At 49.1% G+C, this 43,290-nt stretch carries 57 protein-coding genes and 4 pseudogenes; 46 read left to right on the top strand and 15 right to left on the bottom strand.

All coding sequences use genetic code 11. The features are described from left to right. The 4 genes and pseudogenes from AC3RPL_RS02865 to AC3RPL_RS02850 form a co-directional block, all read left to right on the top strand. A pseudogene (locus AC3RPL_RS02865) lies at positions 1 to 538 on the top strand (hypothetical protein); the annotation flags it as partial. After that, positions 532 to 765, top strand: a pseudogene (locus AC3RPL_RS02860) (MobC family replication-relaxation protein); the annotation flags it as partial. The pseudogenes AC3RPL_RS02865 and AC3RPL_RS02860, both read left to right, overlap by 7 nt. A 36-nt stretch (positions 766 to 801) precedes the next feature. Beyond that, a complete protein-coding gene (locus AC3RPL_RS02855; protein WP_152660266.1) occupies positions 802 to 1,275 on the top strand; it encodes a thermonuclease family protein in 474 nt (157 codons plus the stop codon). A 60-nt stretch (positions 1,276 to 1,335) separates the two neighbouring features. Further along, positions 1,336 to 1,677: a hypothetical protein gene (locus AC3RPL_RS02850; protein ID WP_039326088.1), complete on the top strand. Its 342-nt coding sequence runs from the start codon at positions 1,336 to 1,338 to the stop codon at positions 1,675 to 1,677. Positions 1,678 to 1,714: 37 nt separating this feature from the next. On the opposite strand, the gene AC3RPL_RS02845 is transcribed toward AC3RPL_RS02850, so the two are convergent. From AC3RPL_RS02845 to AC3RPL_RS02810, 8 genes are all read right to left on the bottom strand, one after another. Next, positions 1,715 to 1,948: a hypothetical protein gene (locus AC3RPL_RS02845; RefSeq protein WP_004178129.1), complete on the bottom strand. Its 234-nt coding sequence runs from the start codon at positions 1,946 to 1,948 to the stop codon at positions 1,715 to 1,717. A gap of 40 nt (positions 1,949 to 1,988) precedes the next feature. Then, positions 1,989 to 2,453, bottom strand: a complete 465-nt coding sequence (locus AC3RPL_RS02840) for a P-loop NTPase family protein (RefSeq protein WP_490738897.1) — start codon at positions 2,451 to 2,453, stop codon at positions 1,989 to 1,991. Further along, a complete protein-coding gene (locus AC3RPL_RS02835) occupies positions 2,450 to 2,635 on the bottom strand; it encodes a nucleotide-binding protein (RefSeq protein WP_490738896.1) in 186 nt (61 codons plus the stop codon). The genes AC3RPL_RS02840 and AC3RPL_RS02835 overlap by 4 nt, the downstream gene beginning before the upstream one ends. A 119-nt stretch (positions 2,636 to 2,754) precedes the next feature. Further along, entirely contained in the window at positions 2,755 to 3,537 is a 783-nt protein-coding gene (locus AC3RPL_RS02830) for a SprT-like domain-containing protein (protein WP_006122320.1), read from the bottom strand. 373 nt (positions 3,538 to 3,910) lie between these two features. After that, a complete protein-coding gene (locus AC3RPL_RS02825; RefSeq protein WP_059339556.1) occupies positions 3,911 to 4,225 on the bottom strand; it encodes a CcdB family protein in 315 nt (104 codons plus the stop codon). Positions 4,226 to 4,227: 2 nt separating this feature from the next. Next, positions 4,228 to 4,464: a type II toxin-antitoxin system CcdA family antitoxin gene (locus AC3RPL_RS02820; protein WP_025861853.1), complete on the bottom strand. Its 237-nt coding sequence runs from the start codon at positions 4,462 to 4,464 to the stop codon at positions 4,228 to 4,230. An 858-nt stretch (positions 4,465 to 5,322) separates the two neighbouring features. Next, positions 5,323 to 5,910, bottom strand: a complete 588-nt coding sequence (locus tag AC3RPL_RS02815) for a RepA family replication protein (RefSeq protein ID WP_490738898.1) — start codon at positions 5,908 to 5,910, stop codon at positions 5,323 to 5,325. Positions 5,911 to 6,506: 596 nt separating this feature from the next. Continuing rightward, on the bottom strand, positions 6,507 to 6,875 hold the full coding sequence (locus AC3RPL_RS02810) for a helix-turn-helix transcriptional regulator (RefSeq protein ID WP_009309975.1): 369 nt from the start codon (positions 6,873 to 6,875) through the stop codon (positions 6,507 to 6,509). A gap of 256 nt (positions 6,876 to 7,131) precedes the next feature. Here AC3RPL_RS02810 and AC3RPL_RS02805 point away from each other — a divergent pair, with 256 nt between their 5' ends. From AC3RPL_RS02805 to AC3RPL_RS02695, 23 genes and pseudogenes are all read left to right on the top strand, one after another. Then, the gene (locus AC3RPL_RS02805) at positions 7,132 to 7,587 is read left to right on the top strand and encodes a transcription termination/antitermination NusG family protein (RefSeq protein ID WP_009309974.1); all 456 of its coding nucleotides are present in this window, start codon (positions 7,132 to 7,134) and stop codon (positions 7,585 to 7,587) included. A gap of 71 nt (positions 7,588 to 7,658) precedes the next feature. Then, positions 7,659 to 7,874, top strand: coding sequence for a hypothetical protein (locus tag AC3RPL_RS02800; protein ID WP_490738894.1), 216 nt, complete (start codon positions 7,659 to 7,661; stop codon positions 7,872 to 7,874). A 4-nt stretch (positions 7,875 to 7,878) separates the two neighbouring features. Next, positions 7,879 to 8,097 (top strand): hypothetical protein, encoded by a 219-nt coding sequence (locus AC3RPL_RS02795; protein WP_004178172.1) that lies wholly within the window; start codon positions 7,879 to 7,881, stop codon positions 8,095 to 8,097. A 117-nt stretch (positions 8,098 to 8,214) separates the two neighbouring features. Further along, the gene (locus AC3RPL_RS02790; protein ID WP_004178175.1) at positions 8,215 to 8,925 is read left to right on the top strand and encodes a lytic transglycosylase domain-containing protein; all 711 of its coding nucleotides are present in this window, start codon (positions 8,215 to 8,217) and stop codon (positions 8,923 to 8,925) included. Continuing rightward, on the top strand, positions 8,922 to 9,227 hold the full coding sequence (locus tag AC3RPL_RS02785; protein ID WP_490738893.1) for a TrbC/VirB2 family protein: 306 nt from the start codon (positions 8,922 to 8,924) through the stop codon (positions 9,225 to 9,227). The genes AC3RPL_RS02790 and AC3RPL_RS02785 overlap by 4 nt, the downstream gene beginning before the upstream one ends. 12 nt (positions 9,228 to 9,239) lie before the next feature. Beyond that, entirely contained in the window at positions 9,240 to 11,978 is a 2,739-nt protein-coding gene (locus tag AC3RPL_RS02780) for a VirB4 family type IV secretion/conjugal transfer ATPase (RefSeq protein WP_490738892.1), read from the top strand. A gap of 17 nt (positions 11,979 to 11,995) precedes the next feature. Beyond that, positions 11,996 to 12,697, top strand: coding sequence for a TrbJ/VirB5 family protein (locus AC3RPL_RS02775; RefSeq protein ID WP_490738891.1), 702 nt, complete (start codon positions 11,996 to 11,998; stop codon positions 12,695 to 12,697). Between the two features lie 11 nt (positions 12,698 to 12,708). After that, positions 12,709 to 12,933: an EexN family lipoprotein gene (locus AC3RPL_RS02770; protein ID WP_032152566.1), complete on the top strand. Its 225-nt coding sequence runs from the start codon at positions 12,709 to 12,711 to the stop codon at positions 12,931 to 12,933. A 12-nt stretch (positions 12,934 to 12,945) separates the two neighbouring features. Beyond that, on the top strand, positions 12,946 to 14,016 hold the full coding sequence (locus AC3RPL_RS02765) for a TrbL/VirB6 family protein (protein WP_490738890.1): 1,071 nt from the start codon (positions 12,946 to 12,948) through the stop codon (positions 14,014 to 14,016). 91 nt (positions 14,017 to 14,107) lie between these two features. Further along, entirely contained in the window at positions 14,108 to 14,245 is a 138-nt protein-coding gene (locus tag AC3RPL_RS02760) for a hypothetical protein (protein ID WP_490738889.1), read from the top strand. Further along, positions 14,238 to 14,921: a VirB8 family type IV secretion system protein gene (locus tag AC3RPL_RS02755; RefSeq protein WP_004178111.1), complete on the top strand. Its 684-nt coding sequence runs from the start codon at positions 14,238 to 14,240 to the stop codon at positions 14,919 to 14,921. The genes AC3RPL_RS02760 and AC3RPL_RS02755 overlap by 8 nt, the downstream gene beginning before the upstream one ends. Then, the gene (gene virB9 / locus AC3RPL_RS02750; RefSeq protein ID WP_490738888.1) at positions 14,918 to 15,826 is read left to right on the top strand and encodes a P-type conjugative transfer protein VirB9; all 909 of its coding nucleotides are present in this window, start codon (positions 14,918 to 14,920) and stop codon (positions 15,824 to 15,826) included. The genes AC3RPL_RS02755 and virB9 (AC3RPL_RS02750) overlap by 4 nt, the downstream gene beginning before the upstream one ends. Before the next feature lie 43 nt (positions 15,827 to 15,869). Then, the gene (gene virB10, locus AC3RPL_RS02745; protein WP_490738887.1) at positions 15,870 to 17,132 is read left to right on the top strand and encodes a VirB10/TraB/TrbI family type IV secretion system protein; all 1,263 of its coding nucleotides are present in this window, start codon (positions 15,870 to 15,872) and stop codon (positions 17,130 to 17,132) included. Positions 17,133 to 17,143: 11 nt separating this feature from the next. Next, positions 17,144 to 17,464 (top strand): hypothetical protein, encoded by a 321-nt coding sequence (locus AC3RPL_RS02740; protein WP_032722553.1) that lies wholly within the window; start codon positions 17,144 to 17,146, stop codon positions 17,462 to 17,464. Beyond that, positions 17,454 to 18,479, top strand: coding sequence for a P-type DNA transfer ATPase VirB11 (virB11, locus tag AC3RPL_RS02735; protein WP_000125558.1), 1,026 nt, complete (start codon positions 17,454 to 17,456; stop codon positions 18,477 to 18,479). The genes AC3RPL_RS02740 and virB11 (AC3RPL_RS02735) overlap by 11 nt, the downstream gene beginning before the upstream one ends. Next, a complete protein-coding gene (locus AC3RPL_RS02730; RefSeq protein ID WP_490738886.1) occupies positions 18,476 to 18,883 on the top strand; it encodes a cag pathogenicity island Cag12 family protein in 408 nt (135 codons plus the stop codon). Before virB11 (AC3RPL_RS02735) ends, AC3RPL_RS02730 begins: the two co-directional genes overlap by 4 nt. 26 nt (positions 18,884 to 18,909) lie before the next feature. Beyond that, a complete protein-coding gene (locus AC3RPL_RS02725; RefSeq protein ID WP_490738885.1) occupies positions 18,910 to 19,215 on the top strand; it encodes a conjugal transfer protein in 306 nt (101 codons plus the stop codon). Between the two features lie 190 nt (positions 19,216 to 19,405). After that, on the top strand, positions 19,406 to 19,963 hold the full coding sequence (locus tag AC3RPL_RS02720) for a hypothetical protein (RefSeq protein WP_490738884.1): 558 nt from the start codon (positions 19,406 to 19,408) through the stop codon (positions 19,961 to 19,963). 2 nt (positions 19,964 to 19,965) lie between these two features. Further along, positions 19,966 to 20,268: pseudogene (locus AC3RPL_RS02715) on the top strand (dpoa decarboxylase). A 779-nt stretch (positions 20,269 to 21,047) separates the two neighbouring features. After that, positions 21,048 to 22,784: a type IV secretory system conjugative DNA transfer family protein gene (locus AC3RPL_RS02710; RefSeq protein ID WP_071678781.1), complete on the top strand. Its 1,737-nt coding sequence runs from the start codon at positions 21,048 to 21,050 to the stop codon at positions 22,782 to 22,784. An 8-nt stretch (positions 22,785 to 22,792) separates the two neighbouring features. Further along, the gene (gene mobC, locus AC3RPL_RS02705; RefSeq protein ID WP_490738895.1) at positions 22,793 to 23,548 is read left to right on the top strand and encodes a MobC family replication-relaxation protein; all 756 of its coding nucleotides are present in this window, start codon (positions 22,793 to 22,795) and stop codon (positions 23,546 to 23,548) included. A 36-nt stretch (positions 23,549 to 23,584) separates the two neighbouring features. Beyond that, a complete protein-coding gene (locus AC3RPL_RS02700) occupies positions 23,585 to 24,058 on the top strand; it encodes a thermonuclease family protein (RefSeq protein ID WP_152660266.1) in 474 nt (157 codons plus the stop codon). A gap of 60 nt (positions 24,059 to 24,118) precedes the next feature. Further along, entirely contained in the window at positions 24,119 to 24,460 is a 342-nt protein-coding gene (locus AC3RPL_RS02695; protein WP_039326088.1) for a hypothetical protein, read from the top strand. Between the two features lie 37 nt (positions 24,461 to 24,497). On the opposite strand, the gene AC3RPL_RS02690 is transcribed toward AC3RPL_RS02695, so the two are convergent. The 7 genes from AC3RPL_RS02690 to AC3RPL_RS02660 all read right to left on the bottom strand — a co-directional run bounded on the left by AC3RPL_RS02690 (position 24,498) and on the right by AC3RPL_RS02660 (position 29,663). Continuing rightward, positions 24,498 to 24,731 (bottom strand): hypothetical protein, encoded by a 234-nt coding sequence (locus AC3RPL_RS02690; RefSeq protein ID WP_004178129.1) that lies wholly within the window; start codon positions 24,729 to 24,731, stop codon positions 24,498 to 24,500. A 40-nt stretch (positions 24,732 to 24,771) separates the two neighbouring features. Beyond that, positions 24,772 to 25,419 carry a nucleotide-binding protein gene (locus AC3RPL_RS02685; RefSeq protein ID WP_004178130.1) on the bottom strand — a complete coding sequence of 216 codons (648 nt, stop codon included), beginning with the start codon at positions 25,417 to 25,419 and terminating at the stop codon, positions 24,772 to 24,774. Between the two features lie 119 nt (positions 25,420 to 25,538). Continuing rightward, entirely contained in the window at positions 25,539 to 26,321 is a 783-nt protein-coding gene (locus AC3RPL_RS02680) for a SprT-like domain-containing protein (protein ID WP_006122320.1), read from the bottom strand. 373 nt (positions 26,322 to 26,694) lie between these two features. Next, positions 26,695 to 27,009 (bottom strand): CcdB family protein, encoded by a 315-nt coding sequence (locus AC3RPL_RS02675; protein ID WP_059339556.1) that lies wholly within the window; start codon positions 27,007 to 27,009, stop codon positions 26,695 to 26,697. A 2-nt stretch (positions 27,010 to 27,011) separates the two neighbouring features. Beyond that, positions 27,012 to 27,248, bottom strand: coding sequence for a type II toxin-antitoxin system CcdA family antitoxin (locus AC3RPL_RS02670; protein WP_025861853.1), 237 nt, complete (start codon positions 27,246 to 27,248; stop codon positions 27,012 to 27,014). 860 nt (positions 27,249 to 28,108) lie between these two features. After that, positions 28,109 to 28,810, bottom strand: coding sequence for a RepA family replication protein (locus AC3RPL_RS02665; protein WP_392989976.1), 702 nt, complete (start codon positions 28,808 to 28,810; stop codon positions 28,109 to 28,111). Positions 28,811 to 29,294: 484 nt separating this feature from the next. After that, positions 29,295 to 29,663: a helix-turn-helix transcriptional regulator gene (locus AC3RPL_RS02660; protein ID WP_009309975.1), complete on the bottom strand. Its 369-nt coding sequence runs from the start codon at positions 29,661 to 29,663 to the stop codon at positions 29,295 to 29,297. A gap of 256 nt (positions 29,664 to 29,919) precedes the next feature. Between AC3RPL_RS02660 and AC3RPL_RS02655 the strand changes: the two genes are divergently transcribed. The 19 genes and pseudogenes from AC3RPL_RS02655 (at position 29,920) to AC3RPL_RS02565 (ending at position 43,056) form a co-directional block, all read left to right on the top strand. Then, positions 29,920 to 30,375, top strand: coding sequence for a transcription termination/antitermination NusG family protein (locus AC3RPL_RS02655; protein WP_009309974.1), 456 nt, complete (start codon positions 29,920 to 29,922; stop codon positions 30,373 to 30,375). A 71-nt stretch (positions 30,376 to 30,446) separates the two neighbouring features. Then, a complete protein-coding gene (locus tag AC3RPL_RS02650) occupies positions 30,447 to 30,662 on the top strand; it encodes a hypothetical protein (RefSeq protein WP_490738894.1) in 216 nt (71 codons plus the stop codon). Between the two features lie 4 nt (positions 30,663 to 30,666). Further along, entirely contained in the window at positions 30,667 to 30,885 is a 219-nt protein-coding gene (locus AC3RPL_RS02645) for a hypothetical protein (RefSeq protein WP_004178172.1), read from the top strand. Positions 30,886 to 31,002: 117 nt separating this feature from the next. Then, positions 31,003 to 31,713: a lytic transglycosylase domain-containing protein gene (locus AC3RPL_RS02640; RefSeq protein ID WP_004178175.1), complete on the top strand. Its 711-nt coding sequence runs from the start codon at positions 31,003 to 31,005 to the stop codon at positions 31,711 to 31,713. Then, the gene (locus AC3RPL_RS02635) at positions 31,710 to 32,015 is read left to right on the top strand and encodes a TrbC/VirB2 family protein (protein WP_490738893.1); all 306 of its coding nucleotides are present in this window, start codon (positions 31,710 to 31,712) and stop codon (positions 32,013 to 32,015) included. The genes AC3RPL_RS02640 and AC3RPL_RS02635 overlap by 4 nt, the downstream gene beginning before the upstream one ends. Positions 32,016 to 32,027: 12 nt before the next feature. After that, on the top strand, positions 32,028 to 34,766 hold the full coding sequence (locus tag AC3RPL_RS02630) for a VirB4 family type IV secretion/conjugal transfer ATPase (protein WP_490738892.1): 2,739 nt from the start codon (positions 32,028 to 32,030) through the stop codon (positions 34,764 to 34,766). A gap of 17 nt (positions 34,767 to 34,783) precedes the next feature. Further along, positions 34,784 to 35,485, top strand: coding sequence for a TrbJ/VirB5 family protein (locus AC3RPL_RS02625; RefSeq protein WP_490738891.1), 702 nt, complete (start codon positions 34,784 to 34,786; stop codon positions 35,483 to 35,485). 11 nt (positions 35,486 to 35,496) lie between these two features. Then, the gene (locus tag AC3RPL_RS02620) at positions 35,497 to 35,721 is read left to right on the top strand and encodes an EexN family lipoprotein (protein ID WP_032152566.1); all 225 of its coding nucleotides are present in this window, start codon (positions 35,497 to 35,499) and stop codon (positions 35,719 to 35,721) included. 12 nt (positions 35,722 to 35,733) lie between these two features. Next, entirely contained in the window at positions 35,734 to 36,804 is a 1,071-nt protein-coding gene (locus AC3RPL_RS02615; protein WP_490738890.1) for a TrbL/VirB6 family protein, read from the top strand. A 91-nt stretch (positions 36,805 to 36,895) separates the two neighbouring features. Further along, complete coding sequence (locus AC3RPL_RS02610) at positions 36,896 to 37,033, top strand: hypothetical protein (protein WP_490738889.1); 138 nt, start codon at positions 36,896 to 36,898, stop codon at positions 37,031 to 37,033. Continuing rightward, entirely contained in the window at positions 37,026 to 37,709 is a 684-nt protein-coding gene (locus AC3RPL_RS02605; RefSeq protein ID WP_004178111.1) for a VirB8 family type IV secretion system protein, read from the top strand. Before AC3RPL_RS02610 ends, AC3RPL_RS02605 begins: the two co-directional genes overlap by 8 nt. After that, positions 37,706 to 38,614, top strand: coding sequence for a P-type conjugative transfer protein VirB9 (gene virB9, locus AC3RPL_RS02600; protein ID WP_490738888.1), 909 nt, complete (start codon positions 37,706 to 37,708; stop codon positions 38,612 to 38,614). Before AC3RPL_RS02605 ends, virB9 (AC3RPL_RS02600) begins: the two co-directional genes overlap by 4 nt. Before the next feature lie 43 nt (positions 38,615 to 38,657). Beyond that, positions 38,658 to 39,920 (top strand): VirB10/TraB/TrbI family type IV secretion system protein, encoded by a 1,263-nt coding sequence (gene virB10, locus AC3RPL_RS02595; RefSeq protein WP_490738887.1) that lies wholly within the window; start codon positions 38,658 to 38,660, stop codon positions 39,918 to 39,920. Between the two features lie 11 nt (positions 39,921 to 39,931). Next, positions 39,932 to 40,252, top strand: a complete 321-nt coding sequence (locus AC3RPL_RS02590; RefSeq protein ID WP_032722553.1) for a hypothetical protein — start codon at positions 39,932 to 39,934, stop codon at positions 40,250 to 40,252. Continuing rightward, a complete protein-coding gene (gene virB11 / locus AC3RPL_RS02585) occupies positions 40,242 to 41,267 on the top strand; it encodes a P-type DNA transfer ATPase VirB11 (protein WP_000125558.1) in 1,026 nt (341 codons plus the stop codon). Before AC3RPL_RS02590 ends, virB11 (AC3RPL_RS02585) begins: the two co-directional genes overlap by 11 nt. Continuing rightward, on the top strand, positions 41,264 to 41,671 hold the full coding sequence (locus tag AC3RPL_RS02580) for a cag pathogenicity island Cag12 family protein (protein WP_490738886.1): 408 nt from the start codon (positions 41,264 to 41,266) through the stop codon (positions 41,669 to 41,671). The genes virB11 (AC3RPL_RS02585) and AC3RPL_RS02580 overlap by 4 nt, the downstream gene beginning before the upstream one ends. A 26-nt stretch (positions 41,672 to 41,697) precedes the next feature. Beyond that, positions 41,698 to 42,003 (top strand): conjugal transfer protein, encoded by a 306-nt coding sequence (locus tag AC3RPL_RS02575; RefSeq protein WP_490738885.1) that lies wholly within the window; start codon positions 41,698 to 41,700, stop codon positions 42,001 to 42,003. Between the two features lie 190 nt (positions 42,004 to 42,193). Then, entirely contained in the window at positions 42,194 to 42,751 is a 558-nt protein-coding gene (locus AC3RPL_RS02570) for a hypothetical protein (RefSeq protein WP_490738884.1), read from the top strand. 2 nt (positions 42,752 to 42,753) lie between these two features. Next, a pseudogene (locus AC3RPL_RS02565) lies at positions 42,754 to 43,056 on the top strand (dpoa decarboxylase). Positions 43,057 to 43,290 lie beyond the last annotated feature (234 nt).

Genomic DNA, 43,290 nt, shown 5'->3' with positions numbered 1-43,290 from the left:
GCCGCCCCAGCGAGCAAAAAGGCACGCCCACGTGCCGTTTTTTGTAGGGGGGCTTGCCCCGCACACCGTCGCAGCCAGGTATCGCGCAGCCAGAAATACATCTGCAATTTATGAAAAAGGAATGACACTTCGTGATTTATTTAACACTGATTTTGTTCAGTCATTACGTGAAGATGTTCCCGCATTTTGTGGTGAGCTAGAAGAAATTGCTTTAGTTAACTCAATTAATGCCACCAAAGGATTTTCTTTAAAAGAGGTTTTTGATGAAGGTGGTTGTTGCTACATTATTGGTTCAACGCGCAATCAAAAGATAATTTCCGCACAAAGAATGATTCTGACTCGGCTGATACAAATAGCAGAGACCAGGGACAGAATAAACAGCACTCCGCGTACTGTTGCTATTTTCCTCGACGAGTTGAAATATCATCTTTCTCGCCCTGCTCTTGAAGGGCTTGTAACCTTACGGGATAAAGGCGTGCATATATTCATGGCTTTTCAGGCGATAGACGATTTGCGTGACTGCCCGTCTGCTATATCAACATCATTAACAGCCATCTGGCGGCCAGCGATGCCGGACGCTGGCACTACGCGATGTATGTCATGCCGGATGACAAAACCAAAACATCGTTAATCCGGCTGTTTGACTCCATCAAAACGGTAATGAGGAACAACGTTCCGGTGCCGTTCGACACGAAAAACCGTGAAATGTTTCTTTTCCGCACCATTGATGAACTGGAGCAAGCAGCCGCCAGCGGCGGCCAGTGATTATTCATATAAATCTATTTTTATAAGGTGTGACAAATGAAATGCCGATCTCGTTTGCTTGTGTTTCTGCCCCTGCTTTTCCCCGCCCTTTGCCTGGCTGACTTTTCTGGCCGTGTTGTTCGGGTCGTCGATGGTGATACTGTCCAGGTACTCACCGATGGCAAAATGGTGAAAGTTCGCCTTAACGGTATCGATGCCCCGGAATCGGGGCAACCGTTCGGCCAGCGCTCGAAGCAGAACCTGTTAAAGCTGGCTGTCCAGAAACAGACTGTGGTCATAGCCAACAATACAGATAGTTATGGCCGCTGGCTGGGAACGTTGATGATTGACGGTATCGATATCAACGCAGAGCAGGTTAAAGCGGGTATGGCGTGGGCTTATCGATATCATGGCCGTGCCAGTGACGAATCAATGCTACGCCTTGAAGAAGAAGCCAGACGGCATAAAATCGGGCTGTGGTCGTCGTCTGACCCAGTGGAGCCGTGGAAGTGGCGCAAACAGAATAAATAGGATTATATTTTTATATAATTCTGATATGGTAAGGTTAATTTTTAGACGGACGAGGGACTTATGATATTCGCTAAATTTCAGTCACTGACCCATAAGATAGACACAATGGTTATTCGTGACATTAAACGGGAGATGCCGTTGAAATACTGGTCATTCAAAGTGGCGGAATGGATCGCCAGAATCGGGATGATTGGCTTTGTTTGTACCTTTCTTACGTATTTCGGACTCGGCCTCATCATGCAGCACTCAGGCCAAAACCTGCCGGAATCGTTTACTGAGGGATGCGCTCAAGCCATCGTTGCATTGATAGCTATTGCCCTGGTCGGTTTCCTGGTCAGAGGCGGGTTGTACGTCGATCTGGAAAAAAGAATCCTGGATAAGTGGCAGGGCTACGTTCAGTGATGGTATCACCCGGCCAGTGGCCGGGATACCGGGTGACTTAATGATGTTTTTTCCAGAATTCCTGGTACGCCTCGAACAACTCCCCATGTTTCATATCGTTGGCCGCAGCAATGGAGCGGAACTCACGTTTCAGCTCCATATCAATGTATAAGTTAAGCTGTGCCTTACGGCCATCAGCACTTTTCCGGGTAGGATTAAAGCCGTGTTCCGTGTCCGCCTGGCTTGGCGGCTCACCTTTGGTATTGCGCGGTTTTGCTGGGACGTTCGCCATAATATCACCTCATAGATAAATATAATTATATTATTATATACTACTGCGTAAGCGTTGTCAGTCGGTCGATCACACCCTGCACAACATCATCAGCTTTTTGCCGTGGGCCAGGAAAAGGCGACTCCGTAAGAGCAAGCCCTTTATCCTGCGCCTGGCTGAACGATGTCAGAAAAGGAATAGCGCCCGGAATGACGGGAACGCCGCAGGGTTGCAGGTATTCCAGCGCCGCGCGATATTCACTCTCACTTTCACTTACCCCCGCAAACACCACCGCCATTTTATCTGTCGAATGCCCTTTGTTACGCAGCGCGTTTACGGTCGTAACGGTCGTTCGTAGATCGTCTACGCTAAACCCTGTCGGCAGTACCAGCAAATCGACAATATCAATCAGGCTGAGTAACGATTTCGTCGCATACGCCGCACTGTCGATGACAATCAAATCCCATTGCCCGGATTCAATCTGTTTCTTCGCCTGTGAAACCGTCCCGCATCCCTGAATTGTCACCGGAGGTTCAAAACCATTCCGCAACCTACGTTGCCCCCAGTCAGGAAAGACCCCTGATCGATATCCATATCCAGCCCAAGAACCCCCCATCCTGCTTTTGTATACTCGGTGGCGATAGCCCGTGACATCGAGGACTTTTTCACCCCACCTTTCCCGTTAGCCAGCGCGATAACAGCGGTCATAAAACCCCCTATTAAAATATTTTTATAGAAAAATATAGATTTGGTTTGAGTGTAGCGCAGCCACACAAAAGAGTAAATATAAACCTATAACAATATAATTATAGGTTTATACATTTTTTTTATTCTGCCGCCATAAGCTCACATCGACACTCACCGCAAAGCAATACAGCGGAGGGTTTCGCCCATGCGTTCAGCCCACATTCCGGGCAGGTAAATTTCATGCGGGTGCCAGTACCCTTTACTGGCGGTTTGATCATTACGCTGAGATCGTCATCGTCTGGAATGAGTTCCGGGCGGGATTTGCTGACGGTCAGTGATAGCCGATTGATAAGGTCAGTATCGTTTTCATCGGTGACGGCCAGCCAGTCATCGAGGATATCGCTGTTAATCTTTGAGGTAACGATTGCTCCGTCAGACCAGCGATCATACCAGGAGATAGAGAAACCATTTTTAAGCAGGTCATACACGGCTTTCTGAAAGCGGCCACCACGGATAATGTAGTGCGTCATCTGCTGCCCGTTCTTTTTCCCGCCAGGTAAGCCGGTATTTGATGGCATAAGCCCGACTTCCTCCATCTTCGCGCCCCATACACGATCATGATAGCCGCCCCGGCATTTTTTAACGGGGGCGTAATGCTGCCACACGTGCACCATTTCATGCACCAGTGTTGACAGGGTATCGGCCAGCGAACGGCCACCGAAGTAATCGGGATTCATCGCCAGCTCCGATACGCTGGATTCCCCTGTGAAGCGTTCAGGCGCGAAATAACCAAAGGTGTTACGACCGCGCTGTAACGTAATCAGCAGATCCGGCAGAGCCTTATCAAAGAGGGAAAGATTGAACCAGTCATAAGCCTGTTGAAGCTCACTGTATGCCTTAATTGCGGGTTTGATATCGGACATAACACTATCTCCATAGGAATTGTATTGCACAATACAATTGTAGGGTTTGGCGGCAATCCACACCGTGACCGAAATCATATTATTATATAATTATAGAAAAATAGAAAGTGATATTATCGACGGTTCGTAGGGAAAGGCGGGGGAAATGGAAAGATGTTAAATTTGTTAAAACTTTCGTGGTTCTTAACAAAAAATTAACCATGCGGTATCGGCCAGTTTGACCGGAAATCACGTATACAAATGACGCCTTGAAGCGAGAAAACAGCGCTAATCGCTATTTGTTATATAGAAATCGTGGATTTAACATAAAAGGCATTTGGCGAACCAAATTTTGGGGCTAACCGAGCAAAAATGGCAGCCCCAGAGGGTGGGATTAAATACCGTCTAGAAGAAAATCAATCGCGGCTTTAACCTGGGTACGATGAAGGGAAGCATCGCAGAACACAGCCCCCAGAGAACGGGCGGGAATACTCGCCATTTCATGCGTCATAACTGCATATTCTTTATCGTCGGTCAGTCTGACAAGCGGAACCAGCCGTTCCGGGCGGGTGCTGCCTGGGTACTTTTCAACAGGCAGCAGCGGGATCACAATCCTGCGGTTCAACTGGCCGATAATATCGCTGGTTACATCAAGCAGCAGAGGATAGACGGCGCTCTTTCCGGTGTTACTGTATACGGTGAACTGCATTTTTAAAATGTCCTGTACTCATCGCTGAAACAACCATGTTCATCGTGAAAACGATTAAGAGCTTCCAGCGCTTCGTTGTTTTCCTCCTGCCATTTTTTCGCTTCATACTGGCGTAGTTCAGCGTCAAGAGCTGCGGTCAGAGTGGCGCTGAGATTAATTCCAGCCTCACGCGCACGGCTGAGTAAGGCACGTTCTACGGTCATAGTAACGCTTTGCGTTGCTCGTTGTGTTGTTGCCATAAATACCTCGCGTCAAATACCGTGTAACAAACACGGCTCATTAGACGTAGCATAACACCAAAATGCAATGTAGCGGAAAAATCAGGGCTTCCGGCGTAGCTTTCCCGTTTAGCGTGAGTTTTCGTTCCATTGAGGAACGGGGATTGATGCGCGTCAGCGCATGTAAGGCGGCAGGATGAAATGACAGGTAGCACTGAGGGTTATCCGCCGATACCAATGAGGGCTCAAAGGGATCGCCTATCCATCCCTTACCCTGCAAAGCCATAACCCACTAAAAGCGGCTCAGGGGCTTTTGTGCGCGGTCGGAGTGGTCACAACAAGGCGAAGCCGCAGTTGGGGCGTATCTCCGCGTTAGCGGGTCGAGAGAGCCGCTTACGAGCGTGTAAGCAAGATGTTCAGCGATATTTGCTGACGCATCCGGCGAGGCCGGATTTGTCCAATCCCTCGACGGCTAACAGGCGAGCTGTTAGCCCTCTCACGATTCCGATCTAAATGCCCCGCGCTTTAGCGTGGGGAGCTACTTTTGAGGCGCTTGCGCCGATGCTGTTCGGTTATCCACTTTTTAAAGGGGATAACAGTAATGTCTTTTATTTTTTTTGGTTTATCTTTTAATACGTAAGTAATTAAAAGATAAACCAAAGAGTAATTGCGGCATATCGTTTGCACTTCATTGTCACTTACCCACAAGCTATACAGCAGTTGTGGAAGGTCTACGCCGGAACCGCCGAAAAATCCGTCATTCAGGCAGGGGGGATGGTTTGGATTTCGAAAATTATTGTACGTTTAGGCTATTTTTTGTACTGAGGTTTATTGCAGACGTGCAGAATCCCCGCCAGCTAAGGCGGTAGTTTGTGGAGGTCAGGCAAAGGTTGGTGAGTAGTATTCCTGTTTGCGCTGGCGAGCAGCGTCACGCCTCGCTTTCATCCTGGCTAATCCGGCTGCGGCCTTGCGCGTCCAGTTTTCAACCCTGATTGCGATTAACCGCACATCCCCGGATGATATGATTTCATTCGGGTCGGCCTTAAGTAGCCTGGCGCGTTCCCGGTAGACCTGTTTCAGCGGAACGCCGAGAATGGCAAAGAAATCCTCTGTTACCTCAATGTGCTTACAGGCACAACGGGCGTCATAAGGATTGAAGGCTGCTTTCTCTGTGATAATCGCATCCAGCCAGACCAGGCGATCGCATCCGTTACTCGCACGGGAGACAGATTTATTTCCGGCATCACTGCGAGTAGACAAACCTGCGCGATCAGAAAGCGTCTCTAGGTTATGCCGGGTTTGCCAGTCTCTTAAATCCAGATCGTCAAAGATGGCCAGCATCAGCTCGCAGAGTGTTTCGATACCGTATTTATTGGCCTCGTTGACCCAATACTTGTTGTGCCGGATGCGGCGCCGAAGTTCGTTTTTGATTTTGATGCGCCCGGCTTCGGTCGCCAGCGACTTAATCCACCGATTGAGGAACCGGCGACGCCTGCGCGAGGCAACGTTATAGCAGGGGCTTTGCTTTGCGACGCCCGTAGGTGATACGGACGATTTGAGAGAGACTCTTATCAGTCACACCCGCCAGCACTTATGGCGGTGTAAGGGGGTTGTGTTAGGTTATGCATTTGCTATAATCCTTCACAGGCCAGCGCCTGCTTTTGACCCCCTGATTATCCTCCGTTCCGCCAAGTCCGAGAGGGATTTTCAGGGGGTTTCTGCATTCAGGGGTTGAGCTTCTGCTTTCCCCCTTCCCTGGACGCTATTACCGGGAACGTCCCACCCGCATGAATACTGTAAACGTCGGTAAATTACCACGATGTTACATTAGGATCAATTATCACATCAAAGATCTGCAAAAACACCATCTGGTTTTTTGTATAGAATTCATTAACTTGTTTGAATTACAAAACATTGAGACTGTTAATATAGATCTCCATTAGCTCACATCATCCTACCATTAAAAACACGTAACCCCTGATTTTTACGCAAATTTTTTGTGTAGAAATCAGGGGTTGGACAAGCGAAGCGCGGCAGCGTCCCACCAGTAATCTAGCTATAGCTCACTCTTTCAGGTATTCGTTCAACTGGGCTACGGTTTTTCTCACCTTATCGAGCTTTGATGATAATTTTCTTGCTTCTATTACTACCGAATTGTAATGCGGATTTGACTCTGGATCGGTGCGCTCTCGGTGAAATTGCAAGACAGCTTTAGCAAAATCATCATCCTCGGTGTAAAAATAATTCGCTGGATAGTCGAGTAATTCCGCAATTTTTTTAACCAGACTAAACGGCGGTTCCGTTCTCCCTACCTCGTAGCTCGAAAATCTAGAGCGTGTATTAACCCCTTCTTCCACGCTGAGAAGCTGGGATAATTTTGCCTGCGATAATCCTGCCTCCATCCTGGCTTCTTTCAGTCTCTTAGGCACCATATATGCAACCCCCCTTTGGGGATCCCATCTTACAAGGTGTTAAAAACCTCACAGTCAATATAATGAATCACTATCAAAGGTTGATTTTGAATCATTCGATGTTATTATCATTAGCAGTTCTTGATGTTGACACCCCGAAATGACTGTATAAAATACCAGTTGTAAATTTATACAGTTAAGCTATGAGTACGCGCTCTAAGTTCCGCCAACTTAGGACGGCGGAAAATGGGGGCTTGTGCCCATTAGGGAGGATCTTATGTATGAATGGTACGTTTTATACTGCAACAATCAGGATGTTGAACGCATCACCCGAAGAGTCGAGGGACTGGATGTCGAGGTGTTTTGCCCCCGCTATATCAAAGTAACGCCACGTAAGGATTGCCGGGCGGTACGTCAGGAAGAGAAGGTGTTGTTTCCTAATTATCTTTTCCTCTGCTTTGACGTCAACATAACGCATACATCGACAATCACATCCATTCCGGGCGCTCATGGTTTTGTCAGCTTCGGTTCAACACCCTGCACCGTCCCCAAATCAGTGATAACAGCGATTGAATGCGCCCGTCTGATGGCGCTCAATCCTGATGAAGATGCTATCGAGTGCCGAAATATTGCTCCGGATTTGCTGGCAAAAATTCAAGAACTCTCTCTGATAAGGTCTCCGCTCCAACGCCAGGTAGCCTTTTCAAAACTACTCCAGAACCAATACCACTAACCACAACCTGACCTCCCTTGCACCGCAGGCTTCATAAGCTGCGGTGCTTTTTTCATAGGAGTTTTTACCTCATGCCGAAAAGCGTACCAGGCAAATCAATCGCGGCTGTTATTTACATCGGGCAAAAGCGCTATCAGGAGTTAGAAAAGCAAGCCCGCGAAATCAGCTACCTGTCTGAATCAAATATCCGGCCAAGCACCTTTCTCCAGTTCCTAATGGATGAATTTGGTGAGCAAGCCCGTACTGAGCTGCTCCGGCAGCTACACGCAGAGAAACAGAAGGAGTAATGCAATGAGAAAACCCACCTATAACGTGTACGTCACGCAGGAAACCCAGCCCGACGAGAACGGCGAAAAAAATACGTACTGGACGAAAGTCGGTGCGGCCTTCGCACACAACGGCAAGCCGGGGCTGAACATCATGATCACGCCCGGTATTTCCGTTTCCGGCAAGCTGGTACTCCTCGAACCTAAAGATGACGCAGCGCCGCAGGCTGCCCCTGTGAGTTAAAACAGGGAGACAGCACAATGAAGAATCTTACTGCCTGGCTTGCGTTCGCTGGCTGGCTGTTCGTTCTGTTCATCATCTGGATCTGGCTGATCACCAGTTTTCTGTTCTGAGGTTGCCATGCTTTCCACCACTGCTTTTCTGGCGGTGGCTATGCAGTGTGCCGCCACCGTTCACCCTTCTACGTCCCTCGATGTGGCAAGGGTGGAGTCCGGTTACAACCCCTATGCCATCGCTGAGATCGTGCCTAAGCCCGAACGGAAACCCGGCGATAAAGGCTTTATTACTCACATGCCAAAAAGTAAGGAGGATGCAGTCAGCATCACCAATCAGATTGAGGCGAAAGGTCGCCGCTACTCTGTTGGTCTGATGCAGATAACCAGCACCAATTTTAAGCGTTACGGCGTCACCGCTACTGACCTTTTCAATCCCTGCATCAATCTTTCCGTCTACGAAAAAATCATCACCGACTGCTACCAGCGGGGCGGCACCCTGAAAAGGGCGTTGAGCTGCTACTACTCCGGCAATTTCAGTACCGGACAACAGCAGGAACCCGCTTTTTCAAAGACGAGCTATGTACAGCGGATTGGTTACTCCCCGGCGGATACCCGCTATGCCGTTCCCGGCACCCGCGATGATATCGCAACCCCAGCGGCCACCCTGAAAGCTACGCCAGTGGATGCGCCGACGCGCCCGCGCGTGGTGTGGCCGGGGGCGATCGTTCGCGGCGTTCCGGCTCAACTCCGCCAGAAAAAGGCGGCCACCGTCTATTACCCCGCGCAGGTTGTGCGCGGAAATCGCGATGTAACAACGAAAGAGGAAGAAAAATGAAACTTTTCAGTAAGGTAAAGGAATTAATCAGCCGTGCATCTGCTTATGTTCTGACTCCGGCCATGAGCATTTTTGCTGCCAGTCCGGCGTTCGCTGATGGTTTTAGCCGGGCAAATACCATCATGGAGAAGGTATCCAGCGGGCTGCATGGTCTGGCGGCTATCACGATCACCGTGGCCGTGATCTGGATTGGCTATAAGACCCTGTGGAAAGGCGAGAGCCTGTCGCAGTGCGGCTACATCATCATTGGCGGCATTTTAATTGGCGGAGGCAGTGAAATCGGCGCTCTGCTGATGAGCTAAGAGGCTGAACATATGGCAAAGCTGCTCAAGGCAATGAAACGCCCGGCGGCGCTGTGGGGGGTGCCAATGGTGCTCCTGCTGGCCGTCACGGGTGTAACCATCATCGTTGCTATCTGGACTTCCGTCGCTCTCCTGTTCTTACTTCCTGTGCAATTTCTGGTGATGAAGTCCCTTACCAGAAATGAACCGATGCGGTTCAATCTGATTGCCGTATGGCTGAGAGCGAAGGGAAAGCCGGTAGCAAACCGTTTATTTGGCGCAACAACATTTATGCCCGTTGAGCATGATGATGTTGATATCAAGGAGTTTCTCGACGCCATGAAACTAAATCAGTGTGCCACCATCAAGAAGTACATCCCGTACTCATCGCACATTCATCAGCATGTGGTTCGTTCCCCTAAGAGCGATCTGTACTGCACCTGGGAATTGATGGGAACGCCGTTCGACTGCGAGTCTGACGAATCGCTCCAGTTCGGGACGAACCAGTTACACGGGCTAATCCGCTCATTCGAAGGTATGCCCGTTACTTTCTATATCCATAACGACCGCAATACGTTTACCGACAATCTTCATAAAGATTCCGGCAACCCGTATGCAGATGAAGTTAGCCGTCTTTACTACGCTTCTGTCGGTCTGTTCCGGCGCAACCGCCTGTTCCTAACGGTCTGCTATCGCCCGTTTGTCAGCCTTGAAAAAGCAGAACGCAAACGGATGAAAGACAGCCAGAAACTAAAGGAGCTGGACGGTGCTTTGCTGGAAATGCTGGAAATAAAAAGCACGCTCGATACCGCGCTGTCACGCTATGGTGCGCGGTCTCTCGGTACATTTACCGAAGGAAACGCGGTGTTTTCTTCGCAACTGGCTTTCTATGAATATCTGCTAACGCACCAGTGGCGAAAAGTGCGCGTCACCCGTACCCCGGCCTATGACGTGATGGGGGCGGCGGCGTTGTTCTTTTCGGCTGAATCCGGGCAGATAAACCACGCCAACGGTACGCAATATTTCCGGGGGCTGGAGGTTAAAGAGTTCTCCGAAGAAACCGCCACAGGGATGATGGACTCCCTTCTTTACGCCCCCTGCGATTACGTGATCACGCAGTCTTATACCTGCATGTCACGCGAGGAAGCGAAAAAAGCCATTAAGCGTACCCGTCGCCTTTTGATGAGTGCCGACGACGATGCTGTTTCCCAGCGGCTGGATCTGGATGTGGCGCTTGACCTGCTGACATCGGGGAAAATCGCTTACGGAAAGCACCATTTTTCCATCATGGTGTATTCCCCGTCGCTGGAAAGCCTGGTTGCTGATACTAACGAAATCAGTAACGCGCTGAACAACATCGGGATAACGCCTGTTCCGGCAGAAATATCGCTTTCAGCGGCGTATATGGCGCAACTGCCAGGCAACTACAACCTGCGGCCACGTAAAGGGGAGCTGAGTAGCCAGAACTTTGTGGAGCTGGCCGCACTCCATAATTTCTATCCGGGCAAGCGCGATAAAGCCCCCTGGGGGGATGCGATGGCTTTACTGCGCACCCCGTCAGGCGATGGCTACTATATCAACCTGCATAACACACTGGCAGATAAGGACGAATTCAACGAGAAGAACCCGGCCAGTACCTGCATCCTCGGTACGAACGGTTCGGGTAAAACCATGTTGATGACGTTCTTTGAGATCATGCAGCAGAAATACGGGCGCGAGGATAGTTTCTCCCCGGATGCCAAAACCAAACGGCTGACAACCGTTTACCTCGATAAAGACCGGGGCGCAGAGATGAACATCCGGGCGCTGGGTGGCCGTTACTACCGGGTTATCAGTGGTGAGTCTACAGGGTGGAATCCGTTCTCGTTGCCTGCAACCAAACGCAATATCAATTTCATCAAACAACTGATGAAAATCCTTTGTACCCGCAACGGCTCGACGATCTCCCCACGCGATGAACGCCGTCTGAGTGATGCGGTTAATGCTGTGATGAATGACGAGCCGCAATATCGCGTCTACGGCATTACCCGAATGCTGGAAAATTTGCCTGAGCCGGCTACGAAAGAAGCCCAGGAAAACGGCCTTAGCATTCGGCTGTCACAGTGGGCGCAGGGCGGTGAATTCGGCTGGGTGTTTGATAACGAGTCTGACACGTTCGATATCAGCAACTGCGATAACTTCGGCATCGACGGAACGGAGTTCCTGGACGACGCAAGCGTATGTGCGCCAATTTCGTTTTATCTGCTGTACCGCATTACCAGCCTGCTTGACGGGCGACGCCTGGTCATTTTCATGGATGAATTCTGGAAGTGGTTACGCGACCCGGTGTTTAAGGACTTTGCTTATAACAAGCTGAAAACCATCCGTAAGCTGAACGGGATGCTGGTCGTCGGTACTCAATCCCCGGCAGAGATCATCAAAGATGATATCGCTCCGGCAGTGATTGAGCAGTGCGGGACACAGATTCTGGCGGCGAACCCCAACGCCGACCGCGCACACTATGTTGACGGTATGAAGTTTGAGCCGGAAGTGTTCGACGTGGTGAAAGGGCTTGACCCGCAAGCCCGCCAGTATGTTGTGGTGAAAAATCAGTTCAAGCGCGGCGATACCAAACGTTTTGCCGCTCGTGTCACGCTCGACCTGTCGGGTATCGGCAGATACACCAAAGTCATGAGCGGCGATGCCCCCAACCTCGAAATATTCGAATCGATTTACCGGGAAGGAATGCAGCCTCATGAATGGCTCGATACCTACCTGGCTAAAGCGCTCTGACCCAAAGGAGATACACGATGAAAACTCGCTTTCGTACTCTTATTCTGGCTTGCTTCATTGCAAGCCCACTGGCTCATGCTGGTATTCCCGTCGCTGTTGATGCTGACCCTATGCGGGACATGCAGTGGGCGCAGGAGTTAAAGCGCTGGATGGAAACAGCCAGACACTACCAGTCACAAATACAGGCATATAAAGACCAACTGGCGACGGCCACTGGCGTTCGTGATATTGCTGATTTTGTAGATCAGGCCAAAGGCCTGAAAGCTGACCTTGAAAAGCTGCGTAAACCCGGACAGGCACTGAATGATTTGCTTCTCTCCGGCGGTTCCTCCGGGCAGTTCGATGCGTTGTACGAGAAGTATAAAATTTTCGACACCTGCAACACGGCACAATCGGGAAGTTATGCCAACGTATGCAAGCAGCAGGTCATCAACAAGGCTATCCAGCTTGAGCAAACCGACGAGGTTCAGAATCAGGTAAGCCAGACCCTGGGGGAAATTAACAGCCTCTCCAACAGGGTAGCGCTAGCCAAAGATTCGAAAGAATCTCAAGACCTTGCAAACAGTATTCAGCTAAAATCTGTCATGCTGAATACGCTTACCACCCAATGGGAAATGAGCGTAAAAGCAGCAGAGAAGCGCGAAAATGCGCTTGAGGCGGAGCGTATTAAACAGTGGAATCAACAACAATTAAATGCTCCCGATATAAATTTTAACTAATGGAGTCACATATGAAAAAAATCATATTATTTACAATCATATCAAGTATCGTTTCTCTGGCTGGGTGCAAAGAAGAAGCCAAAACCACAAAGTGGTATCGTGACCATCCAGATGAATTAAAAATTGTTTATGACAAATGTCAGAAAACAGGGAGTGCATCAGAAAATTGTAAAAACGCTAATGAAGCCCACTGGCAAATACAGCAACTAAATGCTCCAGAAATAGATTTTAATTAGAGGGTTTTACTCATGGCTGGTATTTTTTCGTCAGTAGAGAAAAATTTAATTGGCGGGCTAACCAACGTAGCCCAAGGGCAGATGATGATCTACTCCAACATGATGATGGGGCTGGCGGCAACGTCAGCCACATTGTACATCATGTGGCGTGGCTACCAGACGTTAGCGGGTAAACTCTCCACGCCTATGGAAGACACGATGTGGGACATCATGCGGATGGCGATCATCCTGTCTTTTGTGGCTAACGTCAGTGGTTATCTCGATGGAGTTATAGACGCAATCAACGGACTAAAGGAGGGGTTTTCCGGCGGAGAAAACATATGGCAAATGTTAGATAACTTATGGAAAAGTGCAAGAGTATTAGGAAAAACTCTACATAACATGGATAATTCCACTTATGTTAAAGATGAGGGTTGGACAGCTCAATTCTATGTCTGGCTTGGTACTTTCGCGCTGATGATTGTAACGGCTTTTGTGTCGATGGTTGCCGAAGTCATGATTATGCTACTTAGCATCACCGCGCCTATTTTTATCTTTTGCCTGATGTATGGCTTCCTGCGCCCGATGTTCAACAACTGGCTACAAAATATTTTTGCAGCGATATTAACCATACTATTTTCAGCTTTATCTCTTCGTATTGTTATCAATTTTTTAACGTCGAGAATGGCAGAAGCCACCGCACAAGCGGGTAAAGCAAATATCGTAGAATTAGGAGCACAAGTCTGTCTTGCTGGTTTCTGCGCCGCAATACTGGTGTATATCTCCGCTAAAGTAGCCGCAGCACTGGCCGGGGCAAGTGCTACCGTATCCATGCAGGGGCTGGCCGCTGTAGGTATCGGTGCTGCTGCTTTTGGTGCCGGGAAGCTGGCCGGGGGAGCAGTTAAAGAAACCAAACGTTCCGCCCAGGACAACATTCAGGGCTGGAAGGATGCAAATGCAGGTAAGCCTGGCAAGCCCGGAGGTGAATTAGGCTATAACGCTTCTAAAGCGCGTAAATACGCGATTGAGCAGATGATAGCCCGGAACGAAGCGCGGAGGCTGGCACAGTCGAGAGATTCCGCGGTTAAGAAGTTCAACAGCTAGGCCAGACGTCTCCAGCCCATCCCCCCGAAATACCAACCTATGAAAATATAATTATATTTTCATATTTCTAATTCAGTTGAGGAAATCATTGATGAAACTCTTGATTGCGCTGGCTTTGCTGTGCGCGCTTTCTGGCTGCGCCCAGAACACGCCTCCCTCTGCCTTTAGCGGTAAGGGAGAACCCGTAAACACCCCTCAAATTATGGCGGAGTTAAACAGTCATGAGTGAACAGAAATTAATTGCTGAATCCCGCACCTTTGAGCAGCAAATGATTGAGCGGGATAAACGCGCCACGAAAGCCGGTTTTGTTGTTGGCGGCGTGGGTCTGCTGATTGCGGTACTGGCGCTCGTCGCCGTGGTCGTGATGTTGCCACTGAAACAGACGGACGTCGAGCTGTATACCGTGGATAACCACACGGGACGGGTGGAACACGTTACCCGGACATCGAAAACCAGCCTGACCGCAACAGAAGCCTATCAAAAGGCGATGGCCGCAAACTACGTCAAAGTACGTGAGAGGTATGTCTATCCATCTTTGCAGGACGACTACGAGACGGTACAGGTCTACAACGCTCCCCAGGTAAACGATGACTATCTGGCGCTTTACGCCGGAAAAAACGCCCCTGACAAGGTTTATAAGAACGGGGCGCACACCGTGAAAGTGGAGATCTTGTCCAACCAGATCACCGATGCGACAGCCCCTGATAGGGTCGCCACCATCCGCTACAAGAAGATTATCCGCCGTCTGGCTGATAACAGCACCCGCAACGAATATTGGGATGCCCGGTTCACGTTCCATTCTGACCCTGACAAGGAAATGAGCGATGCGGAACGCGAGATCAACTACTTCGGCTTTACCGTCACCAGTTGGCAGACCGACCGCGAAATCCGGGGAGGTGAATGATGAAAAAGTTAACGTTTACCGCACTGGCACTGATGATGTGCGGCGCGGCATGGGGTGCGGCCATACCGCAGGCAAGCCGCTATGACTCCCGCGTTCAGCAGGTTATCTATAACCCGCAGAACGTCACCGTCGTTAACACCAAACCCGGCTTTATGACAACGCTGGTCTTTGATAACGATGAGGCGGTCATAAGCGCCAAACCCGGCTTTGATGAGGCGTGGGAAGCCACGCCGGATGCAAACCGGGTCAACGTTCGCCCGGTCGCGCTCACGCAGGGAGCGCCCGGAGAAGATGGCAACACAACGCAGGTCGTGATCCCCCCGAACAGCCGGGACTGGCATACCAACATGCTGGTTGTCACCAGTAAGCGCCTGTACAACGTTGAGCTGAACGTCATTGACGATAAATCGACGCAGCAACCCGCTTTCCAGGTGAGCTATCGCTATCCGGGCGAAGAACGGGACAAAGCCAGTCGGGAGGCGACGGCCAGACAGCGCGAGTGGGAGCAGAAACAGCAGCAGGCCAGCGTCCAGAAAGCGCTGAACTCGGCGCAGACGCCCCGCAACTGGAGTTACACCCAATATCCGGGCAAAGGCAGTTTCAACATTGTTCCCGATTTTGCTTACGACGATGGCCGCTTTACGTTCGTGGGCTTCTCCCCGTCTAAGTCCATTCCTTCCGTCACCAAAGAGCTGAACGGCAAAGAGCATGTGGTTAACAGCAGCATCCAGAAAAAAGGCGACTTCACCGTACTGGTGATTCAGGAAGTGACGCCCCGCCTGGTACTGCGTTCCGGTAATGCCGTTGTGGGTCTGGAAAATAACGGATTTGGCAAGGTACACGCCGCCGATGGTTCCACCGTATCCCGGCAGGTGGAAAGAGTGGAAAAACCGGAATCCAATTAACCTATAAAAATATTTTTATATTTTTATAAAAGGAAACGCGCATATGAACGACGAAAACAAAGTGCCTGTGCCGGATGAAGCGCAGGCGTCCCCGGCACACGCTGAGGATGATATTGCCACGCTTGAGCGGGAAGCCCGCGCTAAAAGGGAGGCCGAGCTTCTCAATGCGCAGGACGACGAAGAGAAAGACCCGGTACAACCCGCCGTTAACAAGCTGAAAAAGCGTAAACGGGGCAAAGCAACCGCCTTTCTTGCCATTGTCGCGGTCGCGCTTATCTTCCTGGCATGGGGCGGTAACTGGGTTTATCGCAATATCCTGTGGCAGCCCACGGAAGAAAAGAAACAGGACACAGCCCCGCAGACGAACAAAAGCGATTACCGACAGCGTAACGATCTCGGTATGTCCACCGATACAGCCGAAGAAGAGCCAGAGCAGCAGAACAACAGCCAGAGCAGCACGGCGGGAACAGGGCAGGCGGCTCCGGCAGCCCCGCCAGAACTCAATAAAGCCAGTTTCCTTATTCGCCGTGACGGTTCGGCCACCACACAGAACCAGGTAAAAACCCGGCAGCAGGAAATGACGCTGACATCGGCAACGACCACCGGACAACAGGACAGCAGCACGGCCACACCTCCCGGTCAGCCGCAAAATACCGCCGCACCGTCACCGGGGCAAAGCCCCGTACCAGTACGGCGGATACCCTATAACCCTGACCTGTACATCCCGGAAAATACCTCGATCCCCTGCTCACTGGATCGCCGCTTTGTATCTGACCGGGCGGGGAAACTTCGCTGCACGGTCACTACTGACATCTGGAGCGCCAGCGGCAACACGAAGCTGATAGAGAAAGGCACCACGGCATCATTACTTTACCGTGCCATAGCGGAAGAAGGTATGAAGCACGGGCAAGGGCGGGCATTCATCATTGCGACGAAGTTGCGCACCCGTCAGCCGCCTTATCTCGATATCCCGCTGGTTGATACCAGCGCGGCTGGCGAGCTGGGCGAGGCTGGCGTCGATGGCTGGATAGATTCGCACTTTTGGGAACGGTTCGGCGGCGCGTTAATGGTCGGCATGATCCCCGATATTGGCGCATGGGCATCCAACAGCGCGGGTAAGAAAGACCGCAATACGGACTATACGGAAAACAGCCGCCAGGCTATGGCGGATATGGCACGTACAACGCTGGAGAACAGCATCAATATACCCCCAACGCTCTATAAGAATCAGGGCGAGATCATCAACCTGATCACGGGAGAGGATATTGATTTCTCTAACATTTACACACTGAAAATCAAACGCTAAAGGAATACGTTATGACGAGAGAAAACAAGAAGCGCCTAGCCATTCTGGTTATGTACATTGCACGAATTGTCGGCCAGAGCCTGCGTGATGTACCACTTGTATTACTTATCGCGGGTTTTCTGTTTCTGCTGTTTGCGCCGCCCACGGCGTGGATGGCCATCAATCAAATCTGGTATCACCTGCGCCCTTTAACTGACCGTGAAGCGGTCATGTTAGGAAAAAGTGTGTCTGGCTTACTCCAGCTTGCCTGGCTGGTTGCTGCCAGTTCTCGCTTCATTCTTTCTGTTGATGAACTCTCTTCCCGGATGAAAGAGGTAAAAGATGACCGCTAAAAATATTTCCCTCGACCGCTATAAACAGCGTTTCTTTGGCGACTTTCTGGAGCTTCCCGGCCTGACGGAAATCGCCGTCAACCGTCCAGGTGAGCTGTATACCAAAATCAACGGCGTATGGGAGCAGCACGCCGTTCCTTTGAGCTATGAGGATTGCTACAACTTTGCCCGGTGCCTGGCAAAGCACCACGGCGACAATATCGAAGATATTAAGCCGGGACTGTCAGCCACGCTGGAATCTGGCGAACGGTGCCAGGTGATTGTTCCCCCGGCCTGTGAGCGCGATACGGTGTCTATCACCATCCGTAAGCCATCGAAGGTACAAATCCCGCATCAGTCATATATCGATGCGGGATTTTATAACCGGGTAACAGGCGAGGAAAAAACGGAGACGCACGACGAGGAATTAATTGCATTGTACAATACAAAAAATATTCCTTTGTTTATGGAGAAATGCGTCGAGTACGGTAAAACGCTCGCGGTCGCCGGGGAAACCAGTACCGGGAAAACCACCTATATGAAAATGTTGATAGGGTATATTCCTGTACATCTTCGGATATCAACCATTGAGGACAACCCGGAAATCACGTTCTTTATCCATAAAAACTACGTCCATCTTTTTTATCCGTCAGAATCATCAGATGAAAAAGGGTCTATCGTTACCCCGGCTAGCCTTTTACGCTGGAATTACCGTATGAACCCTGACCGAATTTTATTAACAGAGGTTCGCGGTGCGGAAGCCTGGGACTTCCTTAAAATAACAGGTTCCGGCCATGAAGGGAGTATGACCTCCATTCATGCAGGATCAGCGAAAGAAGCTATAGACGGGTTTATTACCCGTTGCTATGAAAATCCACAGTGCGCCCAGCTCCCCTATACATTTATGTTACGTAAGGTTCTGGATAGCCTGGACGTGATTGTGAGCATTGATTTAGACGGAAATGTCCGCCGTATGAATGACATTTATTTCCGTCCAATCCATCGCAATCAATATTTTGAGGAAATGAAAGCATGATAAAGAAACTTAAAGTAATCATGTTGGCGGCAATAGTTACCGGATGTTCATCGCCACCGCCTCCCGTTCCTGTAGAGTGGGATAAAGCCGCAGAGCCATTAAATACCAGTTTACCGCAATGGAGTGATAATAACGTTATAGTCCCTTCCCCGACAGTTAACGGTAAATGGACATCATCAATCAGCGCACAAAGTTTCCACGATACAATATGGACTCCAGCAGTATTTTACGCAGTCGCTCATTCAACACGGATTGTCGTCACTGCACAATCCGGTACTGATTTTTTTAATGCCAAAAACTGGCTTCGCCAGAATGGCGCAAAAGGAGTTGTTGAATACCAGCCTGTCTTTAATTGTCTGACGTGCAGAGAAACCACCATTTATTTCTCTCGTCAATCCATTTAAGTAATACAATCTAATAAGGATTTATCATGAAAAAAACCGTTATCACGGCGGCTGTATTATGCCTGACCGCAGGAACGCCGATTTATTCATTTGCCGCTGACCCATGCGAAGTTGTTCTTTGCATGTACGGAAAAGCAACGGGTAATAGTGGTGGGAGTGAATGCAGTTCAGCAGAACGCGCATTTTTTAAAATCAACGCTTTTAAAAAACACCATCGTTTTAATCCGGGTAAAACATTCGATATGCGAAAAGATTTTTTAGGCGAATGTAAAGCCGCAGACCCGGAAGCAATCAGCAAAATCATGTCTAAGTTCGGACGCATAAGGGGGTAATATTATGAACTGCATAGGATGCTATGGACGTCCTGATAGTTTGGCAAATAAAATAGACAACCTGCTTTCACTTAGCGGGACAACTGTTTTTATGATCTTGGCCGTTCTGGTTCTCTTGGGTATTGGCTTACTAATACATATGTATGCCAATAGAAAACCAGATAAAAAAAGCTAATACAGGAGAATTATTATGTTACCTAGTATTTTGCTCCCTGTCATCGCGTGGGCTGTCATTGTTATTATTCTGCGCAATGATAAAAGTAGCGCTATCATCCCTGTCAGGGTAGAAAGAGGGAATAGCATCACGCAAACATCAATATCCCATAAAGACCTGTCACACATTCATTACCGTGCACTGACGTCCAGACCTTTTTATAGATTTGTCGCCACTCTGATTTATCAATGGTTGCGTAGCCTGACAAACGTCATTTATCTGTTGCCACGGGCAATTGTGTATATAGCTTTTATCTACTGTATCTATGACCCTTCCGTTATAACTCGGGTTAATCTTTCCACCGTGCAATTGGTGTTTGAGACGCTATCGAAGAATATAGAGTCAGTTATAAGTCTGATTCTGGCTATCTCGGTACTTGAGCTGGTTTATCGTGAAAGGTTTTATTGTCTTTCTTCCAGTTCAATAAATGAAATTGGCGAGTATAGAACCCACCTTATCCGACAGCATTTGAATTTCCCGGAAGACGCAAAAATCGTCATTCAACGTAGCAAAAGGAAAAAATCGGAGGGGTAATTATGGCTGATGATATTTTTATTCAGAATATTAAATCGAAAAATAAAGACAGAATATCGGCGGCGGTCATATACGATTTGATAGAAAAAGAAGCACATCGCGGTTGCGGGCTTCATTATGAAATCTATGAAAGTAGATTGATTGGCGGGTTGCTTTTACATATCGCGCTTCTGAATTAAAAAGACGCCACCACGTTAAGGGAATATGCCGAACGAAAGGGAACCAGAATTGACGATGATGCCTATCGTGAAGCACTGGAAGCTGAAAGGGAGTGCAGAACTGAAATATACCGCGAGCAGATGTAATCACACAAAACAAAAGTGTATTGTACAATACACAGACTAACAGGCGGCGGGATTTTAAGGCTTCATTATTTTTGGCTTCAATTTCGAAGAAATTGTTAAGACGAAAAATAATGAAGTGGTACGCGGAAAGAAAATTCAATTTCGAAGAAATTGCTAATTTTCAGGAACCGCGCCCACCTGCGAACATTCGCCCACAGCGAATTAAGCAGGCCGGGGGGAGCCGCAAAAATTTTGCCGCCCCAGCGAGCAAAAAGGCACGCCCACGTGCCGTTTTTTGTGGGGGGCTTGCCCCGCACACCGTCGCAGCCAGGTAATATTTCCCGCCCCAGCGGGGGATATTACCGATTAGGCGCGACCAACCCCTTTAAAGCAGCGTTCCGATTTTTTCGAGCTTGCGAGGAAAAATAGGCTAAACGCAGCGTCTTAAAGGGGTTGGTCGCGCGTAGCGCAAGACGGTGTGCCGCCTTTGACCTTGGGGGTTTTGGCTCGGCGTCCAGCCGGGACATTACCCCCATGTGTCATGCAGTGAGGGCGTCCAGCCCGAACGTAATGGCACACGCCGTTGCCCGTCATTCGGGCGTTTCAGAGGACAGACGACCACTGGTCGGCTGTATTCTGAAAGCTCGGATAACGGGCTTGATCGCCACTGGCGATCAGCGCCTTTTGCCTATTCATCGGAGCATACTATGGGAGCATCGCATGGGAGCGTGGTTACGCTCCTATAAGCCGCTCCCATCTTTTGCGCCCAACACGTCAGTTTTCGTATGGAGAAAATAGATATGGGTTCCCACCTGATGCAAAGGCTGAATGCCTTTGCCGATGCATTTTCCTTTTTTCTGTTATGGCTGCAAAACAGCCCTGTCATATTATCCCTGCTAGCAGGTCTTACATTACCTTTTATATTTCACCTTCCCCGCGAGGAAAGAAAGAACGCCCCGTTCTGGTTAAAGTCGGTGGCGTGTGTGTCCATTTTCTTTTTTATATTCGGCACCATATCACCGCTAACTATTCAGGGGTTGAGCTACTTTTTTAAGTCACTCGACAACAACATACTGTTTAGAGTTCCGCTATGGATCATGACCATAATATTTACGGCAGCAGGATTAATATTTCATATTGCAGCCCGACGACTTTTAGCAGGAGAAATTGACAACCTAAAACATCGAATGATTAAGAAAAGCAAGCTGGAGAGAAATACCAGAACGGATGTACGCAAAGTAAAAGAGTTATTACCCGACAGCATAGAATACAATCCACTCGATTACATTGATTTAAAGAAAGGCGTTTTTATTGGCTTAAACAAAGATGACCAGCCGCAATACATAACCATAAAAGAATTTAAAACCCAACACGCAGCAATTATCGGAACAACAGGTTCCGGGAAAGGCGTAACTGCGACCGTCCTACTTTATCAAGCTATTCTTTTAGGTGAGGCTGTTTTTGTAGAAGATCCAAAAGATGATGAATGGGCACCTCACGTACTTAGGGAAGCATGTAAAAAAGCAGGCAAGAAATTCACACTTATAAATTTAAATAAGCTAAATTTCCAGCTTGATTTACTGGCTGATATTTCTCATGAACAACTGGAGGAATTATTTAACGCTGGCTTTAGCTTGGCTAAGAAAGGGGAGGCTTCAGATTTTTATCGTATTTCTGACCGTCGCGCAGCCAGAAATACATCTGCAATTTATGAAAAAGGAATGACACTTCGTGATTTATTTAACACTGATTTTGTTCAGTCATTACGTGAAGATGTTCCCGCATTTTGTGGTGAGCTAGAAGAAATTGCTTTAGTTAACTCAATTAATGCCACCAAAGGATTTTCTTTAAAAGAGGTTTTTGATGAAGGTGGTTGTTGCTACATTATTGGTTCAACGCGCAATCAAAAGATAATTTCCGCACAAAGAATGATTCTGACTCGGCTGATACAAATAGCAGAGACCAGGGACAGAATAAACAGCACTCCGCGTACTGTTGCTATTTTCCTCGACGAGTTGAAATATCATCTTTCTCGCCCTGCTCTTGAAGGGCTTGGAACTGCACGAGATAAAGGCGTGCATATATTCATGGCTTTTCAGGCGATAGACGATCTGCGTGACTGCCCGTCTGATTTAAATGGCGATTCAGTTATTGGCGCTATCATTGAAAACGCCAAATTCAAATTAATTTATAAAATCCAAAACCCCGAAACAGCAGAATGGGCGGCAAAAATGACAGGCTCTATCCTGGTCGATGATGAAATGAGGAAAGTACGGACTGATTTATCATTGACGGAAAAAGTGGATACAGACCGAATGATAAGACAGGCAGAAAGTTACTACGTTGACAGTAATATGTTTTTAAATCTCCCTGAAAAAGTTGGTTTTGTCTTTACGTCAACTGAACTACCAAGAGCTACAAAGATGTTTCAGGTTCAGGTCAAAAAAGAAAACATCGAACTTCTTTCATTTGAGTATAAACAAGCCACACCAGAAAAAAATGAAAGTCAGGAACATAAGCCATCAATCAATCTGTGAGGGCTGAAATGCTTATTCATAACGTTGCAGAAAGGAAAGAAGCCGCAAACAGAAAAATGCTTGCATTGCTGACATTCCTTAAAGAAGAAACATACTCCGATTTTAAAACGCTGAAAAAAGTTGTCGGGTTCAAGGGTAAAAGTCACCGCCCAACGTATGCGCTACTGAATAAAGCGGTTGCATTGGGGTTTCTGATAAAACATGAATACCCGGTAATAGCCGGAAAAAAATCACTATGGGGTATCACCATGCAAGGGCTGGCGATGGTGGTTAAACCAGATGATAAAGTATTCCCCGGTTATTTTGAGCCGGGGAAACTCAAATACTGGACGCTGGAACACCGGCTCCTGAATCATCGGGTCAGAATTGCACTGGAAGAGAAAGGCGGGCAAGGCTGGCTTAATGGTGATCGGGGGGAGTTTATTGCGCGTTATCCAGGAGTTCGCCATCGTCCTGACGGGATCATCACGTTAGATAGCGGCGCAATCGTCGCCGTCGAAACTGAGCGCTCGATGAAAACCCGCGCACGCTATATCAACATCATTAACAGCCATCTGGCGGCCAGCGATGCCGGACGCTGGCACTACGCGATGTATGTCATGCCGGATGACAAAACCAAAACATCGTTAATCCGGCTGTTTGACTCCATCAAAACGGTAATGAGGAACAACGTTCCGGTGCCGTTCGACACGAAAAACCGTGAAATGTTTCTTTTCCGCACCATTGATGAACTGGAGCAAGCAGCCGCCAGCGGCGGCCAGTGATTATTCATATAAATCTATTTTTATAAGGTGTGACAAATGAAATGCCGATCTCGTTTGCTTGTGTTTCTGCCCCTGCTTTTCCCCGCCCTTTGCCTGGCTGACTTTTCTGGCCGTGTTGTTCGGGTCGTCGATGGTGATACTGTCCAGGTACTCACCGATGGCAAAATGGTGAAAGTTCGCCTTAACGGTATCGATGCCCCGGAATCGGGGCAACCGTTCGGCCAGCGCTCGAAGCAGAACCTGTTAAAGCTGGCTGTCCAGAAACAGACTGTGGTCATAGCCAACAATACAGATAGTTATGGCCGCTGGCTGGGAACGTTGATGATTGACGGTATCGATATCAACGCAGAGCAGGTTAAAGCGGGTATGGCGTGGGCTTATCGATATCATGGCCGTGCCAGTGACGAATCAATGCTACGCCTTGAAGAAGAAGCCAGACGGCATAAAATCGGGCTGTGGTCGTCGTCTGACCCAGTGGAGCCGTGGAAGTGGCGCAAACAGAATAAATAGGATTATATTTTTATATAATTCTGATATGGTAAGGTTAATTTTTAGACGGACGAGGGACTTATGATATTCGCTAAATTTCAGTCACTGACCCATAAGATAGACACAATGGTTATTCGTGACATTAAACGGGAGATGCCGTTGAAATACTGGTCATTCAAAGTGGCGGAATGGATCGCCAGAATCGGGATGATTGGCTTTGTTTGTACCTTTCTTACGTATTTCGGACTCGGCCTCATCATGCAGCACTCAGGCCAAAACCTGCCGGAATCGTTTACTGAGGGATGCGCTCAAGCCATCGTTGCATTGATAGCTATTGCCCTGGTCGGTTTCCTGGTCAGAGGCGGGTTGTACGTCGATCTGGAAAAAAGAATCCTGGATAAGTGGCAGGGCTACGTTCAGTGATGGTATCACCCGGCCAGTGGCCGGGATACCGGGTGACTTAATGATGTTTTTTCCAGAATTCCTGGTACGCCTCGAACAACTCCCCATGTTTCATATCGTTGGCCGCAGCAATGGAGCGGAACTCACGTTTCAGCTCCATATCAATGTATAAGTTAAGCTGTGCCTTACGGCCATCAGCACTTTTCCGGGTAGGATTAAAGCCGTGTTCCGTGTCCGCCTGGCTTGGCGGCTCACCTTTGGTATTGCGCGGTTTTGCTGGGACGTTCGCCATAATATCACCTCATAGATAAATATAATTATATTATTATATACTACTGCGTAAGCGTTGTCAGTCGGTCGATCACACCCTGCACAACATCATCAGCTTTTTGCCGTGGGCCAGGAAAAGGCGACTCCGTAAGAGCAAGCCCTTTATCCTGCGCCTGGCTGAACGATGTCAGAAAAGGAATAGCGCCCGGAATGACGGGAACGCCGCAGGGTTGCAGGTATTCCAGCGCCGCGCGATATTCACTCTCACTTTCACTTACCCCCGCAAACACCACCGCCATTTTATCTGTCGAATGCCCTTTGTTACGCAGCGCGTTTACGGTCGTAACGGTCGTTCGTAGATCGTCTACGCTAAACCCTGTCGGCAGTACCAGCAAATCGACAATATCAATCAGGCTGAGTAACGATTTCGTCGCATACGCCGCACTGTCGATGACAATCAAATCCCATTGCCCGGATTCAATCTGTTTCTTCGCCTGTGAAACCGTCCCGCATCCCTGAATTGTCACCGGAGGTTCAAAACCATTCCGCAACCTACGTTGCCCCCAGTCCAGGAAAGACCCCTGATCGATATCCATATCCAGCCCAAGAACCCCCCATCCTGCTTTTGTATACTCGGTGGCGATAGCCCGTGACATCGAGGACTTTTTCACCCCACCTTTCCCGTTAGCCAGCGCGATAACAGCGGTCATAAAACCCCCTATTAAAATATTTTTATAGAAAAATATAGATTTGGTTTGAGTGTAGCGCAGCCACACAAAAGAGTAAATATAAACCTATAACAATATAATTATAGGTTTATACATTTTTTTTATTCTGCCGCCATAAGCTCACATCGACACTCACCGCAAAGCAATACAGCGGAGGGTTTCGCCCATGCGTTCAGCCCACATTCCGGGCAGGTAAATTTCATGCGGGTGCCAGTACCCTTTACTGGCGGTTTGATCATTACGCTGAGATCGTCATCGTCTGGAATGAGTTCCGGGCGGGATTTGCTGACGGTCAGTGATAGCCGATTGATAAGGTCAGTATCGTTTTCATCGGTGACGGCCAGCCAGTCATCGAGGATATCGCTGTTAATCTTTGAGGTAACGATTGCTCCGTCAGACCAGCGATCATACCAGGAGATAGAGAAACCATTTTTAAGCAGGTCATACACGGCTTTCTGAAAGCGGCCACCACGGATAATGTAGTGCGTCATCTGCTGCCCGTTCTTTTTCCCGCCAGGTAAGCCGGTATTTGATGGCATAAGCCCGACTTCCTCCATCTTCGCGCCCCATACACGATCATGATAGCCGCCCCGGCATTTTTTAACGGGGGCGTAATGCTGCCACACGTGCACCATTTCATGCACCAGTGTTGACAGGGTATCGGCCAGCGAACGGCCACCGAAGTAATCGGGATTCATCGCCAGCTCCGATACGCTGGATTCCCCTGTGAAGCGTTCAGGCGCGAAATAACCAAAGGTGTTACGACCGCGCTGTAACGTAATCAGCAGATCCGGCAGAGCCTTATCAAAGAGGGAAAGATTGAACCAGTCATAAGCCTGTTGAAGCTCACTGTATGCCTTAATTGCGGGTTTGATATCGGACATAACACTATCTCCATAGGAATTGTATTGCACAATACAATTGTAGGGTTTGGCGGCAATCCACACCGTGACCGAAATCATATTATTATATAATTATAGAAAAATAGAAAGTGATATTATCGACGGTTCGTAGGGAAAGGCGGGGGAAATGGAAAGATGTTAAATTTGTTAAAACTTTCGTGGTTCTTAACAAAAAATTAACCATGCGGTATCGGCCAGTTTGACCGGAAATCACGTATACAAATGACGCCTTGAAGCGAGAAAACAGCGCTAATCGCTATTTGTTATATAGAAATCGTGGATTTAACATAAAAGGCATTTGGCGAACCAAATTTTGGGGCTAACCGAGCAAAAATGGCAGCCCCAGAGGGTGGGATTAAATACCGTCTAGAAGAAAATCAATCGCGGCTTTAACCTGGGTACGATGAAGGGAAGCATCGCAGAACACAGCCCCCAGAGAACGGGCGGGAATACTCGCCATTTCATGCGTCATAACTGCATATTCTTTATCGTCGGTCAGTCTGACAAGCGGAACCAGCCGTTCCGGGCGGGTGCTGCCTGGGTACTTTTCAACAGGCAGCAGCGGGATCACAATCCTGCGGTTCAACTGGCCGATAATATCGCTGGTTACATCAAGCAGCAGAGGATAGACGGCGCTCTTTCCGGTGTTACTGTATACGGTGAACTGCATTTTTAAAATGTCCTGTACTCATCGCTGAAACAACCATGTTCATCGTGAAAACGATTAAGAGCTTCCAGCGCTTCGTTGTTTTCCTCCTGCCATTTTTTCGCTTCATACTGGCGTAGTTCAGCGTCAAGAGCTGCGGTCAGAGTGGCGCTGAGATTAATTCCAGCCTCACGCGCACGGCTGAGTAAGGCACGTTCTACGGTCATAGTAACGCTTTGCGTTGCTCGTTGTGTTGTTGCCATAAATACCTCGCGTCAAATACCGTGTAACAAACACGGCTCATTAGACGTAGCATAACACCAAAATGCAATGTAGCGGAAAAATCAGGGCTTCCGGCGTAGCTTTCCCGTTTAGCGTGAGTTTTCGTTCCATTGAGGAACGGGGATTGATGCGCGTCAGCGCATGTAAGGCGGCAGGATGAAATGACAGGTAGCACTGAGGGTTATCCGCCGATACCAATGAGGGCTCGAAAGGGATCGCCTATCCATCCCTTACCCTGCAAAGCCATAACCCACTAAAAGCGGCTCAGGGGCTTTTGTGCGCGGTCGGAGTGGTCACAACAAGGCGAAGCCGCAGTTGGGGCGTATCTCCGCGTTAGCGGGTCGAGAGAGCCGCTTACGAGCGTGTAAGCAAGATGTTCAGCGATATTTGCTGACGCATCCGGCGAGGCCGGATTTGTCCAATCCCTCGACGGCTAACAGGCGAGCTGTTAGCCCTCTCACGATTCCGATCTAAATGCCCCGCGCTTTAGCGTGGGGAGCTACTTTTGAGGCGCTTGCGCCGATGCTGTTCGGTTATCCACTTTTTAAAGGGGATAACAGTAATGTCTTTTATTTTTTTTGGTTTATCTTTTAATACGTAAGTAATTAAAAGATAAACCAAAAGAGTAATTGCGGCATATCGTTTGCACTTCATTGTCACTTACCCACAAGCTATACAGCAGTTGTGGAAGGTCTACGCCGGAACCGCCGAAAAATCCGTCATTCAGGCAGGGGGGATGGTTTGGATTTCGAAAATTATTGTACGTTTAGGCTATTTTTTGTACTGAGGTTTATTGCAGACGTGCAGAATCCCCGCCAGCTAAGGCGGTAGTTTGTGGAGGTCAGGCAAAGGTTGGTGAGTAGTATTCCTGTTTGCGCTGGCGAGCAGCGTCACGCCTCGCTTTCATCCTGGCTAATCCGGCTGCGGCCTTGCGCGTCCAGTTTTCAACCCTGATTGCGATTAACCGCACATCCCCGGATGATATGATTTCATTCGGGTCGGCCTTAAGTAGCCTGGCGCGTTCCCGGTAGACCTGTTTCAGCGGAACGCCGAGAATGGCAAAGAAATCCTCTGTTACCTCAATGTGCTTACAGGCACAACGGGCGTCATAAGGATTGAAGGCTGCTTTCTCTGTGATAATCGCATCCAGCCAGACCAGGCGATCGCATCCGTTACTCGCACGGGAGACAGATTTATTTCCGGCATCACTGCGAGTAGACAAACCTGCGCGATCAGAAAGCGTCTCTAGGTTATGCCGGGTTTGCCAGTCTCTTAAATCCAGATCGTCAAAGATGGCCAGCATCAGCTCGCAGAGTGTTTCGATACCGTATTTATTGGCCTCGTTGACCCAATACTTGTTGTGCCGGATGCGGCGCCGAAGTTCGTTTTTGATTTTGATGCGCCCGGCTTCGGTCGCCAGCGACTTAATCCACCGATTGAGGAACCGGCGACGCCTGCGCGAGGCAACGTTATAGCAGGGGCTTTGCTTTGCGACGCCCGTAGGTGATACGGACGATTTGAGAGAGAGACTCTTATCAGTCACACCCGCCAGCACTTATGGCGGTGTAAGGGGGTTGTGTTAGGTTATGCATTTGCTATAATCCTTCACAGGCCAGCGCCTGCTTTTGACCCCCTGATTATCCTCCGTTCCGCCAAGTCCGAGAGGGATTTTCAGGGGGTTTCTGCATTCAGGGGTTGAGCTTCTGCTTTCCCCCTTCCCTGGACGCTATTACCGGGAACGTCCCACCCGCATGAATACTGTAAACGTCGGTAAATTACCACGATGTTACATTAGGATCAATTATCACATCAAAGATCTGCAAAAACACCATCTGGTTTTTTGTATAGAATTCATTAACTTGTTTGAATTACAAAACATTGAGACTGTTAATATAGATCTCCATTAGCTCACATCATCCTACCATTAAAAACACGTAACCCCTGATTTTTACGCAAATTTTTTGTGTAGAAATCAGGGGTTGGACAAGCGAAGCGCGGCAGCGTCCCACCAGTAATCTAGCTATAGCTCACTCTTTCAGGTATTCGTTCAACTGGGCTACGGTTTTTCTCACCTTATCGAGCTTTGATGATAATTTTCTTGCTTCTATTACTACCGAATTGTAATGCGGATTTGACTCTGGATCGGTGCGCTCTCGGTGAAATTGCAAGACAGCTTTAGCAAAATCATCATCCTCGGTGTAAAAATAATTCGCTGGATAGTCGAGTAATTCCGCAATTTTTTTAACCAGACTAAACGGCGGTTCCGTTCTCCCTACCTCGTAGCTCGAAAATCTAGAGCGTGTATTAACCCCTTCTTCCACGCTGAGAAGCTGGGATAATTTTGCCTGCGATAATCCTGCCTCCATCCTGGCTTCTTTCAGTCTCTTAGGCACCATATATGCAACCCCCCTTTGGGGATCCCATCTTACAAGGTGTTAAAAACCTCACAGTCAATATAATGAATCACTATCAAAGGTTGATTTTGAATCATTCGATGTTATTATCATTAGCAGTTCTTGATGTTGACACCCCGAAATGACTGTATAAAATACCAGTTGTAAATTTATACAGTTAAGCTATGAGTACGCGCTCTAAGTTCCGCCAACTTAGGACGGCGGAAAATGGGGGCTTGTGCCCATTAGGGAGGATCTTATGTATGAATGGTACGTTTTATACTGCAACAATCAGGATGTTGAACGCATCACCCGAAGAGTCGAGGGACTGGATGTCGAGGTGTTTTGCCCCCGCTATATCAAAGTAACGCCACGTAAGGATTGCCGGGCGGTACGTCAGGAAGAGAAGGTGTTGTTTCCTAATTATCTTTTCCTCTGCTTTGACGTCAACATAACGCATACATCGACAATCACATCCATTCCGGGCGCTCATGGTTTTGTCAGCTTCGGTTCAACACCCTGCACCGTCCCCAAATCAGTGATAACAGCGATTGAATGCGCCCGTCTGATGGCGCTCAATCCTGATGAAGATGCTATCGAGTGCCGAAATATTGCTCCGGATTTGCTGGCAAAAATTCAAGAACTCTCTCTGATAAGGTCTCCGCTCCAACGCCAGGTAGCCTTTTCAAAACTACTCCAGAACCAATACCACTAACCACAACCTGACCTCCCTTGCACCGCAGGCTTCATAAGCTGCGGTGCTTTTTTCATAGGAGTTTTTACCTCATGCCGAAAAGCGTACCAGGCAAATCAATCGCGGCTGTTATTTACATCGGGCAAAAGCGCTATCAGGAGTTAGAAAAGCAAGCCCGCGAAATCAGCTACCTGTCTGAATCAAATATCCGGCCAAGCACCTTTCTCCAGTTCCTAATGGATGAATTTGGTGAGCAAGCCCGTACTGAGCTGCTCCGGCAGCTACACGCAGAGAAACAGAAGGAGTAATGCAATGAGAAAACCCACCTATAACGTGTACGTCACGCAGGAAACCCAGCCCGACGAGAACGGCGAAAAAAATACGTACTGGACGAAAGTCGGTGCGGCCTTCGCACACAACGGCAAGCCGGGGCTGAACATCATGATCACGCCCGGTATTTCCGTTTCCGGCAAGCTGGTACTCCTCGAACCTAAAGATGACGCAGCGCCGCAGGCTGCCCCTGTGAGTTAAAACAGGGAGACAGCACAATGAAGAATCTTACTGCCTGGCTTGCGTTCGCTGGCTGGCTGTTCGTTCTGTTCATCATCTGGATCTGGCTGATCACCAGTTTTCTGTTCTGAGGTTGCCATGCTTTCCACCACTGCTTTTCTGGCGGTGGCTATGCAGTGTGCCGCCACCGTTCACCCTTCTACGTCCCTCGATGTGGCAAGGGTGGAGTCCGGTTACAACCCCTATGCCATCGCTGAGATCGTGCCTAAGCCCGAACGGAAACCCGGCGATAAAGGCTTTATTACTCACATGCCAAAAAGTAAGGAGGATGCAGTCAGCATCACCAATCAGATTGAGGCGAAAGGTCGCCGCTACTCTGTTGGTCTGATGCAGATAACCAGCACCAATTTTAAGCGTTACGGCGTCACCGCTACTGACCTTTTCAATCCCTGCATCAATCTTTCCGTCTACGAAAAAATCATCACCGACTGCTACCAGCGGGGCGGCACCCTGAAAAGGGCGTTGAGCTGCTACTACTCCGGCAATTTCAGTACCGGACAACAGCAGGAACCCGCTTTTTCAAAGACGAGCTATGTACAGCGGATTGGTTACTCCCCGGCGGATACCCGCTATGCCGTTCCCGGCACCCGCGATGATATCGCAACCCCAGCGGCCACCCTGAAAGCTACGCCAGTGGATGCGCCGACGCGCCCGCGCGTGGTGTGGCCGGGGGCGATCGTTCGCGGCGTTCCGGCTCAACTCCGCCAGAAAAAGGCGGCCACCGTCTATTACCCCGCGCAGGTTGTGCGCGGAAATCGCGATGTAACAACGAAAGAGGAAGAAAAATGAAACTTTTCAGTAAGGTAAAGGAATTAATCAGCCGTGCATCTGCTTATGTTCTGACTCCGGCCATGAGCATTTTTGCTGCCAGTCCGGCGTTCGCTGATGGTTTTAGCCGGGCAAATACCATCATGGAGAAGGTATCCAGCGGGCTGCATGGTCTGGCGGCTATCACGATCACCGTGGCCGTGATCTGGATTGGCTATAAGACCCTGTGGAAAGGCGAGAGCCTGTCGCAGTGCGGCTACATCATCATTGGCGGCATTTTAATTGGCGGAGGCAGTGAAATCGGCGCTCTGCTGATGAGCTAAGAGGCTGAACATATGGCAAAGCTGCTCAAGGCAATGAAACGCCCGGCGGCGCTGTGGGGGGTGCCAATGGTGCTCCTGCTGGCCGTCACGGGTGTAACCATCATCGTTGCTATCTGGACTTCCGTCGCTCTCCTGTTCTTACTTCCTGTGCAATTTCTGGTGATGAAGTCCCTTACCAGAAATGAACCGATGCGGTTCAATCTGATTGCCGTATGGCTGAGAGCGAAGGGAAAGCCGGTAGCAAACCGTTTATTTGGCGCAACAACATTTATGCCCGTTGAGCATGATGATGTTGATATCAAGGAGTTTCTCGACGCCATGAAACTAAATCAGTGTGCCACCATCAAGAAGTACATCCCGTACTCATCGCACATTCATCAGCATGTGGTTCGTTCCCCTAAGAGCGATCTGTACTGCACCTGGGAATTGATGGGAACGCCGTTCGACTGCGAGTCTGACGAATCGCTCCAGTTCGGGACGAACCAGTTACACGGGCTAATCCGCTCATTCGAAGGTATGCCCGTTACTTTCTATATCCATAACGACCGCAATACGTTTACCGACAATCTTCATAAAGATTCCGGCAACCCGTATGCAGATGAAGTTAGCCGTCTTTACTACGCTTCTGTCGGTCTGTTCCGGCGCAACCGCCTGTTCCTAACGGTCTGCTATCGCCCGTTTGTCAGCCTTGAAAAAGCAGAACGCAAACGGATGAAAGACAGCCAGAAACTAAAGGAGCTGGACGGTGCTTTGCTGGAAATGCTGGAAATAAAAAGCACGCTCGATACCGCGCTGTCACGCTATGGTGCGCGGTCTCTCGGTACATTTACCGAAGGAAACGCGGTGTTTTCTTCGCAACTGGCTTTCTATGAATATCTGCTAACGCACCAGTGGCGAAAAGTGCGCGTCACCCGTACCCCGGCCTATGACGTGATGGGGGCGGCGGCGTTGTTCTTTTCGGCTGAATCCGGGCAGATAAACCACGCCAACGGTACGCAATATTTCCGGGGGCTGGAGGTTAAAGAGTTCTCCGAAGAAACCGCCACAGGGATGATGGACTCCCTTCTTTACGCCCCCTGCGATTACGTGATCACGCAGTCTTATACCTGCATGTCACGCGAGGAAGCGAAAAAAGCCATTAAGCGTACCCGTCGCCTTTTGATGAGTGCCGACGACGATGCTGTTTCCCAGCGGCTGGATCTGGATGTGGCGCTTGACCTGCTGACATCGGGGAAAATCGCTTACGGAAAGCACCATTTTTCCATCATGGTGTATTCCCCGTCGCTGGAAAGCCTGGTTGCTGATACTAACGAAATCAGTAACGCGCTGAACAACATCGGGATAACGCCTGTTCCGGCAGAAATATCGCTTTCAGCGGCGTATATGGCGCAACTGCCAGGCAACTACAACCTGCGGCCACGTAAAGGGGAGCTGAGTAGCCAGAACTTTGTGGAGCTGGCCGCACTCCATAATTTCTATCCGGGCAAGCGCGATAAAGCCCCCTGGGGGGATGCGATGGCTTTACTGCGCACCCCGTCAGGCGATGGCTACTATATCAACCTGCATAACACACTGGCAGATAAGGACGAATTCAACGAGAAGAACCCGGCCAGTACCTGCATCCTCGGTACGAACGGTTCGGGTAAAACCATGTTGATGACGTTCTTTGAGATCATGCAGCAGAAATACGGGCGCGAGGATAGTTTCTCCCCGGATGCCAAAACCAAACGGCTGACAACCGTTTACCTCGATAAAGACCGGGGCGCAGAGATGAACATCCGGGCGCTGGGTGGCCGTTACTACCGGGTTATCAGTGGTGAGTCTACAGGGTGGAATCCGTTCTCGTTGCCTGCAACCAAACGCAATATCAATTTCATCAAACAACTGATGAAAATCCTTTGTACCCGCAACGGCTCGACGATCTCCCCACGCGATGAACGCCGTCTGAGTGATGCGGTTAATGCTGTGATGAATGACGAGCCGCAATATCGCGTCTACGGCATTACCCGAATGCTGGAAAATTTGCCTGAGCCGGCTACGAAAGAAGCCCAGGAAAACGGCCTTAGCATTCGGCTGTCACAGTGGGCGCAGGGCGGTGAATTCGGCTGGGTGTTTGATAACGAGTCTGACACGTTCGATATCAGCAACTGCGATAACTTCGGCATCGACGGAACGGAGTTCCTGGACGACGCAAGCGTATGTGCGCCAATTTCGTTTTATCTGCTGTACCGCATTACCAGCCTGCTTGACGGGCGACGCCTGGTCATTTTCATGGATGAATTCTGGAAGTGGTTACGCGACCCGGTGTTTAAGGACTTTGCTTATAACAAGCTGAAAACCATCCGTAAGCTGAACGGGATGCTGGTCGTCGGTACTCAATCCCCGGCAGAGATCATCAAAGATGATATCGCTCCGGCAGTGATTGAGCAGTGCGGGACACAGATTCTGGCGGCGAACCCCAACGCCGACCGCGCACACTATGTTGACGGTATGAAGTTTGAGCCGGAAGTGTTCGACGTGGTGAAAGGGCTTGACCCGCAAGCCCGCCAGTATGTTGTGGTGAAAAATCAGTTCAAGCGCGGCGATACCAAACGTTTTGCCGCTCGTGTCACGCTCGACCTGTCGGGTATCGGCAGATACACCAAAGTCATGAGCGGCGATGCCCCCAACCTCGAAATATTCGAATCGATTTACCGGGAAGGAATGCAGCCTCATGAATGGCTCGATACCTACCTGGCTAAAGCGCTCTGACCCAAAGGAGATACACGATGAAAACTCGCTTTCGTACTCTTATTCTGGCTTGCTTCATTGCAAGCCCACTGGCTCATGCTGGTATTCCCGTCGCTGTTGATGCTGACCCTATGCGGGACATGCAGTGGGCGCAGGAGTTAAAGCGCTGGATGGAAACAGCCAGACACTACCAGTCACAAATACAGGCATATAAAGACCAACTGGCGACGGCCACTGGCGTTCGTGATATTGCTGATTTTGTAGATCAGGCCAAAGGCCTGAAAGCTGACCTTGAAAAGCTGCGTAAACCCGGACAGGCACTGAATGATTTGCTTCTCTCCGGCGGTTCCTCCGGGCAGTTCGATGCGTTGTACGAGAAGTATAAAATTTTCGACACCTGCAACACGGCACAATCGGGAAGTTATGCCAACGTATGCAAGCAGCAGGTCATCAACAAGGCTATCCAGCTTGAGCAAACCGACGAGGTTCAGAATCAGGTAAGCCAGACCCTGGGGGAAATTAACAGCCTCTCCAACAGGGTAGCGCTAGCCAAAGATTCGAAAGAATCTCAAGACCTTGCAAACAGTATTCAGCTAAAATCTGTCATGCTGAATACGCTTACCACCCAATGGGAAATGAGCGTAAAAGCAGCAGAGAAGCGCGAAAATGCGCTTGAGGCGGAGCGTATTAAACAGTGGAATCAACAACAATTAAATGCTCCCGATATAAATTTTAACTAATGGAGTCACATATGAAAAAAATCATATTATTTACAATCATATCAAGTATCGTTTCTCTGGCTGGGTGCAAAGAAGAAGCCAAAACCACAAAGTGGTATCGTGACCATCCAGATGAATTAAAAATTGTTTATGACAAATGTCAGAAAACAGGGAGTGCATCAGAAAATTGTAAAAACGCTAATGAAGCCCACTGGCAAATACAGCAACTAAATGCTCCAGAAATAGATTTTAATTAGAGGGTTTTACTCATGGCTGGTATTTTTTCGTCAGTAGAGAAAAATTTAATTGGCGGGCTAACCAACGTAGCCCAAGGGCAGATGATGATCTACTCCAACATGATGATGGGGCTGGCGGCAACGTCAGCCACATTGTACATCATGTGGCGTGGCTACCAGACGTTAGCGGGTAAACTCTCCACGCCTATGGAAGACACGATGTGGGACATCATGCGGATGGCGATCATCCTGTCTTTTGTGGCTAACGTCAGTGGTTATCTCGATGGAGTTATAGACGCAATCAACGGACTAAAGGAGGGGTTTTCCGGCGGAGAAAACATATGGCAAATGTTAGATAACTTATGGAAAAGTGCAAGAGTATTAGGAAAAACTCTACATAACATGGATAATTCCACTTATGTTAAAGATGAGGGTTGGACAGCTCAATTCTATGTCTGGCTTGGTACTTTCGCGCTGATGATTGTAACGGCTTTTGTGTCGATGGTTGCCGAAGTCATGATTATGCTACTTAGCATCACCGCGCCTATTTTTATCTTTTGCCTGATGTATGGCTTCCTGCGCCCGATGTTCAACAACTGGCTACAAAATATTTTTGCAGCGATATTAACCATACTATTTTCAGCTTTATCTCTTCGTATTGTTATCAATTTTTTAACGTCGAGAATGGCAGAAGCCACCGCACAAGCGGGTAAAGCAAATATCGTAGAATTAGGAGCACAAGTCTGTCTTGCTGGTTTCTGCGCCGCAATACTGGTGTATATCTCCGCTAAAGTAGCCGCAGCACTGGCCGGGGCAAGTGCTACCGTATCCATGCAGGGGCTGGCCGCTGTAGGTATCGGTGCTGCTGCTTTTGGTGCCGGGAAGCTGGCCGGGGGAGCAGTTAAAGAAACCAAACGTTCCGCCCAGGACAACATTCAGGGCTGGAAGGATGCAAATGCAGGTAAGCCTGGCAAGCCCGGAGGTGAATTAGGCTATAACGCTTCTAAAGCGCGTAAATACGCGATTGAGCAGATGATAGCCCGGAACGAAGCGCGGAGGCTGGCACAGTCGAGAGATTCCGCGGTTAAGAAGTTCAACAGCTAGGCCAGACGTCTCCAGCCCATCCCCCCGAAATACCAACCTATGAAAATATAATTATATTTTCATATTTCTAATTCAGTTGAGGAAATCATTGATGAAACTCTTGATTGCGCTGGCTTTGCTGTGCGCGCTTTCTGGCTGCGCCCAGAACACGCCTCCCTCTGCCTTTAGCGGTAAGGGAGAACCCGTAAACACCCCTCAAATTATGGCGGAGTTAAACAGTCATGAGTGAACAGAAATTAATTGCTGAATCCCGCACCTTTGAGCAGCAAATGATTGAGCGGGATAAACGCGCCACGAAAGCCGGTTTTGTTGTTGGCGGCGTGGGTCTGCTGATTGCGGTACTGGCGCTCGTCGCCGTGGTCGTGATGTTGCCACTGAAACAGACGGACGTCGAGCTGTATACCGTGGATAACCACACGGGACGGGTGGAACACGTTACCCGGACATCGAAAACCAGCCTGACCGCAACAGAAGCCTATCAAAAGGCGATGGCCGCAAACTACGTCAAAGTACGTGAGAGGTATGTCTATCCATCTTTGCAGGACGACTACGAGACGGTACAGGTCTACAACGCTCCCCAGGTAAACGATGACTATCTGGCGCTTTACGCCGGAAAAAACGCCCCTGACAAGGTTTATAAGAACGGGGCGCACACCGTGAAAGTGGAGATCTTGTCCAACCAGATCACCGATGCGACAGCCCCTGATAGGGTCGCCACCATCCGCTACAAGAAGATTATCCGCCGTCTGGCTGATAACAGCACCCGCAACGAATATTGGGATGCCCGGTTCACGTTCCATTCTGACCCTGACAAGGAAATGAGCGATGCGGAACGCGAGATCAACTACTTCGGCTTTACCGTCACCAGTTGGCAGACCGACCGCGAAATCCGGGGAGGTGAATGATGAAAAAGTTAACGTTTACCGCACTGGCACTGATGATGTGCGGCGCGGCATGGGGTGCGGCCATACCGCAGGCAAGCCGCTATGACTCCCGCGTTCAGCAGGTTATCTATAACCCGCAGAACGTCACCGTCGTTAACACCAAACCCGGCTTTATGACAACGCTGGTCTTTGATAACGATGAGGCGGTCATAAGCGCCAAACCCGGCTTTGATGAGGCGTGGGAAGCCACGCCGGATGCAAACCGGGTCAACGTTCGCCCGGTCGCGCTCACGCAGGGAGCGCCCGGAGAAGATGGCAACACAACGCAGGTCGTGATCCCCCCGAACAGCCGGGACTGGCATACCAACATGCTGGTTGTCACCAGTAAGCGCCTGTACAACGTTGAGCTGAACGTCATTGACGATAAATCGACGCAGCAACCCGCTTTCCAGGTGAGCTATCGCTATCCGGGCGAAGAACGGGACAAAGCCAGTCGGGAGGCGACGGCCAGACAGCGCGAGTGGGAGCAGAAACAGCAGCAGGCCAGCGTCCAGAAAGCGCTGAACTCGGCGCAGACGCCCCGCAACTGGAGTTACACCCAATATCCGGGCAAAGGCAGTTTCAACATTGTTCCCGATTTTGCTTACGACGATGGCCGCTTTACGTTCGTGGGCTTCTCCCCGTCTAAGTCCATTCCTTCCGTCACCAAAGAGCTGAACGGCAAAGAGCATGTGGTTAACAGCAGCATCCAGAAAAAAGGCGACTTCACCGTACTGGTGATTCAGGAAGTGACGCCCCGCCTGGTACTGCGTTCCGGTAATGCCGTTGTGGGTCTGGAAAATAACGGATTTGGCAAGGTACACGCCGCCGATGGTTCCACCGTATCCCGGCAGGTGGAAAGAGTGGAAAAACCGGAATCCAATTAACCTATAAAAATATTTTTATATTTTTATAAAAGGAAACGCGCATATGAACGACGAAAACAAAGTGCCTGTGCCGGATGAAGCGCAGGCGTCCCCGGCACACGCTGAGGATGATATTGCCACGCTTGAGCGGGAAGCCCGCGCTAAAAGGGAGGCCGAGCTTCTCAATGCGCAGGACGACGAAGAGAAAGACCCGGTACAACCCGCCGTTAACAAGCTGAAAAAGCGTAAACGGGGCAAAGCAACCGCCTTTCTTGCCATTGTCGCGGTCGCGCTTATCTTCCTGGCATGGGGCGGTAACTGGGTTTATCGCAATATCCTGTGGCAGCCCACGGAAGAAAAGAAACAGGACACAGCCCCGCAGACGAACAAAAGCGATTACCGACAGCGTAACGATCTCGGTATGTCCACCGATACAGCCGAAGAAGAGCCAGAGCAGCAGAACAACAGCCAGAGCAGCACGGCGGGAACAGGGCAGGCGGCTCCGGCAGCCCCGCCAGAACTCAATAAAGCCAGTTTCCTTATTCGCCGTGACGGTTCGGCCACCACACAGAACCAGGTAAAAACCCGGCAGCAGGAAATGACGCTGACATCGGCAACGACCACCGGACAACAGGACAGCAGCACGGCCACACCTCCCGGTCAGCCGCAAAATACCGCCGCACCGTCACCGGGGCAAAGCCCCGTACCAGTACGGCGGATACCCTATAACCCTGACCTGTACATCCCGGAAAATACCTCGATCCCCTGCTCACTGGATCGCCGCTTTGTATCTGACCGGGCGGGGAAACTTCGCTGCACGGTCACTACTGACATCTGGAGCGCCAGCGGCAACACGAAGCTGATAGAGAAAGGCACCACGGCATCATTACTTTACCGTGCCATAGCGGAAGAAGGTATGAAGCACGGGCAAGGGCGGGCATTCATCATTGCGACGAAGTTGCGCACCCGTCAGCCGCCTTATCTCGATATCCCGCTGGTTGATACCAGCGCGGCTGGCGAGCTGGGCGAGGCTGGCGTCGATGGCTGGATAGATTCGCACTTTTGGGAACGGTTCGGCGGCGCGTTAATGGTCGGCATGATCCCCGATATTGGCGCATGGGCATCCAACAGCGCGGGTAAGAAAGACCGCAATACGGACTATACGGAAAACAGCCGCCAGGCTATGGCGGATATGGCACGTACAACGCTGGAGAACAGCATCAATATACCCCCAACGCTCTATAAGAATCAGGGCGAGATCATCAACCTGATCACGGGAGAGGATATTGATTTCTCTAACATTTACACACTGAAAATCAAACGCTAAAGGAATACGTTATGACGAGAGAAAACAAGAAGCGCCTAGCCATTCTGGTTATGTACATTGCACGAATTGTCGGCCAGAGCCTGCGTGATGTACCACTTGTATTACTTATCGCGGGTTTTCTGTTTCTGCTGTTTGCGCCGCCCACGGCGTGGATGGCCATCAATCAAATCTGGTATCACCTGCGCCCTTTAACTGACCGTGAAGCGGTCATGTTAGGAAAAAGTGTGTCTGGCTTACTCCAGCTTGCCTGGCTGGTTGCTGCCAGTTCTCGCTTCATTCTTTCTGTTGATGAACTCTCTTCCCGGATGAAAGAGGTAAAAGATGACCGCTAAAAATATTTCCCTCGACCGCTATAAACAGCGTTTCTTTGGCGACTTTCTGGAGCTTCCCGGCCTGACGGAAATCGCCGTCAACCGTCCAGGTGAGCTGTATACCAAAATCAACGGCGTATGGGAGCAGCACGCCGTTCCTTTGAGCTATGAGGATTGCTACAACTTTGCCCGGTGCCTGGCAAAGCACCACGGCGACAATATCGAAGATATTAAGCCGGGACTGTCAGCCACGCTGGAATCTGGCGAACGGTGCCAGGTGATTGTTCCCCCGGCCTGTGAGCGCGATACGGTGTCTATCACCATCCGTAAGCCATCGAAGGTACAAATCCCGCATCAGTCATATATCGATGCGGGATTTTATAACCGGGTAACAGGCGAGGAAAAAACGGAGACGCACGACGAGGAATTAATTGCATTGTACAATACAAAAAATATTCCTTTGTTTATGGAGAAATGCGTCGAGTACGGTAAAACGCTCGCGGTCGCCGGGGAAACCAGTACCGGGAAAACCACCTATATGAAAATGTTGATAGGGTATATTCCTGTACATCTTCGGATATCAACCATTGAGGACAACCCGGAAATCACGTTCTTTATCCATAAAAACTACGTCCATCTTTTTTATCCGTCAGAATCATCAGATGAAAAAGGGTCTATCGTTACCCCGGCTAGCCTTTTACGCTGGAATTACCGTATGAACCCTGACCGAATTTTATTAACAGAGGTTCGCGGTGCGGAAGCCTGGGACTTCCTTAAAATAACAGGTTCCGGCCATGAAGGGAGTATGACCTCCATTCATGCAGGATCAGCGAAAGAAGCTATAGACGGGTTTATTACCCGTTGCTATGAAAATCCACAGTGCGCCCAGCTCCCCTATACATTTATGTTACGTAAGGTTCTGGATAGCCTGGACGTGATTGTGAGCATTGATTTAGACGGAAATGTCCGCCGTATGAATGACATTTATTTCCGTCCAATCCATCGCAATCAATATTTTGAGGAAATGAAAGCATGATAAAGAAACTTAAAGTAATCATGTTGGCGGCAATAGTTACCGGATGTTCATCGCCACCGCCTCCCGTTCCTGTAGAGTGGGATAAAGCCGCAGAGCCATTAAATACCAGTTTACCGCAATGGAGTGATAATAACGTTATAGTCCCTTCCCCGACAGTTAACGGTAAATGGACATCATCAATCAGCGCACAAAGTTTCCACGATACAATATGGACTCCAGCAGTATTTTACGCAGTCGCTCATTCAACACGGATTGTCGTCACTGCACAATCCGGTACTGATTTTTTTAATGCCAAAAACTGGCTTCGCCAGAATGGCGCAAAAGGAGTTGTTGAATACCAGCCTGTCTTTAATTGTCTGACGTGCAGAGAAACCACCATTTATTTCTCTCGTCAATCCATTTAAGTAATACAATCTAATAAGGATTTATCATGAAAAAAACCGTTATCACGGCGGCTGTATTATGCCTGACCGCAGGAACGCCGATTTATTCATTTGCCGCTGACCCATGCGAAGTTGTTCTTTGCATGTACGGAAAAGCAACGGGTAATAGTGGTGGGAGTGAATGCAGTTCAGCAGAACGCGCATTTTTTAAAATCAACGCTTTTAAAAAACACCATCGTTTTAATCCGGGTAAAACATTCGATATGCGAAAAGATTTTTTAGGCGAATGTAAAGCCGCAGACCCGGAAGCAATCAGCAAAATCATGTCTAAGTTCGGACGCATAAGGGGGTAATATTATGAACTGCATAGGATGCTATGGACGTCCTGATAGTTTGGCAAATAAAATAGACAACCTGCTTTCACTTAGCGGGACAACTGTTTTTATGATCTTGGCCGTTCTGGTTCTCTTGGGTATTGGCTTACTAATACATATGTATGCCAATAGAAAACCAGATAAAAAAAGCTAATACAGGAGAATTATTATGTTACCTAGTATTTTGCTCCCTGTCATCGCGTGGGCTGTCATTGTTATTATTCTGCGCAATGATAAAAGTAGCGCTATCATCCCTGTCAGGGTAGAAAGAGGGAATAGCATCACGCAAACATCAATATCCCATAAAGACCTGTCACACATTCATTACCGTGCACTGACGTCCAGACCTTTTTATAGATTTGTCGCCACTCTGATTTATCAATGGTTGCGTAGCCTGACAAACGTCATTTATCTGTTGCCACGGGCAATTGTGTATATAGCTTTTATCTACTGTATCTATGACCCTTCCGTTATAACTCGGGTTAATCTTTCCACCGTGCAATTGGTGTTTGAGACGCTATCGAAGAATATAGAGTCAGTTATAAGTCTGATTCTGGCTATCTCGGTACTTGAGCTGGTTTATCGTGAAAGGTTTTATTGTCTTTCTTCCAGTTCAATAAATGAAATTGGCGAGTATAGAACCCACCTTATCCGACAGCATTTGAATTTCCCGGAAGACGCAAAAATCGTCATTCAACGTAGCAAAAGGAAAAAATCGGAGGGGTAATTATGGCTGATGATATTTTTATTCAGAATATTAAATCGAAAAATAAAGACAGAATATCGGCGGCGGTCATATACGATTTGATAGAAAAAGAAGCACATCGCGGTTGCGGGCTTCATTATGAAATCTATGAAAGTAGATTGATTGGCGGGTTGCTTTTACATATCGCGCTTCTGAATTAAAAAGACGCCACCACGTTAAGGGAATATGCCGAACGAAAGGGAACCAGAATTGACGATGATGCCTATCGTGAAGCACTGGAAGCTGAAAGGGAGTGCAGAACTGAAATATACCGCGAGCAGATGTAATCACACAAAACAAAAGTGTATTGTACAATACACAGACTAACAGGCGGCGGGATTTTAAGGCTTCATTATTTTTGGCTTCAATTTCGAAGAAATTGTTAAGACGAAAAATAATGAAGTGGTACGCGGAAAGAAAATTCAATTTCGAAGAAATTGCTAATTTTCAGGAACCGCGCCCACCTGCGAACATTCGCCCACAGCGAATTAAGCAGGCCGGGGGGAGCCGCAAAAATTTTG

The sequence above is a fragment of the Erwinia papayae genome (assembly GCF_058241465.1).
Note: the sequence above shows the minus strand (reverse complement) of the source record. Positions and strands in the feature narration are given on the sequence as shown.

What these genes read in the sequence shown, in the direction of transcription:
- AC3RPL_RS02855 (WP_152660266.1), top strand. Translation starts at nt 802, where the DNA reads ATGAAATGCCGATCTCGTTTGCTTGTGTTTCTGCCCCTGCTTTTCCCC.
- AC3RPL_RS02850 (WP_039326088.1), top strand. Translation starts at nt 1,336, where the DNA reads ATGATATTCGCTAAATTTCAGTCACTGACCCATAAGATAGACACAATG.
- AC3RPL_RS02845 (WP_004178129.1), bottom strand. Translation starts at nt 1,948, where the DNA reads ATGGCGAACGTCCCAGCAAAACCGCGCAATACCAAAGGTGAGCCGCCA.
- AC3RPL_RS02835 (WP_490738896.1), bottom strand. Translation starts at nt 2,635, where the DNA reads ATGACCGCTGTTATCGCGCTGGCTAACGGGAAAGGTGGGGTGAAAAAG.
- AC3RPL_RS02830 (WP_006122320.1), bottom strand. Translation starts at nt 3,537, where the DNA reads ATGTCCGATATCAAACCCGCAATTAAGGCATACAGTGAGCTTCAACAG.
- AC3RPL_RS02825 (WP_059339556.1), bottom strand. Translation starts at nt 4,225, where the DNA reads ATGCAGTTCACCGTATACAGTAACACCGGAAAGAGCGCCGTCTATCCT.
- AC3RPL_RS02820 (WP_025861853.1), bottom strand. Translation starts at nt 4,464, where the DNA reads ATGGCAACAACACAACGAGCAACGCAAAGCGTTACTATGACCGTAGAA.
- AC3RPL_RS02810 (WP_009309975.1), bottom strand. Translation starts at nt 6,875, where the DNA reads ATGGTGCCTAAGAGACTGAAAGAAGCCAGGATGGAGGCAGGATTATCG.
- AC3RPL_RS02805 (WP_009309974.1), top strand. Translation starts at nt 7,132, where the DNA reads ATGTATGAATGGTACGTTTTATACTGCAACAATCAGGATGTTGAACGC.
- AC3RPL_RS02800 (WP_490738894.1), top strand. Translation starts at nt 7,659, where the DNA reads ATGCCGAAAAGCGTACCAGGCAAATCAATCGCGGCTGTTATTTACATC.
- AC3RPL_RS02795 (WP_004178172.1), top strand. Translation starts at nt 7,879, where the DNA reads ATGAGAAAACCCACCTATAACGTGTACGTCACGCAGGAAACCCAGCCC.
- AC3RPL_RS02790 (WP_004178175.1), top strand. Translation starts at nt 8,215, where the DNA reads ATGCTTTCCACCACTGCTTTTCTGGCGGTGGCTATGCAGTGTGCCGCC.
- AC3RPL_RS02785 (WP_490738893.1), top strand. Translation starts at nt 8,922, where the DNA reads ATGAAACTTTTCAGTAAGGTAAAGGAATTAATCAGCCGTGCATCTGCT.
- AC3RPL_RS02780 (WP_490738892.1), top strand. Translation starts at nt 9,240, where the DNA reads ATGGCAAAGCTGCTCAAGGCAATGAAACGCCCGGCGGCGCTGTGGGGG.
- AC3RPL_RS02775 (WP_490738891.1), top strand. Translation starts at nt 11,996, where the DNA reads ATGAAAACTCGCTTTCGTACTCTTATTCTGGCTTGCTTCATTGCAAGC.
- AC3RPL_RS02770 (WP_032152566.1), top strand. Translation starts at nt 12,709, where the DNA reads ATGAAAAAAATCATATTATTTACAATCATATCAAGTATCGTTTCTCTG.
- AC3RPL_RS02765 (WP_490738890.1), top strand. Translation starts at nt 12,946, where the DNA reads ATGGCTGGTATTTTTTCGTCAGTAGAGAAAAATTTAATTGGCGGGCTA.
- AC3RPL_RS02760 (WP_490738889.1), top strand. Translation starts at nt 14,108, where the DNA reads ATGAAACTCTTGATTGCGCTGGCTTTGCTGTGCGCGCTTTCTGGCTGC.
- AC3RPL_RS02755 (WP_004178111.1), top strand. Translation starts at nt 14,238, where the DNA reads ATGAGTGAACAGAAATTAATTGCTGAATCCCGCACCTTTGAGCAGCAA.
- virB9 (WP_490738888.1), top strand. Translation starts at nt 14,918, where the DNA reads ATGATGAAAAAGTTAACGTTTACCGCACTGGCACTGATGATGTGCGGC.
- virB10 (WP_490738887.1), top strand. Translation starts at nt 15,870, where the DNA reads ATGAACGACGAAAACAAAGTGCCTGTGCCGGATGAAGCGCAGGCGTCC.
- AC3RPL_RS02740 (WP_032722553.1), top strand. Translation starts at nt 17,144, where the DNA reads ATGACGAGAGAAAACAAGAAGCGCCTAGCCATTCTGGTTATGTACATT.
- virB11 (WP_000125558.1), top strand. Translation starts at nt 17,454, where the DNA reads ATGACCGCTAAAAATATTTCCCTCGACCGCTATAAACAGCGTTTCTTT.
- AC3RPL_RS02730 (WP_490738886.1), top strand. Translation starts at nt 18,476, where the DNA reads ATGATAAAGAAACTTAAAGTAATCATGTTGGCGGCAATAGTTACCGGA.
- AC3RPL_RS02725 (WP_490738885.1), top strand. Translation starts at nt 18,910, where the DNA reads ATGAAAAAAACCGTTATCACGGCGGCTGTATTATGCCTGACCGCAGGA.
- AC3RPL_RS02720 (WP_490738884.1), top strand. Translation starts at nt 19,406, where the DNA reads ATGTTACCTAGTATTTTGCTCCCTGTCATCGCGTGGGCTGTCATTGTT.
- AC3RPL_RS02710 (WP_071678781.1), top strand. Translation starts at nt 21,048, where the DNA reads ATGGGTTCCCACCTGATGCAAAGGCTGAATGCCTTTGCCGATGCATTT.
- mobC (WP_490738895.1), top strand. Translation starts at nt 22,793, where the DNA reads ATGCTTATTCATAACGTTGCAGAAAGGAAAGAAGCCGCAAACAGAAAA.
- AC3RPL_RS02700 (WP_152660266.1), top strand. Translation starts at nt 23,585, where the DNA reads ATGAAATGCCGATCTCGTTTGCTTGTGTTTCTGCCCCTGCTTTTCCCC.
- AC3RPL_RS02695 (WP_039326088.1), top strand. Translation starts at nt 24,119, where the DNA reads ATGATATTCGCTAAATTTCAGTCACTGACCCATAAGATAGACACAATG.
- AC3RPL_RS02690 (WP_004178129.1), bottom strand. Translation starts at nt 24,731, where the DNA reads ATGGCGAACGTCCCAGCAAAACCGCGCAATACCAAAGGTGAGCCGCCA.
- AC3RPL_RS02685 (WP_004178130.1), bottom strand. Translation starts at nt 25,419, where the DNA reads ATGACCGCTGTTATCGCGCTGGCTAACGGGAAAGGTGGGGTGAAAAAG.
- AC3RPL_RS02680 (WP_006122320.1), bottom strand. Translation starts at nt 26,321, where the DNA reads ATGTCCGATATCAAACCCGCAATTAAGGCATACAGTGAGCTTCAACAG.
- AC3RPL_RS02675 (WP_059339556.1), bottom strand. Translation starts at nt 27,009, where the DNA reads ATGCAGTTCACCGTATACAGTAACACCGGAAAGAGCGCCGTCTATCCT.
- AC3RPL_RS02670 (WP_025861853.1), bottom strand. Translation starts at nt 27,248, where the DNA reads ATGGCAACAACACAACGAGCAACGCAAAGCGTTACTATGACCGTAGAA.
- AC3RPL_RS02660 (WP_009309975.1), bottom strand. Translation starts at nt 29,663, where the DNA reads ATGGTGCCTAAGAGACTGAAAGAAGCCAGGATGGAGGCAGGATTATCG.
- AC3RPL_RS02655 (WP_009309974.1), top strand. Translation starts at nt 29,920, where the DNA reads ATGTATGAATGGTACGTTTTATACTGCAACAATCAGGATGTTGAACGC.
- AC3RPL_RS02650 (WP_490738894.1), top strand. Translation starts at nt 30,447, where the DNA reads ATGCCGAAAAGCGTACCAGGCAAATCAATCGCGGCTGTTATTTACATC.
- AC3RPL_RS02645 (WP_004178172.1), top strand. Translation starts at nt 30,667, where the DNA reads ATGAGAAAACCCACCTATAACGTGTACGTCACGCAGGAAACCCAGCCC.
- AC3RPL_RS02640 (WP_004178175.1), top strand. Translation starts at nt 31,003, where the DNA reads ATGCTTTCCACCACTGCTTTTCTGGCGGTGGCTATGCAGTGTGCCGCC.
- AC3RPL_RS02635 (WP_490738893.1), top strand. Translation starts at nt 31,710, where the DNA reads ATGAAACTTTTCAGTAAGGTAAAGGAATTAATCAGCCGTGCATCTGCT.
- AC3RPL_RS02630 (WP_490738892.1), top strand. Translation starts at nt 32,028, where the DNA reads ATGGCAAAGCTGCTCAAGGCAATGAAACGCCCGGCGGCGCTGTGGGGG.
- AC3RPL_RS02625 (WP_490738891.1), top strand. Translation starts at nt 34,784, where the DNA reads ATGAAAACTCGCTTTCGTACTCTTATTCTGGCTTGCTTCATTGCAAGC.
- AC3RPL_RS02620 (WP_032152566.1), top strand. Translation starts at nt 35,497, where the DNA reads ATGAAAAAAATCATATTATTTACAATCATATCAAGTATCGTTTCTCTG.
- AC3RPL_RS02615 (WP_490738890.1), top strand. Translation starts at nt 35,734, where the DNA reads ATGGCTGGTATTTTTTCGTCAGTAGAGAAAAATTTAATTGGCGGGCTA.
- AC3RPL_RS02610 (WP_490738889.1), top strand. Translation starts at nt 36,896, where the DNA reads ATGAAACTCTTGATTGCGCTGGCTTTGCTGTGCGCGCTTTCTGGCTGC.
- AC3RPL_RS02605 (WP_004178111.1), top strand. Translation starts at nt 37,026, where the DNA reads ATGAGTGAACAGAAATTAATTGCTGAATCCCGCACCTTTGAGCAGCAA.
- virB9 (WP_490738888.1), top strand. Translation starts at nt 37,706, where the DNA reads ATGATGAAAAAGTTAACGTTTACCGCACTGGCACTGATGATGTGCGGC.
- virB10 (WP_490738887.1), top strand. Translation starts at nt 38,658, where the DNA reads ATGAACGACGAAAACAAAGTGCCTGTGCCGGATGAAGCGCAGGCGTCC.
- AC3RPL_RS02590 (WP_032722553.1), top strand. Translation starts at nt 39,932, where the DNA reads ATGACGAGAGAAAACAAGAAGCGCCTAGCCATTCTGGTTATGTACATT.
- virB11 (WP_000125558.1), top strand. Translation starts at nt 40,242, where the DNA reads ATGACCGCTAAAAATATTTCCCTCGACCGCTATAAACAGCGTTTCTTT.
- AC3RPL_RS02580 (WP_490738886.1), top strand. Translation starts at nt 41,264, where the DNA reads ATGATAAAGAAACTTAAAGTAATCATGTTGGCGGCAATAGTTACCGGA.
- AC3RPL_RS02575 (WP_490738885.1), top strand. Translation starts at nt 41,698, where the DNA reads ATGAAAAAAACCGTTATCACGGCGGCTGTATTATGCCTGACCGCAGGA.
- AC3RPL_RS02570 (WP_490738884.1), top strand. Translation starts at nt 42,194, where the DNA reads ATGTTACCTAGTATTTTGCTCCCTGTCATCGCGTGGGCTGTCATTGTT.